The following is a 57671-nucleotide window of genomic DNA, read 5'->3' as shown; positions in this document are numbered from 1 at the left end:
GCCCATGATCCGCGACGAACTCGCGCGCCTGAAGAAGCTGCCGCGCAACGGCGATCTGCCACTGGCGGATGTGCCGCAATCGCCCAGGGACGTGGAAGAGCTGCTGAACGACATCCGCCGCCGCGGCCTGGCGCGCGTGGTGCACAGCCTGCTGCCCGGCGTGGGCGGCTTCTGCGCACCGGTGTTCGACGCCCAGGGCCGGCTCGCGCTGGGCATCGTGGTGCTCGGCTCGGTCGCGACGCTGGACACCGACTGGGGCGGTGTCCCCGCCACTGCCCTGCTGCGCTGCGCCCGCCAACTCAGCGCAGACCTGGGGCACGGCCCCGCCACGCACCGCCCGTGACGCCCCATCAGACATCACCGACCGGATCTCCGCGTTGGCCCGTACTGGCCACGCTGGTCTCGGTGGTGCTCGGCCTGCATCTGGTGCTGCTGGCGGGCGGCCTCACGCCACGCCTGCCAGGCACCGTACCCACCGTCGACGCTGTAACCGCAACAGAGCGCCTCGCCCCATCCGACCCGCAACGGGCCACGCACGAGCTCACAACGCAACCACCCCCGGTTCACGTGAGCACCGTGCGCTGGATTACGCCGGCGCCCTCGCCCGCCGCTGCGCCCGCGCCACAACGCCGGAAACCCACTCGCGCGACCGCCATGGCGTCCACCGACACCGCCGTTGCGCCGCCCTCGGCAGAGGCCCCCAGCCCTGATGTCACAGCGCCCTCCGTTGATACACCGCATGCAGTCCACGCGGCAGCGAGCCTGCCAACAAACACCGAACCCCCTGCCTCTGACGAGCCGATTCTGGCCGCAACCGCAGAGAGCAACACACCTGCCACGCCGGTCGAACTGCCGCCTGCACAACCACCGTCCAGCACCCGCCTCCAGTACGACGTGAGCGGCACCGTCAAGGGCATCGGCTACCGCGCCCAGGGCTCACTGGACTGGATCGTGGCCAACGGGCGCTACGACGCGCGCATGGAGATGCGCGTGTTGCTGCTGGGCAGCCGTTCGCAAACCAGCACCGGCCGCATCGATCCCGCGGGCTTGATACCGGAACGCTTTGCTGACAAGAGCCGCAGCGAAAAGGCCACCCATTTCGACACGGAAAAACAGCGCATTCGCTTCAGCAACAACGCGCCCGATGTGCCCCTGCTACCCGGCGCGCAGGACCGCCTGAGCCTGTTCATGCAGCTCGCCTCCCTGCTGCAGGCCCGGCCCGAGGCCTATGCCGCCGGCCAGACGGTGGACATGCAGGTTGCCGGCACCGGCGACGCCCCTGTCTGGCGCTTCGAGGTGGGGGAAGAATCCACGATCCTGCTGCCTGCGGGTGAGCTGCGCGCGCGCCAGCTCGTGCGCCAGCCGCGCAAGGAATTCGACAGCACGGTCGAGATATGGCTCGCGCCCGGCCTGGAACACCTGCCGGTGCGCCTGCGCATCACCCAACCCAATGGCGACGTGGCCGATCAGAAGTTGAGCCACATGCCCTGATGTGTGAGCACTTTTGTGCCAAAAAAGACACGTATCTTGAACTCGGGCGGAACGTCGCCACGTAAAGCCGACTCCCAACTGCATGTCGGTGCGAATTTGCCGATATAAGGTTGTCAGGAACGCAGGTCTTTTCTCTTCAAGGATATTTCAGTCATGCACATGCTTTACGACTCGGATGCCTTTGCTGTGGTCCACATCCTCGCCAATGCGCCGGCCGAGGGCGACACCGAGGCGGCCGACGGCCCGCAGATTCCACGCCACGGCTTCGAAATCGTGGACAAACGCTCGGGCAAGGAGGTCTACCTCGACGGCTCCTGGGCCGAGATGTTCCAGTTGCAGATCACAGCGTGGCAACAGAGCACGCCGTCTCAGGAAGAGGTGGAGGACACCCTCGAGGGCTATGCCACGCTGGCGCAGATGCCGGTGGTGATGCACTGACTTCGAAGTCCCCCCGGAGCCCGGCCCCGCCGGGCTTTTTCATGTCCGCTTGCGACGCCAGCGAGCTTAGTATCCACGCATGATCCGCAGGAATCCAGTCTGCTTGCTCATGGTCGGCGCGCTGCTGGTGGCTTGCGCTCACCGTGAGCCGACCAACGCCACCGCTCTGCTCGACCGCGTACTGCCCACGCCGCTGCTCATGCTGGGCGAACAACACGATGCGCCCGAACACCAGACGCTGCAACGCGAGGTGGTGCAGCATCTGGCGGCGCGAGGGCAACTGGCCGCGCTGGTCATGGAGATGGTCGAGCGGGGCCATGACACGAGAGCGCTACCGCGCGACGTCGACGAGGCGCGCGTGCGCGAAGCGCTCGGCTGGAGCGAGCATGGCGGCTGGCCCTGGCCGGTCTACGGCCCGGTGGTGATGGCCGCCGTGCGCAGCGGTGTGCCGGTGGTCGGCGGCAACTTGCCGCGTGCGCAGATGCGAGGTGCCATGGGCGATAGGGCGCTCGACAGCCTTGTGACCCAAGGTGTGCTGCAACGCCAGCGCGATGGCATCCGGGAAAGCCACTGCGGCGTGTTGCCGGAGGGACAGATCGCACCCATGACACGCATCCAGCTCGCACGCGACCATGCCATGGCGCAAACCGTGACGCACGCGATCACTGCCGGCAAGACCGTGGTGCTGGTGGCCGGCAACGGCCACGTGCGGCGCGATCTCGGCGTACCGCTGCACCTGCCCAGCGGTCTGGAGCACAAGGTGGTGATGGCGCAGGCCGGCGCGCCGACCGATTCCATCGCTCCACCTGCCGACATGGTGTGGACCACGCCGCCACTGCCGCCGCGTGACCATTGCGCCGAATTGCGCCAGCAGTTCAGGCGCTGAAGAAGACCACGGTATCACCGGCCCCAGGTGTCGTCCCCCTCTGGCAGGAAGCCGTGTCGGCTGCGCAAGGGGTCATGCCCTTTTTATCGCGTCAGCCAGAGTGCCCACCATGGTTTCGATCTGCGCGCGCTCGACGATGTAGGGCGGAGCGAACACCAGGTTGTCGCCCGCGTTGCGCACCAGCACACCCCGGTGGAAGCAATCCATGAACACGTCGAAGGCGCGCTTGCCCGGCAAGCCCGGCAGCGGCGCAAGTTCGACCGCTGCGGCCAGCCCCAGGCTGCGGATGCCGATAACGTTGGGCAGGCCCTTGAGGGCGGCATGCATCGCGTCGCCCAGTACCGGGCCCATTTCGCCCGCGCGAGCGAACAGGTTTTCCTCGCGGAACAGATCCAGTGTGGCAATGGCCGCGGCGCAGGCCACCGGATGGCCGGAGTAGGTGTAGCCGTGAAAAAACTCGATCGCATGGTCCGGCGCACTGCCGTGCGCGCCCATCATGGCGCCGTAGATGCGGTCGGAGCAGACCACGCCACCCAACGGAAACACGCCGTTGGTGACGGCCTTGGCGAAAGTCAGCATGTCGGGCTGCACACCGTAGTAGTCCGACGCGAAGGCCGTACCCAAGCGTCCGAAGCCGGTGATGACCTCGTCAAAGATCAGCAGGATGCCGTGCTTGTCGCAGATCTCGCGCAGCCGTTTCAGGTAACCCTGCGGCGGCACGTACCAGCCCGCGCTGCCCGCTACCGGCTCGACGATCACGGCCGCCACATTGCTGGGGTCGTGCAGCGGCAGGATGCGGCTTTCCAGCTCGAGCAGCAGGTCCTCGTCCCACACCGGTTCGATGTTGTGCACATAGGCGTGCTTCACCGGGTCGTGGATGAAGCGCAGGTGATCCACCCGCGGCAGCAGGGCCGCGCCGTACACCTTGCGGTTGGCCGGGATGCCGCCCACGCTCATGCCGCCAAAGCCCACGCCGTGGTAACCGCGCTCGCGGCCGATGAAGAGGTTGCGGTGGCCTTCGCCGCGCGCGCGGTGGTGGGCCAGCGCCACCTTCATCGCCGTGTCGGCGGCTTCGCTGCCGGAATTGCAGAACAGCACCTTGTTCAGATCGCCCGGCGCCATGGCGGCGATCATCTCGGCGGCGCGAAACGCCTTGTCGTTGCTCACGCTGAAGGCGGTGCTGTAGTCCAGCGTGTCCAGCTGCTTCTTGATCGCCTCGTTGATCGGCTTGCGGTTGTGCCCGGCCCCCACGCACCACAGGCTGGAGATGCCATCGATCACCTGGCGCCCGTCGTGCGTGGTGAAGTGCATGCCGTCGGCCGCCACGAAAATGCGAGGATCTTTCTGGAAGCTGCGGTTGGGCGTGAAGGGCAACCACTGGTTGTCCATGCGCAAATCGTTGTAGGCCATGGCGGCGTCTCCTGTTGCGAAATGAGATAGCCGCGATTCTGGCACCGAGCCACGATCACGGAGGCTCCACTGCCTAGCGCACGGCAAGGCCCACCCGATGGCATGCTGCGACAATGCGCACGCCATGACTCACACCTACGTCCTCAATCTGTCCTGCCCGGACCGCCCGGGCATCGTGCACGCCGTCTCCGGCTTCCTGCTCGAGCACGGCGGCAACATCGAAGAAGCCGCACAGTACAACGATCACGACACCGGCCTGTTCTTCATGCGCGTGCAGTTCGCCTGCGGCCAGCTCACGCAGGACGACCTGCGCCTGCACCTCAAGCTGTTCACCGAACCGTTCGCCATGCAATGGAGCCTGCACCCGCTGGCCGAGCCAGTGCGCACGGTCATCTTCGTGAGCAAGGAAGGCCATTGCCTGAATGATCTGATGTTCCGCTGGAAGAGTGGGCTGCTGCCGCTGGACATCCGGGCCATCATCAGCAACCACCGCGACTTCTACCAGCTCGCGGCCAGCTACAACGTGCCCTTCCACCACATTCCGGTGACGGCTGCCACCAAGCCCCAGGCCGAGGCCAGACAGCTGGAGATCATCCAGAGCGAAGGCGCCGAACTGGTGGTGCTGGCGCGCTACATGCAGGTCCTGAGCGACAACCTCTGCCGCGAACTCTCGGGCAAGGCGATCAACATCCATCACAGCTTCCTGCCCAGCTTCAAGGGCGCCAAGCCCTACTACCAGGCCCACGACCGCGGTGTAAAGCTGATCGGCGCCACCGCCCACTACGTGACGGCCGACCTCGACGAAGGCCCGATCATCGAGCAGGACGTGGCCCGCGTGGACCACACCGATGCGGTCGAGGACCTCACCGCGCGCGGGCGCGACACCGAGAGCCAGGTGCTGGCGCGCGCCGTGAAATGGCACAGCGAACACCGCGTCCTGCTCAACGGGCACAAGACCGTCGTCTTCAAATGACCGTGCGCATCCCCCCCATCCAGTGCCTGCTGACCTTCGAGGCGCTGGCGCGGCTGCGCAGCGTGACGCAGACGGGGGAAGAGCTCAACGTCACGCCCAGCGCGGTCAGCCACCGCGTCAGGCAACTCGAGCAGGTCCTGGGAACCAAGCTGTTTGGCCGCGCCGATTTCTCCCTGACCACCGAGGGCAGCGAGTACCTCGCCCATGTACGCGACGGTCTGGCCTCGCTGCAGAAGTTTCCGAGCCAAAGTGCCGCGCCGGGGCGGCGCAAGCTGCGCCTGGCAATCACGCCCACCTTTGCGCGCTCCATCCTGTTGCCGCGCCTGAAGCAATTCAGCGACGCCTACCCCGAGATCGACCTCACGCTGCAGGTCAGCATCCCGCTGCTGGACGTGGTGGCCGAAGACGCCGACCTGATGGTACGTTTCGGCACTGGTCGCTACGCCGACGTCGAGCATCTGTGTCTGGCCAAGGATGAGGTGTCCCCGATGGCGTCAGCGGCGTTTGCGCGCGAGCACGGACCATTCGTGGCGCCCACCGATCTGGACAGTGCGTCCTTGCTGCGCAGTCCGCTGGAGCCCTGGCGTACCTGGTTCGCTGCGCACGACCTGGACTGGCCCGAGCCGACCGAGGGCTCGCAGTTCAACGACATCGGTCTCATGTGCGACGCCGCCGCCGCCGGCATGGGCGTGGCGCTGCTGCGCTACAAGCTGGCCGCTCCCTGGCTTGACAGCGGCGCGTTGGTGCCGCTCTACCCACGCCGCGTGCCCAGTCCGCATGCCCACTTCCTGTGCTGGCGCACCGGCACCATGGAGCGCTGGGAGTGCGCGGCGTTCGCGCGCTGGTTGCAGCAGGCGATGGGTTGACGCCACACCTTCCAGATTGCCGTGAAAATCCCCCAACCAGAATGTAACAACAACGTTACACTTTGAACTCCACACTGGGAGCAAGGGGATCGAATGTTGTCAAGACTCGTGATCGTGGCGGCCGCCAGCACAGCAACGGGCTGTGCTTCCCTCGTCAACGAAACGACGCAAGAGATGAAGATCGAGACCAGGGCCGAAACTGGCGGCATGGTGGCAGGCGCAGACTGCCGCATGGGCAACAACCACGGCAGCGTGTCCTTCAAGTCGGGAGCGACGGTGCAGGTGCACCGTTCCGCCGAAGATCTTGAAATCTTCTGCCAGCACCCCGGCAACCCCGATGCCAGCGCGCGCGCCATCTCGCGCGTCAACGGTGGCATGTTCGGCAACATCATCATCGGCGGTGGTATCGGCGCGATCATCGACCACAACCGCGGCACGGCGTACACCTACCCCTCATGGGTGCAACTGGTGTTCGGCAAATCGCTGGTGTTCGACCGCAACTACGAGACCGAAGGCCAGCCTGCCGTCGCCACAGGTCCGCGCCTGGAAACCGGAATCGCCGCCGCAACTGGCGGCAGTGCACCATCCCCGACCCCCCCGGGCTCCGCGTCGGCACCGGCGACATCCACCGCCGGCGCGCCCGACACGCATGCCAACCGTCAGGTGACCCTGGACGATCTGAGCGGCCTTATGCCGCCACAGCGCTGAGATGTTCATGCACCACAAATACCTGATACCCCTGGGCTTTGCGCTGGTGAGCGCTCTGGCCGGCGCCCAGACCGCGCTGCCCCCCGAAGACCTGTTCGAACGAACCTCTCCCAGCGTGTGGGTGGTGCGCACGCTGGACAGTTCGGGCCGCCCTCTGATGCAAGGCAGCGCTGTGGTCATCGGTCCGGGCCAACTCATCACAAACTGCCACGTGTTGCGACAAGCCAAGTCGGTGTCCGTGGGCCGGGAGAACGTCAGCTATGGCGCCGCGCTGGAACACCCCGACACCGAGCGCGACCTGTGCCAACTCAAGGTAGCCAACTTCAGTGCGCCGGCGGTGGTCGCAGCGCCGGCCGATGCATTGCGCGTGGGCGCGCGGGTGTATGCGATCGGCGCCCCCAGGGGGCTGGAGACTACGCTCAGCGATGGACTCCTCTCAGGCCTGCGGCGCAACGCGCAGGGTGAGCTTGAGGCCCTGCAGATCACGGTACCGCTGTCCAGCGGCTCCAGCGGCGGCGGTCTGTTCGATGCACAGGGGCGCCTGATCGGCATCACCACGTCCGGCCTGCGTGAATCGCAGAACCTGAACTTCGCGCTGCCTGCGGGCTGGATCGCAGACGTGCCCGAGCGGGCCAAGGCAATATTCGCCGCTCGCCAGACCGGCCTGACGGCCGCGCCGATTGCCAAAGCCGGCCCGAGCGGAGACCGTGTGTTCGAGTACCGCTTGACCGATCGAATGACCGGCCTGAGCCAACCCGTGGTGTACCGCCTCGATCGGGTCGATGGCGAAAACCTGATCTTCAACCAGGGGACACGCATCGAGCGCAAGGGAGGTGGACTGGTGTCGATCACGCAAACCTTGGGCGGTGAATTCGATCAGGCCTCCCCCCCAGACGGCTGGATCAGCAAGGCGCCCGAGCCGGGCCAACGCTGGACCCTCAAATACGACAGGCGGGTGGACGCGCGCTCCATCATGATGAGCTTGACTGCGGTCGCGTCCGAGGACGCTCCCATCACGATCGGGCAGCGCACGTTTCCCACGATTCGCGTGCAGTTCCGTGGCCACACCCACCGAGGCAACAGCGGCTTCTACAACTCTGGTCCTTACCTGGCCAATGTCTGGTATTCGCCAGACCTCGGGCGCATCGTGCGATTCGAGGTGAAGGCGCGTGGCAGCAGCCCGAACGCCTCGATTTACCACATCGATGAGCGGCTGGAGCTCGTCGACATCCGCAGCGAGTGAAAGCGTCGCCAAGAATCAAGCATCCGATCGCTCCCTGTGGCACCTGCCAGCGTGGACACGCATCGGATCCCGCACCTGCATCATCGGCGCACTGCGCGGCATTGAAATCACGCTCGGCGACTGCCTTCTCCCGGGTCTGCGCCGCAACGCGCAGGGCGGGCTCGAGGTCATGCCGATCACGGCACCTGGATTGAGAACATCCATGGCGTTGTGCTCTCGACCAGTTGCGCCTTTGGCGGCGAGTTCGATCAGGTGACGCCACCTGGAGGCTGGGGGAGAACCCCTCCGCAACCCGAATCGATCTGGCGGCCGAACGACGAAACCCTCGTGCAGGACAGACAGGTTCGCATGGAATTGACCGCAAGGGTCCACGGCGCATTGCCCATCACGGGGGGCGGAGTGGCACCGTCACACCCACCGAGGCGCCAGCGGAGGTCTTGCAGCCTCCCGATCCAATCTCGCCAGCGCGCGGTACGCGCCCCATCTGAAACAGGTCTTGCACTTTGAAGCGCGTACCCGGGGATACAACAGTTCAACCTCGTTCTACTTCGACGGGGTCTTGAACTCGTGGCGATTCGCAACGAGTGAACGCCGCACCCCCGCATCAATCGATGTTCAGCCGCTGTCCCGCCATGGCCACTCGCGTGGGCAGCGACAGGCGCAGCACCCCGTTGTCGTACTTCGCCCTGGCATTGCCCTCGTCGATGTCCTGCGGCAACTGAAAGCTGCGCGCCACCGCAGCGTGGAAGCACTCGCTGCACAGCACCTTCTCGCCATCGGTCTGGCGACCCAGCTGCTTGAGTTCAGCGCGCAGGGGCACGATGGCTCCGTCGATGGTGACGTGGATGCCGGTCGCTCGGCTTCCACTACGCAGGCGTCAGGCGTTTCCTTCACGTCCCCCTTGATCCGGACGGGAAGGCCTTCGCCGTGCAGGGGTTCACATGGAAGCCGAGCGCCACGTCCTTGAGGAAGTCGTCAGACAGGCTGTCACGGGTGACAAGTCCGGTCATGGTGCATTTTCCTGGGGCATGGCTGCGCGACATCGAACCACCCGATGCGCCCTGGCTGGTGGCGGCGCCGGCGAATTTCAAGAATCAGCCGATGGCCTGATGTCAATGTCTGCTGTAGATTATTTCAATGCCGCGCGGAGCCTGGAGCCCTACACTGGATCACCGATTCGCCACCATGAATTCCCCCACCACGTCTCATCCCCGGCAACTGCAACGCACACCCCGTCAGGCTGTGGTGGTGCGCGCGCTGCAGGCCGTCGTACCCGCGCACGCGCTGCTCTGGCAGGCGGAGGACACCGTGCCCTACGAGTGCGACGGGCTCACGGCTTACCGAGAGCGCCCGCTGGTGGTCGTGCTGCCCGAAAGCGAAGATCAGGTCGCTGCCGTGCTCAAGGTCTGCCACGGCCTGAGCGTGCCAGTGGTGGCGCGCGGCGCGGGCACCGGCCTGTCGGGCGGCGCCATGCCGCATGCACTGGGTGTGACGCTCTCGCTGGCAAAGTTCAACCGCATCGTTGAGATCGACACGCGCTCGCGCACGGCCGTGGTTCAGGCCGGCGTGCGCAACCTCGCCATCTCCGAGGCCGCCGCGCCCCTGGGCCTGTACTACGCTCCGGATCCCAGCAGCCAGATCGCCTGCACCATCGGCGGCAACGTGGCTGAAAATTCGGGTGGCGTGCACTGCCTCAAGTACGGCCTGACGCTGCACAACGTGCTGGCGGTGCGCGGCTTCACCGTGGAAGGCGAACCCATCACCTTCGGGGGCGATGCACTCGACGGCCCCGGCCTGGACCTCCTGCCACTCGTGATCGGCAGCGAAGGCATGCTGGCGGTGACCACCGAGGTGACCGTCAGGCTGGTGCCCCGGCCGCTGCTGGCGCGCTGCATCATGGCCAGCTTCGACGACGTGCGCAAGGCGGGTGACGCGGTGGCTTCGGTCATCGCGGCCGGCATCATCCCTGCCGGTCTGGAGATGATGGACAAGCCCATGACGGCCGCGGTGGAAGACTTCGTGCACGCAGGTTACGACCTGGACGCTGAGGCCATATTGCTGTGCGAGAGCGACGGCACGCCCGAGGAGGTGGCCGAGGAGGTCGGCCGCATGAGCGAGGTGTTGCGCAACTGCGGCGCCACCGCCATTGCCGTCAGCCGCGATGAGGCCGAGCGGCTGCGCTTCTGGAGTGGCCGCAAGAACGCATTCCCCGCCAGCGGTCGCATCAGCCCCGACTACATGTGCATGGACTCGACCATTCCGCGCAAAAACCTGGCCGACATCCTGCTTGCCATTCAGGCCATGGAAAAAAAGTACCGACTGCGGTGCGCCAATGTGTTCCATGCGGGTGATGGCAACCTGCACCCGCTGATCCTGTTCGACGCCAACGACCCCGACCAGTTGCACCGGTGCGAACAGTTCGGCGCCGACATTCTTGAGACCAGCGTGGCCATGGGCGGAACGGTCACGGGCGAACACGGCGTGGGCGTGGAAAAGCTCAACAGCATGTGCGTGCAGTTCTCCGCCGAGGAGAACGCGCAGATGTTCGGCGTGAAGCGGGCGTTTGATACCAATGCGCTACTCAACCCCGGCAAGGTCATCCCCACCCTGCAACGTTGTGCTGAGTACGGCAGGATGCTGGTGCGCGCGGGCCGGATTGCGCACCCTGAACTGCCCCGTTTCTGACTGTCAAATATCACGTATGCGCGCTGGCCCGCTGGGGTACAGTTGTGCCGGATGAGCTCCCTCTTTCCGTCACAGGACCGGCGCCCTGACGCCCAAAGGCCCGAGAAGGCGGCCCTGGAGCGGGAGCGTGCGCTGTTGCTGGAGCTGGAGACGCTGCGCGCGGAGAACGAGCACCTGCGTCGCGGCTATGCGCAGCGCCTCAGCGGCCAGGGCGATCTCCGTGCGTCTGGAGCACCCCAGTTTCAGGCACGTCTTCCCCTGGCGCTGGAGGCCACGCTTGACAACCAGCCCGGACTGACCTCCCAGAACGCCCAGCTGGAATACGAAGCCCTGTTCGCTGCAATGGCGAGCGTGTTCCCGATCGGCGTCTTTCGCACCGACCACGCGGGCGTGCTCACCCATGTGGACGAACAGCTGCAGGCCATTTTTGCCCTGGAGCGCCACGACTTCCCCAACTTCGGCTGGCTCAATCGTGTGCACCCGGAAGATCTGGAGCGCGTGCAGCAGCACTGGGTACGGGGCATTTCCACCGGCGAGAGCCTGAGTATCGAATTCCGCCTGGTGCGCCCGGGCGACGAAATCGTGCATGTTCTCGTGCGCAACGCGGCGTTGCGCGATGCCGATGGTGCGATCACCGGCCATCTCGGCTTCATGCAGGACGTCACGCCGATGCGCTCACTGGAGGCCGACGCGCGCATCAAGGACGAACTCAACCGCCAGATCATTGCCAGCAGCCCCGACTGCACCAAGGTGCTCGACCTGCAAGGCCGCGTCGTGCAGATGACCGCCCAGGGGTGCCGGTTGGTCGAGGTGGACGACTTCGACGAAGTGCGCAACAGCGACTGGACGACCTGGTGGCCAGACGATGGCGCCCTGCTCTCGCGCGAGGCGCTGGAGAGCGCGCGCCAAGGCAAGAGCGCGCGGTTCGTGGCCTTTGGCAACACATTCAAGGGCACACCGAAGTGGTGGGACACCATGGTCACGCCCATCTGCGACGCCCATGGCCAGCCTGTCATGCTCCTGGCTGTCTCGCGCGACATCACCGCCCTGCACCAGCAGCAGGAAGAGATCCAGCGGTTCAACGCCGAGCTGGAGGACCGGGTGCGGCAACGCACGGACGAGCTCGCAGAAGCCAAGGAGCGTGTGGCCCTGGCCTTGCGCGACGCACAGACCCTCTACAACCAGGCGCCCTGCGGCTACCACTCCGTGGACGCCAACGGCGTGTTCGTGCTGATGAACCGCACCGAACTGGAGTGGCTGGGTTACGACCGCAGCGAGGTGATCGGCCAGATGCGCTTTCGCGACATCGTCACACCCGATCAGGCCGGCGCCGCCCTTGAACGGCTGGATCGCATGGTGCGGGGCGAGAAGGTCGAGGCCGCGGAGTTCACCATCCGGCGCCGCGATGGCAGCACGTTTCTTGCCCTGCTGAGCAGCACCGCCGTGCAGGACAACCAGGGCCGGTTCGTTCGCACCAACAACACCGTGATCGACATCACCGATCGCAAGGCCGCCGAGAACGCGCTGACGGCGCAGAGCAACTTTCTGCAGGCCATCACGAACAGCGTGCCGGTGCAGCTCGCCTTTTTCGACCGCGACCTGATCTGCCGCTTCGCCAATGCCAGCTACGCGCGCTGGGCCCAGGGCGACACTACTCAGATGGTGGGCCTGCACCTGAGCCAGATCGCGCGCCCCCAGGACTTCGAAAGCACCCGGGTACGGCTGGCGGCCGCGCTGTCGGGCGAGATCCAGCGCTTCGAGGGCGAGCGCGCCTTCCCGGACGGCCATCGCTTCTACGCCAGCATCGAGTACACGCCGTACTGGCAGGCCGGTCAGGTGCAGGGCATCATCATCCAGATGATCGACATCTCGGACCGCAAGGCATCCGAGGATCAGGTGCGCGAAGCCAACCAGCAGCTCAACAACGCGCTGATGCAGGCCCAGGCGCTCTACAACCAGGCTCCCTGCGGATACCACTCGCTCGACATCACCGGCACCTACGTGTCCATCAACGACACCGAACTCGAATGGCTGGGTTATTCCCGCGAAGAGGTGGTCGGCAAGAAGAACTTCCGCGACTTCATGCTGCCCAACCAGACCGACTTGCTGGACGGCAGGATGCAGATGATGCTGCATGACGACGCCCTCGACGCGGTGGAGTACGGGCTGCGCCGCCGCGACGGCAGCACCTTCCATGCGCTGCTGTCCTCGTCCGCGGTGCGCGACGCCGAAGGCCGCTTCCTGCGCAGCAACACCACCCTGGTCGACATCACGCGGCGCAAGGCAGCCGAGACCGCCTTGCGCAACAACCAGCGCTTCATGCAGACCATCACCGACCACGTGCCTGGCCTGATCGCCTACCTCGATGCGGGCCTGCACTTCCGTTTCGCCAACGCCGAGCACATGCGCGTCTATGGCATGGATCCGCAGCTCGTCATCGGCCAGCACATCGGACAATGCGTGCGCGCCGACGTGTGGGCCGACATCGAACCTCGCATGCAGGCCGCGCTGGCCGGACAGCCCCAGCACTTCGAAACCTGGCGGCCAACGGTCGACGGGAATCAGATTTACGTGAGCGCCAACTACCTGCCCGATTTCAATGAAGAGGGTGTGGTGCAGGGCCTGTTTGTGCAGATCATCGACATCACGGAGCGCAAGCGCGTCGAGGAACGCGTGGTCCACCTGAACGAGGAGCTGGAGCAACGCATCAGTGAACGATCGGCCGAACTGCTGGAGAGCGAGCAACGCTTCCGCCTGATGGTGGACAACCTGCGCGATTACTGCATCTTCTTCATGGATGCGGACGGCACCATCACCGACTGGACCGACAGTGCGCAGCGCATGGACGGCTACTCGCCCACCCAGATGCTGGGCCGCCACTACGGCGTGCTGTTCGACCCGATCAACCCGGAGCACGGTAAGGTGAGCGCCAACCAGATGCTGCGGCTGGCCGCCTCCCGCGGCCAGCACGAACTGCACAACTGGCACACCCGCAAAGACGGATCGCAGTACTGGTCGCACTCGGTGCTGATTGCGCTGCGCGACGACGCGGGCGAGCTCATGGGTTTTGCGAAGATCAACCGCGACATGACCGACGCGAAGCGGCTCGACGACCTGATGCGCAACATCAACGACGAACTGGAGAACCGCGTGGTGGAACGCACGGAGCAATTGCTCGCCGCCAACAAGGACCTGGAGTCGTTCTCCTACTCGGTCTCGCACGACCTGCGCTCACCCCTGCGCCACATCTCCAGCTTCGTCAGCCTTCTGGAGGAACACCTTGGGGGCAACTGCGACGAGGTAAGCGCCCGCTACCTGGGCACCATCGGCAACTCGGCGCGGCACATGAGCCAGCTCATCGACGGCTTGCTGGCCTTCTCGCGCCTGGGCCGCTCGGCCGTGAACCTCACCGCCGTGGACTTCACGCTGCTGGTGGACGCGGTGGTCAGCCAGATCGGACACGACACCGAAGGTCGGGTGGTGGATTGGGTGGTCGCCCCGGACCTGCCGGTGGTACAGGGCGACGCGCTGCTGCTGCGCGAAGTCTGGGCCAATCTGTTGGGCAATGCCTACAAATACACCCGTCCGCGTGAAAGAACGCGCATCGAAGTGGGCTGGAGCGTGGACCCCGTGGTGGGCTACACCTTCTTTGTTCGTGACAATGGTGTGGGTTTTGACACAAAATACGCCCAGAAACTGTTTGGCGTTTTCCAACGCCTGCATCGAGCCTCGGAGTTTGAAGGCACTGGCATCGGCTTGGCACTCACGCGGCGCATCATCGAGCGACACGGCGGCACCATCTGGGCTGAAAGCCAGCTCGGAGAGGGCAGTGTGTTCTATTTTTCGCTACCTTTTGAAGGCGCGCATGGGCTTGAGTCCCCCACGGACTCCATGCCGGCCGCACTGGAACCATGAGCAAAAACGCCGACGCCATCCTTCTCGTCGAGGACAATCCGGACGATGCCGAGCTGACCAAGCTGGCGCTGGCGCGTCATGGACTGGACGGGCGGGTGACGCATGTGTCCGACGGCATGCAGGCGCTGGACTACCTGCACCGGCGCAACAGCTTCACCAACCGCTCGGGAAGCAACCCCATGCTGGTGCTGCTGGACCTGAAGATGCCGCTGCTCGACGGAATTGGCGTGCTCAAGGAAATCAAGGGCTCTGACAACCTGCACCACATCCCCGTGGTGGTGCTGACATCCTCCACCGAGCCCAGCGACTTGCTGCGCGCCTACGATGCCGGCACCAACGCCTACATCGCCAAGCCTACCGAGTTTTCGCAGTTCCTCAGCGCCATGAAGCATGTGTGCGAGTTCTGGATCAACATCAACCAGACCGCGCCACAACTGCCCAGTGCGGGCGTTCGTACCACCGGTTTCGGCGACCTGATGTAAGGGCGCCAGACCTCACCAGGTGTCGATGAAACGCCTCGCGCGAGGAGCCGACACCCGGGCACCCGCCAACCCCCTGGTCAGCCAGTCGCGCGTGAGCGCTGGGTCGATCACCGCATCGATCTCCAGGGTGCTGGCCATCTGCACCGCCGAACCGTTCGCGTATTGCTGCGCCAGCAGGCGCTCGAACAGTGCCTCGCGCTGCGGCCCTTCGGGCATCGCCGCCAGTTCCTTGCGGTAGCCGAGTCGCACCGCACCCTCCAGCCCCATCGCGCCAAACTCGGCCGTCGGCCAGGCAACCGTGAAGACAGGCACATGAAAGCCGCCTGCCGTCATGCCCATGGCACCCAGGCCGTAGCCCTTGCGCAGGACAACGCTGAATACAGGCACCCGCAGATCGGTGGCCACCACGAAGAGGCGGCTGACATGGCGCACCTGGGCAAGCGCCTCCACCTCGGGCCCGACCATGAAACCGGGCGTATCCACCAGGGTGACGATGGGCAAGCCATGGGCGTTGCACAGTTGCATGAAGCGCGCGGCCTTGTCGGCGGCATCGGCATCGATGGCGCCGCCGAGATGCAGCGGGTTGTTGGCCATCAACCCGACCGGGCGGCCTTCGATGCGCGCCAATGCTGTGTGGATGCCGACGCCAAAACCGGTGCGCAGCGACAGCAGGCTGTCCACGTCGACAAGCCCGTTCATCACCGCCAGGGTGTCGTAGACGCGCAGGCGGTTCTCCGGCACCAGGTCGCGCAGCGCCGCAGCGTCCGGCGCCTGGCCATCGGGGACGCAACCCTGAAAGAACGACAGGTAGTGCCGGGCGACGGCCACCGCCTGCGCCTCGTCGTCGACCAGCACGTCGATCACGCCATTGGCGTGCTGCACGGTGCTCGGCCCGATCTCCTCGGGGCGGTACACACCCAGGCCACCACCTTCCACCATGGCGGGCCCCCCCATGCCGATGTTGCTGCCCCGGGTGGCAATCACCACATCGCTGCAGCCCAGCAGCGCCGCGTTCCCCGCGAAGCAGCGGCCGCTGACGATGCCGATCACCGGAACCTGGCCGGACAGTCGCGCGAAGGCCGCGAACGTGCCCACATGCAGGCCAGCCACGATGGGCATGTCGGTGTCGCCAGGCCGGCCTCCGCCGCCTTCGGCAAACAACACCACCGGCAAGCGCTGCTCCAGCGCAATGCCAAGCAGGCGATCGGTCTTCTGGTGGTTGCGCATGCCCTGCGTCCCCGCGAGCACGGTGGCGTCGTAGGCCATGACCACCGTGCGCGCGCGTGCGGCATCAAAGTGAGCCCCATTGACCGAGCCGATGCCGGTGACCATGCCGTCGGCCGGGGTGTTGGCGATCAGGTCTTCTTCGCTGCGGCGGCTGCGCTGTGCGGCCACCGCGAGTGCACCGTACTCGAGAAAGCTGTCCTCGTCGCACAGGTCGGCAATGTTCTCGCGCGCGGTGCGCAGGCCCAGCGCGTGGCGCCGAGCCACCGCTTCAGGCCGGGCGGCATCCCGGGTGAGCGCATCGCGATCCAGGAATCGCTGCAGATCGCCTCGGTAGCCGTTCGCCCGCGCGAGGGTGCCGTCGAACGGTGCCATGGTCGCGGGCTGCGAATCGCCCTCGCGCAAGGGCTCCGCGCGCAGGAGCATCTCGCCCGGTTGCACCGTTTCGCCTTCGCCGAAGAACAACTCCAGGACGCGGGCGGGCGCATCGGCATGCAACTCGTGCTCCATTTTCATGGCCTCCAGGATGACCAACAGGTCACCCGGGCGCACGGTATCGCCAGGTGCGACCAGCCATTGCACGATCTGAGCCGCGAGAGGAGAGCGCAAGGAATTCATCCGCCGATTCTGCGTGGCGCCCTGGCCCAAGCAGGTCAATCGGGAGACACGGGGGAAAGGGGCATGCGCCGCCGCTCGGGCCGGGCGCGCGGCGCAGGAAGCATCAGTAGATGTCGGAGTCGGCCCACTGCGACGAAGGGCCGTCCTCGGCCGTCACGGGTACGTTGAGGTTGAGCACGAACACCACCTCGCCGCCAAAACGGCCCACGCCCAGGCTCTTCATGAGTTGCTGCTCCTGCTCGGGGCGTTCCATCCGCAGGAAGCAGATGGCCTGCTTCGTGCCTTCGTGCATGGCCGTGAGAATGTCCAGCCGCGTGATACGTCCGAATTCGCTGCACAACTGGTGCAGCGCTGTCTTCAGACTGGAAACGTCGCTGTACTGCCTGAGTTCTGCGAGTGTGCTCACAATCAACCCCTTTGTGTATTCGGTTCGGCGGTGGCGATGCGCTGGCGCGGGGGCTCTGCCTGAACAGGCAGCACGTGGCATCGACGATGGGCTATGTTAGAACACAAGCAACAAAAACAAACATTTTTGTTACAAATACCCAATCTGCCGGCGCACCGCGTGCAGAAGTTCACACGCCCTTTGCCAGCTTAGGCCTCGTCCATGTGAGGCTGATGACAGCGGGTCTGTATGCTGGACCCCCCGAACGAACCGATCCGCACCCACTGCATGCGCCACGGCCAAGACAAACTCCTTCACACTGCTGCGGACCTCGGCTCCGAGCGTGCTGGTGCGTCTCCGGCGCCGCCCTCGCGGGACGAGCTGGACCGGCTGGCCGAGATGGCGGCCCGACTGCAGGCAGTGGAAGCGGCCCTGCTGGTGGATGCGTCGCGCTCACCGCCCGAGGTGCTCGGCCAGCATGGGCTGGCCGCGGCCGATGTGGACGCCGTGATCGGCGCATGTGCAGGCTGCGTGGAACAACCCACGCAGGAAGGCTGGTTGCCCGAAGCGCACGACGGTGCGCCCTCTTTCCAGTACGGCCACTGGTTGCCTCTGCCAGTCGGCGTGGGACCGGCGGGCGCGGCCCTGCTGCTGCTGGACCGACAACCGCGCGAGCGACCCGCACCTGGCTCGTTCGCGTTGCTATCGCTGGCACAGCACGCCGGTGATGTACTGACACTGGTGCGGCGCTGCGAGCAAAGCGAGCAATACAACGCCACCATGCTGCGCGAGAGCGAGAGTCGCCTCAATCTGACCGAGCATACTGCTGGCGCCGGCAGCTGGTCACTGCAGTTGTCCACCCGCGAGGTGGTGCACTCGGACGAATTCGCCACCATCCTCGGACTGGCCGATCACCACCACGTCCGCAACCTCGAGGATATGGTGCAGCGCTACACCCCCGAGTGGCGCAATGGCATCCGCCAACGTCTGGAGCGATGCGCGCAGCATGGGGAAAGTTTCGACGAGGAGATCCAGATCACGTCCGAGGAAGGCCCGCCGAAATGGGTGCGCACCGTCGGTACCGCCGTGCGGCGCGCCAATGGCGAGATCGTGCGCATCCAGGGTGCGATCCAGGACATCTCGGCGCAGAAGCAGGCGCAGCAGGACACCCTGCGACTGGCCATGCGCCTGACCACCACGCTGGCCAGCATCACCGAGGCTTTCGTGACACTGGACCGGCAGTGCTGCTTCACCTACCTGAACCAGGAGAGCGAGCGCCTGCTGCAGAAGACCACCGCCGAGCTGCTGGGCCTGGAAGTCTGGCAGGACTTCAGCCCGGGCCTGGCGCAGCGTCTCAAGGAACAGCTCACCAGGTCGCTCAACACCAACCGCCGCGTCGAGCTGGAAGACTTCTTTCCCACACTTGGCAAATGGCTGGAGGTGCGCGCCTACCCGTTTGCCGAAGGCCTTGCGGTGTATTTCCGGGACGTGACCGAGCGGCGCCGCTCGCAGGAACAGCTGATGCTGCTGGAGACCAGTGTGTCCCGGCTCAACGACATCGTGGCGATCGCGGAGACCGGTGCCAGCAACGACCAGGAGCCGCGCATCGTTTTCGTGAACGATGCCTTCGAACAGCACACCGGCTATAGCCGCGCCGAGGTGCTGGGGCAGACGCCGCGCATGCTGCTCGAACTCGATCCGGCCATCGCCAAGCTGCGCGAGCTGGCGCACAACCTGCAACAGGCGCGGCAGGCCCGCACCGAACTCATGGTCCGGCGCAAGAACGGCGCCATGTTCTGGGTCGAGCTGGAAGTGGTTTCGGTGCAGGCCACGGCCGAGGACATCACACACTGGGTGGCGGTTGGTCGCGACATCACGCAGCGCAAGACCGCCGAGGACATGATCCGCCACTTGGCGTTCTACGACGCGCTCACGGACCTGCCCAACCGCCAGTTGCTGCTGGATCGACTGCAACAGGCCCTGGCAGCGAGTGCGCGATCGGGCCAGCACGGCGCGTTGATGTTCATCGACCTGGACAACTTCAAAATCCTCAACGACACGCTCGGCCACCACATGGGCGACCAGCTGTTGCAGAAAGTGGCCCAGCGCCTGACACGCAGCGTGCGCAAGACCGACATGGTGGCGCGTCTGGGCGGCGACGAATTCGTGGTGATGGTCGATGACCTGAGCACCGACCCAGACGCCGCGGCCTTCAAGGCCACGGCACTGGCCGAGAAGGTGCTGAACACCTTGCGCGAACCGTTCCAGCTCACCGGCCACCAGCACTTCGCCACACCCAGCATCGGTGTGACCTCGTTCAACGGCCAGCAGAGCGACGTGGGCGAACTGCTCAAGCAGGCCGATCTGGCGATGTACCAGGCCAAATCGCTGGGCCGCAACACCCTGTGCTTCTTCGATCCGGGCATGCAGGCCACGGTGAGCGCCAACGCCACCGTCAGTTCCGACCTGCGGGTGGCGCTGGCCGAACAGCAGTTCGTCGTGCACTACCAGCCACAGGTGGACCGCGTGGGCGTGATCACCGGGGTGGAGGCGCTGGTGCGCTGGCAGCACCCGCAGCGCGGTCTGATCTTTCCGGCGGACTTCATTCCCGTGGCCGAAGACACCGGCCTGATCCTGCCGCTGGGCCAGTGGGTGCTGGAGACCGCCTGCGAACAGCTCGCGAGCTGGGCCGACCGGGCACAGACCGCGGGCCTGAGCATCGCGGTCAACGTGAGCGTGCGCCAGTTCCGCCACCCCGATTTCGTCGACATGGTGATGGCCGCGATCCAGCGCACCGGCATCCGGCCGCACAAGCTCAAGCTCGAGCTCACCGAGAGCCTGCTGGCCGACCGCATGGAGATCACCATCAACAAGATGGGCATGCTCAAGGCGCTGGGCGTGACGCTCTCGCTGGACGATTTCGGCGTGGGCTACTCCTCGCTCTCGGTGCTCAAGCGCCTGCCGCTGGACCAGCTCAAGATCGACAAGGGCTTCGTGGCCGATGTGCTGACCGATCCGAACGACGCCGCCATTTCGCGCGCCATCATTGCGCTGGCGCAGAGCTTGAGCCTGCAGGTCGTGGCCGAAGGCGTGGAGACGCAGGAACAGCGCGACTTCCTGGCCTACCAGGGCTGCGACCAGTTCCAGGGCCATCTGTTCGCCAAACCGCTTCCCATCGAAGCGCTCGACGCCCTGCTGCAGAACCCCACCGCGGGCATGCTGGTGCTCTCCTGACCGCGCCTCGCGTCGCAGCCACGGGAGAAGAATCCCTCAGACGTGCAGCAGCAGGAAACGCCGCTCCCAGGGGCTGATCACGTCGAAGTACTCCCGGTATTCGGTCTCCTTGATGGCGCTGTAGGTCTGGATGAAGTGCTCGCCGAACAGATCGACCAGCGGCGCACAAGCCATGAGTTTTTCCACGGCGTCGTCCAGGTGCCGGGGCAACTGGTGCGGCTGTTCGTAGGCGCTGCCCGTGAGGGGTTCACCCGGCTTGATGCCCTGCTTCATGCCCAGGTAACCACAGGCCAGACTGGCCGCAATCGCCAGGTAGGGGTTGACGTCCACGCCTGCCAGGCGGTTCTCGACCCGCCGGTCCTGCGGGCCGGAATGCGGCACGCGCAGACCGCAGGTGCGGTTGTCAAAGCCCCAGCTCAGGTTGATGGGGGCCGACGTGAAGCGCGAGAGGCGTCGGTACGAATTCACATAGGGCGCGAAAAAGGCGGTGGCGGCGGGCAGGTAGGTCTGCAGGCCTCCGATGTAGTGGAAGAACGCCTCGGAGGGTTCACCGTCCGCACGGCTGAAGATGTTCGCGCCCCCATCGATGCCGACCACGCTCTGGTGGATGTGCATCGCACTGCCGGGCTGGCCCTGCATGGGCTTGGCCATGAAGGTGGCGTACATCTGGTGGCGGATCGCCACTTCGCGGATGGTGCGCTTGAACAGGAACACCTGGTCGGCCAGCGGCAGCGGGTCGCCGTGGTCGAGGTTGATTTCCATCTGCGCCGTGCCCATCTCGTGGATCAGCGTGTCGAGCTGGATGCCTTCGGCCTCGCACCAGTCGTACATGACATCGAAGATGTCGTCGTACTCGTTGATGGCGTCCATCGAAAAGCTCTGCATGCCCGCTTCCGTGCGTTTCGTGCGCCCTACCGGGGGTTTGAGCGGAATGTCCTCGTCGGCTTCGACCTGCACCAGGTAGAACTCCATCTCCGGCGCGACCACCGGCTTCCAGCCCTCGTCCGCATACAGGCGGAGTACACGGCGCAAAACGTTGCGCGGCGACAGGTCTACCGCCCGCCCGTCGAACGTAAAGCAGTCGTGGATGATCTGCGCCGTGGGCTCCTTGGCCCAGGGCACGGGACGCAGCGTGTTCGGATCGGGCCGCAACAGCATGTCCGGATCGGCCACCGAGGTGAAATCCTTCTCGGGGTAGTCGCCGGTGACGGTCATGGCCAGCACCGCCTCGGGCAGGCGCAGGCCCACGGCCGGGTTGTACTTGTGGCGCGGCACGATCTTGCCGCGCGCCTGGCCGGCCATGTCCGGGATGATGCATTCCACTTCGGTGATGCGGTGTTCATCCAGCCATTGCTGGATGCGCTGGGCGTCTGGAGATCCGGTGGTAGCGGTGGAGCTGTCGGCCATGGTGTGCGTTTCGGACGGGTGGAGGTCGGCGCGGATTGCGTCGCGCCACTGTAATCCGTCCCTCTCTCGCCGATCGGGCCGCTTGCTAGCGGGTGAACAGCGCCACGTTGCCCCCCGCAGCGGTGGTGTTGATGGTCAGCGTCTGCTCGGCGCAGAAGCGCTGCAGGTAGTGCGGGCCACCGGCCTTGGGGCCGGTGCCGCTGAGGCCTTCGCCGCCGAAGGGCTGCACCCCCACCACGGCGCCGATCATGTTGCGGTTCACGTACACATTGCCCACACGCGCCGCGCTGGCCAGTGACTGCGCGCGGCTGTCAATGCGCGTCTGGATGCCCAGTGTCAGCCCGTAACCCAGCGCGTTGATCTGCCGGACGATGGCCAGCGGGTCACCCTTCCAGCGCACCACCTGCAGCACGGGGCCGAAGATTTCCTGCGTCACCTCGGAAATCGACCCCATCTCGAACATCTGCGGCGCGATCGGTTGCGGCCAGGCGGGAGCAGCGTCAGGCGCGTCCAGCAGCGGGCACGCCTGGGTGTGCAGGCGCTGCAGATGGCGCGAAATGCCCTCGAACGCCTCGGCATCGATCACGGGCCCCAGGTCCGTCGCCAGATCGGCCGGATCGCCCGCGACCAGCTCCTTCGCCGCACCCCGGATCATCCCGATCACGCCATCGGCCACCGCCTCATGCACGCACAGCAGGCGCAGTGCCGAGCAGCGCTGCCCCGCACTGCGGAACGCGCTCTGCACCACGGCATCTGCCACCTGCTCGGGCAGGGCCGTGCTGTCGACCAGCATGGCGTTGATGCCACCCGTCTCGGCGATCAGGGGCACGATGGGACCGTCCTGGGCGGCCAGCGCGCGATGGATGAGCCTGGCGACCTGGGTCGACCCGGTGAACACCACGCCCGCCACGCCAGGCTGGGCCACCAGGGCCGCGCCCACGGTCTCGCCCGGGCCATTCAGCAGTTGCAGGGCATCGGTGGGCACGCCAGCCGCATGCAGCAGCCGCACCGCCTCCAGCGCGATGGCCGGCGTCTGCTCGGCCGGCTTGGCCAGCACCGTGTTGCCCGTGACCAGCGCGGCGGCCACCTGGCCCGTGAAGATGGCCAGCGGAAAGTTCCAGGGGCTGATGCAGACCCAGGCACCACGGCCTTCCAGTCGCAAGGTGTTGCTCTCGCCGGTGGGACCCGGCAGGGCATGCGGCGCCATCACGCGCTCGGCCTCGTTGGCGTAGTAGCGCAGGAAGTCGATCGCTTCGCGCACCTCGGAGATCGCATCTGCCCAGCCTTTGTGCGCCTCCTTGACCAGCATGGCGCACAGGCGAGGCAGTTGCTTCTGCATCGCATCGGCCGCACGGCGCAGGACGGCTGCACGCTCGGCCACCGGCGTGTGGTTCCATCCCGCAAAAGCCTGCACGGATCGCGCCATCGCGGCATCGGCCTCCCCCGCACGGGCTTCGGGCACAGCGGGCAGCACCAGCGCGGCGTGCGCGGCCAGCAGCGGATCGCGGTGCGCCACCACGGCCAGGTCCAGGCCCAGGCTGTTGGGCCGGGCAGGACCGTACAGCGCCTCGGGCAGAGGCAAGCTGGCCGCATCTGCCGCTTCGGTGCCCGACTGCGTCAGCGGCGACAGCAACAGCTCGTCCATGCCCACGGACTCGTCGGCCAGCTGGTGCACGAACGAGGAATTGGCGCCGTTCTCCAGCAGGCGGCGCACCAGGTAGGCCAGCAGGTCGCGGTGGGCGCCCACGGGGGCGTAGACGCGGCACGACACGGCCGGGTTCTTCAGCACCTCGCGGTAGATGCCCTCCCCCATGCCGTGCAGGCGCTGCAACTCGAACGGTGCGGCGTGTGTCCCGGCCATCTGGAGGATGGCGGCGATCGTGCCCGCGTTGTGCGTCGCGAACTGCGGGTAGATCGCGTCGGGCACATCAAGCAGCGCCTTCGCGCAAGCCAGGTAGCTCACGTCGGTGTGGGGCTTGCGGGTGAACACCGGGTAGGCTGGCAGGCCCAGCTCCTGCGCGCGCTTGATCTCGGCATCCCAGTACGCGCCCTTGACCAGGCGGCACATGAACTTCAGCCGGTGGCGGCGCGCCAGCGTGGCCACGTGCCCGATCAGCTCGACCGCGCGCGTCTGATAAGCCTGCAGCGCCAGGCCGAAGCCCTGCCATTGCGGGCAGTGCTGCGCCACCAGCGAGGCCAGGGCCTCGAACACCTCCAGCGAGAGCTCGAGCCGGTCGACCTCCTCGGCATCGATGGTGAGGTTGAGGTTGGCCGCCGCAGCACCTTCGCACAGCAGCCACACGCGCGGCACGAGTTCGCGCATCACGCGCCCGTGCTGCGCGTCCTCGTAACGCGGGTGCAGCGCACTGAGCTTGATCGAGATGCCGTCGTTGCCGCTCGGGTGGCGCGTGGGGTCGGCGCTGGCGGCGATGACCGAGATGGCATTCTGGTAACTCGCCAGGTAACGCAGCGCGTCCTCCTCGGTGCGGGCGCCCTCGCCCAGCATGTCGAAGCTGAACCCCAGCTGTGGCTGGCGCTTGCGCGCCGCGGCGGCCTCCTTCAGGCCTGCCTCGATCGTCTGGCCCAGCACGAACTGGCGGCCCAGCAACTGCACCGCGCGCAGCGTCGCAGCCACCACGGTCCGGGCACCGAGCTTGCTCATCAGGCCGGGCTCGCTGTCCGCCTCGGGCAGGAAGTGCTTGGACATCGCGATCGCGGTCGACGACAGACGCGCCAGCGTCGAATCGGCAGCACCCTCGAAGTCCGCCCGCCCCAGCTGGTCGGCCGTGAGGGCGATGGCGGTCTCCGCGTCCGGCACGCGCAGCAGGGCCTCCGCCAGCCGCATCAGGGCCAGACCCTCGGCGCTGGAGATCGGGTACTCCTTGAGCAGGCTCTCCATCGCCCAGAAGGGCGGCGGGTTCTCACGCACCGCGCGCACCCAGGGGGCGGCCTGCCGCGCGGCAGCGGCCCAGTCCAGCGCGCCGTCGAGCGCGGCCAGGCGCTCGGTCAACACCCCGGATTCCGGGCGGTAGGGGAAGGGCAGGCGGTCTGCGGCGCGGGACATGGTGAACTCCAGAAAGACAAAGAAGCTGTGAATCTGCGCATCATCCCGCCTTAATTGATGAGTTTTTATCTAAATTTTCCTCACATAAAGGATAATTACTCAACATGGAAGCTGGCATTGCCGAACTCGACCGCGTCGATCTCAAGATCCTGCGCCTGCTGCAGGCCGATGGCCGCATCACCAACCTCAAGCTCGCCGAGGCGGTGGCCCTGTCGCCCACCGCCGTGCTGGCGCGCACCCAGCGCCTGCAGCGCGACGGCTACATCCTGGGCTTTGAAGCGCGCCTGGACCCGCTCAAGCTCGGGCGGGGGATGCTGGTCTTCGTCGAGGTGCTGCTCGACCGCACCACCCCGAACGTGTTCAACGAATTCAAGGCCGCGGTGCAGGTGCGCGACGAAATCATGGAGTGCCACATGGTCGCCGGCGGTTTCGACTACCTGCTCAAGACCCGCATGGCCGACATGGCCGCGTACCGCGACTTCGCCGGCAGCGTGCTGTGGCAGTTACCCGGCGTGCGCGAGACGCGCACCTACGCGGTGATGGAAGAAGTGAAGAACAGCTCGCGGCTGCCGTTGTGAGCGCACCGCCCGTGCAAAGACTACCCACTGCCCTCGCAGAGAAGGCGTCTTTGCTCATTCTCGTGAAGTGCTTCAAGGTACCGTGAGTAGCGACGCTCCTCAGCGACCAGGCGCTCGTGCTCGGCTGCCCACCATGCGTCAAAGTCGTGCGCATTCAGCAAGGCGCCGCCGGTTTCATGATAGGGCTCGCTCCAACGACTTTCCGGGCCGTACGTGTTGCTCCAGAGCAGTAGCCTGCGCGAATGGAAGTGAACGCTGGCATGGGGCGAGCCCCGCGCCTCCACCAATCGGGCATTCAAAGGCTGGCCATCGCCGTAGCGAGAGAAAGTCATGGTGCTCAATCTCACCACCGTCCCGCCCGGTGCACCCGCATAGGCGCTCAACTCATCGGGCTGCATTAGGCCATTGTGGCTAAACCGAGGGACGCGTTCCTCTACGCACTCCTCCAGCACCACATAGGGCTCTTCCCAGCCTTCCACGGGATGGGCCCCCCAGGTGCAGCGCGCATAACCACCCATCCCCTGCCCAACGTACTCGACGTTCCACCAGCCTCCAGCCCACCGTTCTTCAAGGGATCTCTGTTGCACATACCAGCGCCCGTCATCGCTCTTGGTCCAGGTCCGGGGGTAGCTGGAATGCTGCACAACGCTGTCGAGGCTGTGGGTCGCGACGACTGGAGCGTAAACCGCAGAGGGATACGGACCATGCGGCTCGGTTGCCCTTACGAAATCGGGAAGCGGTCCCCAAGGCTGGCGCGGCAAGGCATCCAGCTCTCGCAAAGCCGCCAGCACGTGGCCCCGGACGCTTCCAGACGTTGCCAGCGCCGAATTCAGGTAGATCTCGAGCAAGCCATGCCCGATCAGGTCGCGTGAGCCATTGAGACCGGGCGGACGGTCCAAATAGGGCAGGATCTCGTCCGTGTTGGGGGCCACGGAGCCAGTCAGGCGCAAGGCGTTGATGACAAGGTCTTTGTCAGCCAGGGTATGGGGCCCCGACAACATGGGCGACGCCGGGGCCACGTGCACCACCTTCACCGAGTTCGCGTCTGCCCGGGTCAGCGCGTGGGCATGGGCCTGATTCACGAAGAGGTTGCCTTGGGAATGCGCGAGGAACAGCATCTTCTTCTGCAGTCCTGCCCAGAGATCAATCTGCTCTCGATGGCGCGCGGCCACCTCCCCCATGTTCGGCGTCCCCAGACCCCTGGTCAGCTCACGCATCAGCGCGGCGCGCGACAGATCGAACAGGTCGTCGAGAAATCCCACCAGACTCGGGATCGCCGAGGTCAACGCCGTCCACCAGGAACCCTCGCCCCGCGTGGCCGAGAAGAACAGTTCGAACCGTCCGGCCAGCAGGCCACCGTGCTCCTGCAGCCGTTGATCGAAGGTCTCCACGAAATCGGCGAAGCCCTGGATGTCGTTGTAGAAAAGCTCGTAAGTGATGGGCTCGCCGGCGGGCGTTCTCGGCCCGTATAGATCTTCCAGCTTGCGTCGTGCTTCACCCGCCTGGGACAATGTGGTCTGCACACCGTTGAAAAATCCGAACATCACGCCATTCTGATCACATTGCTCTTGCGACACGGCCGACAGAGGCATCGCAAATGGCAGGAGCAGGCAAAGGCGTCGCCAGGCAAGGAGTGCGTCAGTCACAGCCACGTCCTTTGTAAGAGGTAGACACGGAGCCACTGGCCGCCTTGTTGAACTGAAGGTACGCCCGAAGACGGTCCTTGGTGTTGGTGGTCATGGCTTCCAACTGTCGAGACAACTCAGCGCCTTCCGTCCCAGCAAAGGTGTCGAAAAGGCAATCCACGGCTCTCGCAGTGGACACCACGGACTGCTCCATCGCCCCAGCATCGCTCTTGTCCACCAGAAGCATCTGTTGGAACGCCCGCGCCGTCTGCATCGCTGCCGCGCGCTGCGCAGGTTCGGTGTATTTCCTCTCGATGTGCGCTTCGATGTCGTCGCGAACACCGTTGGCGTTGGCATCGATCCCACCCAGCGTTGACTCCCGTTCAAGCTTCGGCAGCTCGCCGCCGGCCTCGAGCTGAGCGACTGCCTCTTGAGGCGTGGACGCCGAATTTCCTCCACCACCGCATGCCGCCAACAAGCAGATCAGCCCCAGCGCGCCCATGCGCGAGCACGCGGCAAAGCCACAACCCTGTTTCATCTGGATGTCCTCCCTCGGGTTGCCCGTCGCCGGATGACCCATCCATCCAGCGGCACACAATGTAGTCAATTGGAACTACGCATACCCTTGGGAGCACCCAGCAGCTGCCACCGGGCTAGCGGCGGTGTGGTGACCGATTGCCATTTCCGTTGACACGGCAAACCGCCGTCCCACAATGACGCGTCTCACCATCGGAGCCGACATGCCCAGAACCATTACCACCATCCTGCTGCTCGGCGCCCTCGCCCTTGGCGCCACCGCACACGCCCAGACCGCCCGGCCGGGCCTGTGGGAGATCCAGAACAAGATGGGCGGCAACGCGCAGATGGACCAGGCCATGGCGCAAATGCAGCAGCAGATGGCCAGCATGCCGCCCGCTCAGCGCAAGCAGATGGAAGACATGCTGGCAAAGCAGGGCATGAGCATGCCCAAGGCAGGCTCAGGCGGCGCCATGGCGATGAAGGTCTGCATCACGCCCGAGATGGCGGCCAAGCAGGACATGCCCATGCAGACCGAGGGCGACTGCACAACCACCATCACCTCGCGCAGCGCCACCGCGCTCAACATGAGCTTCGTCTGCAGGAACCCGCCTTCCAGCGGCGAGGGCAGCTACACCTTCAGTGGCGACACCGCCTACACCATGAAGATGCAGATGAAGACCACCCACCAGGGCAAGCCGCAGAACATGACCATGGACGGCCAGGGCAAGTGGCTGGCCGCCTCCTGCGGCAACGTCAAGCCGATGAAGTGACCCTGACGGGGCGGCTGCCGAACACCGCCCGGCCCACGCGCACCATGGTCGAGCCGGCAGCCACGGCCGCTTCCAGGTCGTCGCTCATGCCCATGGACAGCGTGTCGAGTGCGTAACCCTCGGCCCTGAGCCGGTCGAACAGCGCGCGCGCCTGCAGGAACAGGACGCGTTGCGCCTCGAAGCCGTCGGCCGGTTCGGGGATGCACATCAGACCGCGCAACCGCAGTCGGGGCAGGGCCGACACCGCAGAGGCCAGCGCAGGCAGGGCATTGGGCGCGACACCGGATTTGGTGAGACCGCCGTCCACATTGACCTGCAGGCACACCTGCAGCGGAGGCAGGCCCTCGGGGCGCTGTTCGTTCAGGCGTTCGGCGATCTTCAGGCGGTCCACCGACTGCACCCAGTCGAAGTGCTCGGCCACCAACCGCGTCTTGTTGCTCTGCACCGGCCCGATGCAATGCCATTCGATCGGCTCGGTCGACCCGCGCAGCATCAGGATCTTCTCGACACCTTCCTGCACGTAGTTTTCACCGAACGCGCGCTGGCCGGCGGCGTGTGCCTGACGAACGGCATCGGGCCCGAAGGTCTTGGAAACCGCCAGCAGCGAGACCTCGTCTGCCTCACGTCCGGCCTGCGCGCACGCCCGTGCGATCCGCTCGCTCAAGCCTTGGAGATTGCCTTCAATCGTCGTCATAATCAGCCGTCATACCTCAACACCGCACGGGACCCCGGGATGGATATCACCCAACTGCTTGCCTTCAGCGTCAAGAACAAAGCATCCGATCTTCACCTCTCGGCCGGCCTCCCACCCATGATACGGGTGCATGGCGACGTGCGGCGCATCAACGTCGAACCGCTGGACCACAAGTCGGTCCACGGCATGGTGTACGACATCATGAACGACAGTCAGCGCAAGCAGTACGAGGAGTTCCTGGAGTGCGACTTCTCGTTCGAGATCGAGGGCCTGTCGCGTTTTCGCGTCAACGCGTTCAACCACAACCGCGGCGCCGGTGCGGTGTTTCGCACGATTCCCAGCAAAATCCTCACCCTCGAACAACTCAACGCGCCCAAGATCTTCGGTGACCTCGCACTGCGCCCCCGCGGCCTGGTTCTGGTGACGGGCCCGACCGGTTCGGGCAAGTCGACCACGCTGGCCGGCATGGTCAACCACCTCAACGAGACCGAGTACGGCCACATCCTGACGGTGGAAGACCCGGTGGAGTTCGTGCACGAGTCGAAGAAGTGCCTGGTCAATCAGCGCGAGGTGGGCCCACACACGCTGAGCTTTGCCAACGCGCTGCGCTCGGCCCTGCGAGAAGACCCGGACGCGATCCTGGTGGGTGAAATGCGCGACCTGGAAACCATCCGCCTGGCGATGACCGCCGCCGAAACCGGTCACCTGGTGTTCGGCACGCTGCACACATCGAGTGCGGCCAAGACCATCGACCGCATCATCGACGTGTTCCCCGCCGAGGAAAAAGACATGGTGCGCGCCATGCTGTCCGAATCGCTGGTGGCTGTGATCTCGCAGACGCTGTGCAAGAACAAGGACGGTTCCGGCCGCGTGGCCGCGCACGAGATCATGCTGGGCACCAGCGCGATCCGCAACCTGATCCGCGAGGCCAAGGTCGCACAGATGTACTCGGCCATCCAGACCGGCAACAGTGTGGGCATGCAGACGCTGGACCAGAACCTGTCCGAGCTGGTCAAGCGCAACGTGATCAGCCCGGCGGAAGCACGTGGCAAGGCCAAGATCCCCGAGAACTTCCCGGGCTGATTTCAAGAGAAGGGGCAGGACACATGGAACGCGACCAGGCATCCAAATTCATCAACGACCTGCTGCGCCTCATGCTCAGCCGTACCGGCAGCGACCTGTTCATCACGGCCGACTTCCCGCCCGCAATCAAGGTCGACGGCGCGGTGGTCAAGGTATCTCCGCAGCCGTTGAACGCCACGCACACGCTGGCGCTGGCGCGCGCCATCATGAACGACAAGCAGGCCGCGGAATTCGAGCGCACCAAGGAGTGCAACTTCGCGATCTCGCCACCTGCCATCGGGCGCTTTCGCGTCAGCGCCTTCATCCAGCAGGGCAAGGTTGGCATGGTGCTGCGAACCATTCCCGCCGTGCTGCCGACCATTGACAAGCTCGGCCTGCCGCAGGTCCTCAAGGACGTGGCCCTGTCCAAGCGCGGCCTGTGCATCCTGGTGGGCGCCACCGGCTCGGGCAAATCCACCTCGCTGGCCGCCATGGTCGACTGGCGCAACGAGAACACGCACGGCCACATCATCACCATCGAAGACCCGGTGGAGTTCGTGCACCCGCACAAGAACTGCGTGGTCACGCAGCGCGAAGTGGGCCTGGACACCGACAGCTGGGAAGCCGCGCTGAAGAACACGCTGCGCCAGGCGCCCGACGTGATCCTGATGGGCGAGATCCGGGACCGCGAAACCATGGAACATGCGATCCAGTTCTCGGAAACCGGTCACCTGTGCCTGGCCACGCTGCATGCCAACAGCGCCAACCAGGCGCTGGACCGCATCATCAACTTCTTCCCCGAAGAGCGCCGCCCGCAGTTGCTGATGGACCTGTCGCTGAACCTGCGTGCCCTGGTCTCTCAGCGCCTGGTGCCGCGGCAGGACAACAAGGGCCGGCACGCTGCGGTGGAGATCATGCTGAACTCGCCGCTGATCTCCGACCTGATCTTCAAGGGCGACGTTGCCGAGATCAAGGAGATCATGAAGAAGAGCACGCAGATGGGCATGCAGACCTTCGACCAGGCACTCTTCAACGCCTTCGAAGCCAACCTCATCACGCTCGAAGACGCCCTGCGCAACGCCGACTCGCTCAACGACCTGCGACTGCAGATCAAGCTCAACAGCCAGCGCGCCAAGTCGCTGGACCTGGCCGCGGGCACCGAGCACCTCACGATCGTGTAAAAACACCCCCGCGCCGCGCCCTTCGGCGCGTCACCCCCTCAAGGGGGCAATGCCTGCGGCCTGGCGGAGCCAGTTCCGCGGCATTTCTGGACGAAAGAGACCTTCCCATGACCACCATCACCGAACGCCCCTATGAATCCACCCCTGCCCGCAAAGTCGCCTTCATCGGCCTGGGGGTCATGGGGTATCCCATGGCGGGGCACCTCGCGCGCGCCGGTCATTCGGTCACGGTCTACAACCGCTCGGGAGGCAAGGCCGTGGCCTGGACAGCGGCGTTCGGTGGCGCGCACAAGACCACGCCGCGCGAGGCCGCGCAAGGCGCCGACATCGTGTTCGCCTGCGTGGGCAACGACGACGACCTGCGCGCCGTCACGCTGGGTACCGACGGCGCGTTCGCGGGCATGCAGTCGGGCGCAGTTTTCGTGGACCACACCACCGCGTCGGCCGACGTGGCGCGCGAACTCTTCGGCGCGGCCAAGGCCCTGGGCCTGTCCTTCGTCGACGCCCCTGTCTCGGGCGGCCAGGCTGGCGCGCAGAACGGCGCACTCACCGTGATGTGCGGCGGCGACGCGGCGGCATTCGATGCGGTCAAGCCGGTGGCCATGGCCTTCTCGCGCGCCTTCACGCTCATGGGCGAAACCGGTGCCGGCCAGCTCACCAAGATGGTCAACCAGATCTGCATCGCCGGCCTGGTGCAGGGCCTGTCCGAGGCGATCGCTTTTGGTCAGAAGGCCGGGCTGGACATGAACCAGGTGCTGGACGTGATCGGCAAGGGGGCCGCGCAGAGCTGGCAACTCGACAACCGCGGCAAGACCATGGTGGCCGACAAGTTCGATTTCGGCTTCGCGGTCGACTGGATGCGCAAGGACCTCGGTCTCGTGCTCGAAGAAGCCCGGCGCAACGGCGCGCGGCTGCCGGTGACCGCCCTGGTGGACCAGTTTTACGCCGACGTGCAGGCCATGGGTGGCCAGCGTTTCGACACCTCCAGTCTCATCAAGCGGCTGAAGTAGCCGCCGCCTCCCTGCTCCGGCGGGCTATTTCGCGTCGTTCACGGGCGCAGGCTTGTTGGCCATGCCCGCAAGCTCTTGCTCGGAGATGATCTCCAGCACGCGCACCACGCGCGACACACTCGGCGTGTTGCGCGCAATGTCGGTTGCCCGATCGGCTTCGCGTTGCGTCACACGGCCCATCAGGTACACCGAGCCGCGCTCGGTCACCACCTTGAACGCGCTGGCCTGCAGGTCCTTGGCATCCACCAGAGAGGCCTTCACACGCCCGGTGATCAGGGTGTCGGTGGCCCGCTCCTTGAATGAGGGGCTGCTGGTGACGTCGAGCTCATTGATGACTTCCCTGACGTTCTCGACACCAGAGACGATCTGCGTGACCTGCGTCTTGACGGCCTCACTGGCGGCCTCGCCGGTGAGCAGCACGCGGCGGTTGTAGCTGGAGACGGCATAACGTGCCCGAGCGTCGCCCAGCGCGTCCTTCAGGCGGTTGGTGGCGCGCAGTTCGATGCCCTGGTCCTCGAGCTGTGCACCCGAGGTGCGCCGGTCCACGATCACCAGGGCGCCCACGGCGGCGCCACCCAGCATGAGCGGTGCGCAGGCACTCAGCGTGGCGCCCAGCGCAGCCACGGCGAGAGTGGCTGTGGCAACGCGGTGAAGTGTTGCGGTCTTCAGATGGCTCATGAGGCATTCTCCACATTGATGGTTGACGCGGCGGGCAGGCCCAGCAACTGGGCGTCCACACCGTCGCAGATGCAGTGCAGCACCATGTGATGCACTTCCAGAATCCGGGCCGGCAGTTCGTGCGGCACGCACAGGTGCACGTCGGTGTCGCGCAGCAACTGGGCCAGGCGACCACCGCGGGCGCCGCTCAGCGCCACAACGCTCATCTCGCGCTCGTGCGCGGCCTCGACGGCGGCCACCACGTTGGCCGAGTTACCGGTGGTCGACAGCGCGAGCAGCACGTCGCCGGCCTGGCCCAGCGCGCGCACCTGGCGAGCAAACACCGAGCGCGTTTCAAAATCGTTGGCAATACCGGTGAGCACCGCCGCGTCCGACGCCAGAGACAGGGCCGCCAGCTCGGGCCGCTCGCGCTCGTAGCGCCCCATGAAGCTGGCCGCGAAATGCTGCGCGGCCGCAGCCGATGCGCCGTTGCCGCACGCCAGCACCTTGCCGCCACCAGTGACGCTGGCCAGAACCGCAGCGACGGCAGCCTCGACCAGCGGCGCCAGCGACTGCGCGCACTGGTACTTCAGGTCGGCGCTGTCGATGAACTGTTGCTGAATGCGTTGCAGGAGCATGGCGCGATCATAGCGGTGGGGCATGTATCAAAATGCGGCGGGTGCGTCAAAGGCTGCGCGCAGCCATTCGAGGCGTGCCGGCCCGTCGGTGCCAGCCACCCCCTCGATCAGCACCACGTCGAAGCGGCATGGAGGTTCCGAGCCCAGGTGCAGCAAAAAGTGCCGTGCCGCAAACACGATGCGGCGCTGCTTCACGCCGGTGATGCTGGCACCGGCACCGCCCTGGCGTGAGCTCGCGCGCTGCCGTACCTCGACAAACACCAGCGTTCCATCCGGCTCGCGCATAATCAAATCGACTTCGCCGCCGCCCCGGCCCGGGGTCCTGAAGTTGCGCTGCACCAGGCGCAGGCCATGGCCCCGCAGGTGCGCCAGGGCCAGTGCCTCCGCCGCGTCACCCCGCGCCTTCGTGGTATCGGCAGCCGCGCCGGTACTGGCGAGCGCCCCCTGTTTTCTGGAACCCCACATTGTCTGCAAGCTCTCCGTCCCTGTTGGCCGCCGCGCGCGACGCGGCGGGGCACCAGCATTATCCGCAGGGCGCCCTGTACATGGTCGCCACGCCCATCGGCAACCTGGCCGACATCGGTTTGCGCGCGTTGCAGGCGCTGTCCCTGGCCGACACGGTGGCCTGCGAGGACACGCGCCACACCGCCACCCTGCTGCAAGGCTATGGCCTTCACAAACCCCTGCTGGCGCTGCACGAACACAACGAAGCCGAAGCCGCGCAGACGGTGGTCCTGCGGCTGCAACAAGGACAGCGCGTGGCCTACGTGAGCGACGCGGGCACGCCCGGGGTGAGCGATCCGGGGGCTCGCCTGGTGGCGGCCGTGACCGAGGCGGGCCTGCGGTGCGTACCTGTGCCGGGTGCCAGCAGCATCACCGCGCTGCTGAGCGTGGCCGGTCACAGTGGCTGGGACGGCCGCTTCGTGTTCGCGGGCTTCCTCGCCAGCAAGGCAGCGGAGCGCCAGCGCGAGGTCGGGCTGATCGGCGCCGATGCGCGCGCCTGCGTGCTGCTCGAAGCCCCGCATCGCATCGAGGCGCTTGCCAGGGATCTGGCCACGCTCGGCGAGCGCCCCCTGACGGTGGGGCGTGAACTGACCAAACAGTTCGAGGAGATTGCCCGCATGCCCGCGCAGGCGTTTGCCGGCTGGCTGCAGGCCGGCGAGCACCGCCGCCGGGGCGAGTTCGTGCTCATGGTGCACCCGCAGACCGCGCACGAGGACGAGACGAACGGCATCGACGCCAGCACCCTGCGCACACTGGATCTGCTGATGGCTGAACTGCCACTGAAGACCGCGGTGCGCCTGTGCGCCGAGATCAGCGGTCAGCCACGCAACGCGCTGTATGAAGCGGCACTGGCCAGGCGCCCGAACAGCTAGGGCTTGACCATGCGCGCCATGCGGTCAGGCCCGTCGCGCGACCCCGGTTCTTCGCGCTGCCCGCTGGACGGCTCGGGCACTTCGGTGGCCTGCACGTCCACCACGTCGCCCATCGGTCGTTGCGTACCGCTTCCGCCGGCGCCCGGCCAGACGCCCTGCCGGTAGCGCTGCGAGGTCTGCCGGAATCGGCTGAACACCACCGCTGGCGCCGGTTTGCGCCCCGTCAGCAAAGCCCAGAGCGACACCCCGATGACGACCACCAGGGTGGCCAGCAGCAGGCTGAGCAGGAACACAAGGCCGGCCAGACCCAGCACCAGTTTGAGCACGCCACGCAGCACGCGGCCCAAGAAATCAAAGAGTCCGTTCATGGGAGAGAGAGCCTCCTGGCCCCAGGGGAGTTCCGGAACCGGCGCGCGCGCCGGACGAGCAGGCCCGACAGCGGGCAAACGGTGTACAGGTGGGGCCATTGTCACCGCATGCAAGCCGGACGGCTGATATGCTGCCGCGTGGCGCGCACACCTCGCCCACGCAACCCTCCCTGATCCCATGAAACCGATCTACCAGTACTTCTTTCGCGGCCTGATCACGTTTCTGCCGGTCGCGCTCACCCTCTACGTGCTGTATCTCTTCATCGCCTGGGTCGAGTCCATCGCCATGTGGGCCATCCGCCCGCTGATAGGCGATTTCTATCTACCCGGCCTGGGCATCGTGATCGGCGCCGGGATGATCCTGGGGCTGGGCTTCCTGATCTCGCAACCTGCGGCGGCGCGACTGCTCTCGTGGGTGGAATTGCCCTTCACCAACCTGCCGGTGGTCAAGAGCATTTATTCCTCGCTCAAGAGCTTCGCCGACTATTTTTCGCCGGGGAAAAAGGAGGCCCAGCAGCAGGTGGTGATGCTCAAGCTGCCCGACAACGAAATGGCCATCGTCGGGCTGGTGACGCGGCAGGACATGGCCGGCCTGCCCCCCGGCCTGGCGGAGCTGGACCATGTGGCGGTGTACCTGCCCATGGGTTACATGATCGGCGGCTACACGGTGTTCGTGCCGCGCAGCTGGACCACGCCGATCGACATGTCGGTCGAAGAAGCCATGCGCTCGTCCCTGCTGGCCTGGATGCGGTCGAAGTAGAACCCGGCGCCGCCGGTGCCGCGCCCGGTGTGGCGGGCCAGGAACTTGCGATCCGGTTGTTCTTCCAACCAGATCGCCGTTGTCTGGAGACCTTCATGCCCACCCTGCCCCGCCGCCGCCTCCTCATCGCCAGTGCCGCCGCCGTGGCAACCCCGGTCTGGCTCCCGTCCGCGCTGGCGCAGTCGAAGAGCCTGCGTCCGACGCCGCGCCAGTCCGAGGGCCCGTTCTATCCCGTGAGCCTGCCGGCCGACAGCGACGCCGACCTGCTCAAGAACGGCCAGGCGGTCTATGGCAAGGGGCAGCCAGCCTGGATCGAAGGCACGGTGACCGACCTGTCGGGCGTGCCGGTGTCCGGCGCGGTGGTCGAGATCTGGCAGTGCGACCACGCCGGCCACTACCACCACCCGGGCGACGGTGGGCGCGCGGACCCCGCGTTCCAGGGCTTTGGCCGGGTCTCCGTCGGGCGCGACGGCCGCTACCGCTTCCGCACCCTCAAGCCCGTGCCCTACACCGGGCGCACGCCCCACATCCATGTGAAGGTACGGCTGGACCGCGCCGAGCTGCTCACCACCCAGCTGTATGTCGCGGGCGACCCCGGCAACGAGCGCGACGGTCTCTGGCGGCGCATGAGCGAAGTGGACCGGGCCGCGGTCACCGTGCCGTTCGTGCCGGGCAACGACGGCCTGCGCGCGAGCTTCCCGATCGCCGTGCAGGCGTGAAGCACGCGCCTTGCGGCTAAGCTCGCCGCATGGATTCACTGACACAGATCGCACTGGGCAGCGCCGTGGGCGTGGCCGTGATGGGCCGACGCACCGCCGTGTGGAAGGCCGCGCTCTGGGGCGCCATCGGCGGCACCCTGCCCGACCTCGACGCCTTCATCGACCATGGCGACGCCATCCTCAACATGACGCGCCACCGCGCCGAGAGCCACGCCCTGGTCGTGCTGACGCTGGTCGCGCCGGTGCTGGCGTGGATCGCCTCGCGCGTGCACGGCGAGGCAGCGCTGTTCAGGCGCTGGTGGCTCGCGCTGTGGCTGGTGCTGATCACCCACCCGCTGCTCGACACCATGACCGTGTACGGCACGCAACTGCTGCAACCGTTCAGCGACCACCCTTTCGGCGTGGGCAGCATCTTCATCATCGACCCGGCCTACACCGTGCCGCTGATCGTGGGGGTGGTCGCCGCGCTGCGCCTGCACCCCCCGCGCGGCCTGCGCTGGAATGCCGCTGGCCTTGTGTTGAGCACGCTGTACCTGGCCTGGAGCGTGGGCGCGCAGCAGCAAGCCACGCAGGTCGCGCGCGCCTCGCTGCAGGCGCAGGGCATCGTGCCCGAAGGCCTGCTCGTCACGCCCGCGCCGTTCAACACCGTGCTCTGGCGGCTGGTCGCCACCACGCCGACACAGTACCTGGAGGGCCACCACTCGCTGCTGGACGAGGACGGACAGATCCAGTGGACAGTGCACGAACGCGGCGCGGAGCTGATCGCACAACACCGCAACGACCCCTACCTCGCGCGCATGGCCCGCTTCACCCACGGTTTCTACAGCGCGGCCAGCGTCGATGACCGCCTCTACGTGACCGATCTGCGCATGGGCCAGGAGCCGAGCTATACCTTCCGCTTCGACCTCGGCACCGAAGCCGCGCGCGCCAACGGCGGGCACCGGCCCACGCTGTCGGGCTTCAGGCCCGACATGGCCACGGCCTTGCCCTGGCTGTGGCGGCGCATGTGGGGCGAGCGCCTGCCTTCGCCGCTCGTGCCGGACAACGTGCCCCGGCTGAAGGCCGGCTCGACGGGCTGATGCGCGCTTTCAGCGCACCACGGCGTCGACCTCGTGCACGCAAAAACCCTCTGACAGGCCACGTTCATCGTTCCACGGGCGACGCTCCAGCGCCGCGCGCGCGATGGCCAGGCCCATTTCGTGGCGCGCGGCGACGCCCTGGCGACTGAAGTCGATGTCCTTGGCGCCATCCTGACCCGGCAGCGCCGGCGCGCGCAGCTTGACCACGTGCATCACGGTGTCGCATGCAAGATGCCGATGCTGCTGGAGCGCCGGATGTCCGCGGTGTTCCTCGGGAAAGGCGTCGATCAGCCGGTGCACCACATGGCGCAGGTGGTGCAGCTGGCGCTGCCGCTCGATGTGGCTGTCGGCGCGGCTGGCGAACTGGATGTCCTTGAGCCGCTCGTCAATGGCGGGCAGGCTCCGCGGCAGGGGCCCATCGGCGCGCCACAGCTGTGCACTGAAGATCAGCGCATCGCGGCGTGGCTGCTCGTCCAGCACCACCTCGATCGGCGAGTTGGAGTACAGGCCGCCATCCCAGTACGAATCACCACCGATGCGCACCGCCGGGAAGGCCGGCGCAAGGGCGCCGGAAGCCATCACAGCGTCGATGCCGACCGTCTCGTGGCGGCTGTCGAAGTAGCGCATCTGCCCGGTGCGCACATTGACCGCGCCCACGGTCAGGCGGGTCGGTCCGTGGGCCAGCAGCGAAGGATCGAGCAGCTCCGCGAGCGTCTCGCGCAAGGCTTGCGTGCTGTAGCACGACGGCGTCTCGCCCGCCGCCTCGGGCCGGCCGGCTCCCCAGGTCGGCCAGCTCGGCCGGAAAAAACCGGACAGGCCCCCGAGCACCACTTCCAGCTTGTGCTGCGCGCGGGCCCAGTCGGGCAGCACGTCGGCCAGCCAGGTCGACAGGCCCCTGTGCGTCACGCGGTCCCAGAAGTCCGCCATGCGCTCGAGCCGGTGCTCCGGCGGGTTGCCGGCGATCAAGGCGGCGTTGATGGCGCCGATCGAGGTGCCGATCACCCAGTCGGGCTCCATGCCGACCTCGTGCAGGGCCTGGTAGACGCCGAACTGGTAGGCCCCCAGGGCACCACCGCCCTGCAGGACGAGCACGGTCCGGGGTTTCTCGGACCGAAAGGATGGAAACGATGGAATGGATGTGGTCATGCGCGGGCCCTCGATGTTGTGGCCACCGGGTGGTGGCACCGGACTTCGAGAATGGCCCGTGGCGGCGGGCGGGTGAAGCGGGTGCACAGCCTACGGGCGCGCCCCGCTTGACCTCAACAAGGGGGCAGCGTCAGCCCATCAGCATCGCCACGCAGACGATCAACACGCCCAGGCACAGGTTGACGAGCACCCATTTGCGGATCGACGCCATGGCCGCGCCACCGGCAGGCCAGTCGCTGGCGGCGACGGCGAGCGTGAGGCGCTTGTACAGCGCAAAGCGGATGTGGCCGAAGATGGCGATCATCACGATGCCCAGCGCGGCCATGAGGCTCCAGTCCAGCGGCATGTTGAAGCCCAGCCCGGCCTGTACCGACTCCTTCGCCGCGCGCCCGATCATCCACACGCCGGTGACCAGCACCAGCACGATGGCCCCCAGCACCAGCGTGAAGAAGCGCCCCAGCACCGCATGCAACAGACGCAGGCGCACCGGCGGCTCGAGCGACTGCACCGAAGGGCGCAGGCAGAAATGGGCAAAGGCCATGCCGCCCACCCACAGAATGACGGCCAGGAGGTGGACCAGTTTGAGGGTGGCAAAGAACATGGCGGTGGTGATCTCGTGAGAAGAGGGGATTTCAGGCGTCGCTCAGCACGCCATCCTGGCGGCGCTGCAGGCGGTAGGGCGGCAGGCCTTTGAGCATGCGCCTTCCGTAGGACTGGCGCAACAGCCGGGCATCGTAACAAACGACCACGGCTTCGTCGGTTTCACTGCGCAATGCGCGCCCGGTCCACTGCAGCAGGCGCGCGCCAGTGGCGGGCACCACGAGTTCGCTGAACGGGTCGCGGCCCTGGCTCTTCAACCAGTCGGCGCGCGCCTGGCCCACAGGGTCGCTGGGCGAGGCAAACGGCAGCTTGGTGATGAACACCCACTCACACAGTTCACCCGGCAAGTCGAGCCCTTCGCCGAAGGACTGCAGGCCGAACAGCACCGAGGGCTGGCCATCGGCCACCCGCTCGGCATGGCGGCGCAGCAGCACGGTGCGCGAGGCCTCGCCCTGCACCAGCACGCGCTCGCGCAGCGCGCCGTGTTCGCCGCGCTCCAGCAGCCCCTGCGCCTGGCGCATCTGCGCGCGCGAGGTGAACAGCACCAGCGCGCCACGCCGGACCTCGCGCAGGTCGCTCATGAGCGCGGCGAGCATCTCGCGCGTGTAGCCTTCCACGTCCTTCGGATCGGCCGCCGTCTGCACCACCACCAGACGGCCCTGGCGCGCGTGGTCGAACGGGCTTTGCACCTCGCGCGCGGCCACCGCGTCGTCGAACGCCAGGCCGGACTCGTGCAGGAAGTGGTCGAAGCTGCCGCAGGTGGTGAGCGAGGCCGAGGTCACGACCGCCGCGCGCACCTGGTTCCACAAATGGTTGCGCAGCAGGCTGCCCGGTTGCAGCGGGCAGGCGTGCGCCGTGAGCGTGACCAGGCCGTGGCTCACACCGGCTTCGAGCCACTTGGCCAGCGGCGGCTGACTATCCCCGGCATCCTGCAGCCAGCAGGCCGCCGTTTCCTGCGCGTTCTGCAGGCGCGGCGCGAGCACGCCCAGGCGGCTGTAGAGCCGGGCGCAGCGCGCGGCGTCGCCCGGGTTGTCGCGCGCGTTGGCCTTGAGCTGCGTGGCCAGCGCCTCGAACACCTTGAGCAGCGCGCTTGCCTGGGTGTGCAGCTGGCCCACAACCTCGTTCCAGTCGGCGGGCAGAACGCCGCCTTCGAATCGATCCACCACCGGCGCACCGTCTCCCCGCCGTTCGCCCTGAGCCTGTCGAAGGGTTTGCGCGCGCTGGGCTTCGACAGGCTCAGCCCGAACGGTGTTGTGGCCGCGCCCGGTCAGTTGGGCCCACGCCGGCAGCGCGCCGATGCGCTGCATGGCCAGGCGCGCCAGTTCGTTCTGCGCGCTCCTGAGTTCTTTGGCGAACGTGGCGACGTCGATCGTGGGCCGGTATTCGATCGCGGTCGCCACCTCGTCGACCGCGCGCGGCAGCTTGTCCAGCCACTGGCCGCGCATCAGGTCCATCGAGGCGGTGAACTGGCCTTGCGCGACCGGGCCCAGGTGGTGCGCCTCGTCGAACACGAGGTAGCAGTCCTGCGGCGCAGGCAGCGCGTGCAGGCCCAGCGTGGAGAGCAGCAGGTCGTGGTTGACCACGATCACCTTCGCCTGCGCGAGCTTCGCGCGGGCCTGGTAGTAGCTGCAGCTGTTGTAGCTCGGGCAGTGGCGCGCGGTGCAGGTGTGGCGCTCGGCGGCCACCGGGGCCCAAAGGCTGCCATCGGGCGGTTCGTCGAGCCGGTCGCGGTCGCCGTCCCAGCTGCCGCCGTCGAGCGCCTGGGCCCACCGGGTGTACTGCAGGCCGCGCTCCTGCCAGCGCGCGGTGGCCGCGGCCGATGCCAGCGCGCCCGCGGCCTGTGCCGCCGCGCCGGTGCCGGTTTCGGCGCTGTCGTCGCTCTCGAACAAGTCGGCGCCGGCCGCGTCGCCCCCACTAAGCTGGTCAAGCTTGAGGCGGCACACATAGCGCCCGCGGCCCTTGGCGAGCGCAAAGCTGAACGGCTCGGGCAGCGCCGCGGCCAGCGCGGGCAGATCCTTGGCGATCAGTTGCTCCTGCAGCGCCACCGTGGCGGTGCTGATGATCACGCGCTTCTGCTGTGCCAGGGCCAGCGGGATCACCGTCGACGCATAGGCCGCCGACTTGCCCACGCCGGTGCCGGCCTGGACCACCGCAATGCCGCGTTCGGGCAACGCCGCATCATTCGCCACCGCGCCGTCGCCCAGCGCCACGCCCGAGAGCGTGTGGGCGATGTGGGCCGCCATCTCGCGCTGGCCGGGCCGCGCGCGGTAGCCCGGCGCGTGCGCCACCACATGGTCGAACGCGGCCAGCGCCAGTGCTTCGCGCGCCAGCGGGCCGGACACGGGTGCGGCGGCGTCGGCCGAGGGAGAGGAGGGCTCGAGGGTGGGGGTGGACATGCGCGTCGAAAGGGCAAAGGCCGATTGTCCCAGACGGTGCACGCTGGCCATGGTGCAATGCCATGCCAGAACGCCGATGACCCCCGCATGCCATCCTCCGCTCGCTCCCGCACCGCCCGCACGCCCCGCCCCGGTATTCGCCCTGTCGATCTCGCGCTGCAAGGCGGCGGCTCGCACGGCGCCTTCACCTGGGGCGTGCTCGACCGCCTTCTGGAAGACGAGACGCTGGAGATCACCGCCATCAGTGGCACCAGCGCCGGCGCCATGAACGCCGTGGCCCTGGCCGCCGGCCTCATGGACGGCGGGCGCGAAGGTGCTCAGCGCGTGCTGCGCCAGTTCTGGACCCGCGTGGCCGAGCTCTCGCCCTTTCACCGCCTGCAGACCAGCGCGCTGGGCGCCCTGATGGGTCCGGCCAACGACTGGCTCGCGCCCTGGATCAAACCCTGGACCGAACCGATGCGCCGCGCCGCCGACGCGTTCGGGCAGCAGCTCTCGCCCTACCAGCTCAACCCGCTCAACCTCAACCCGCTGCGCGACATCCTGCTGGAGACGATCGACTTCGACAGCGTGGGCCGCTGCCACAAGACGCAGCTGTTCGTTGCGGCCACGCAGGTGCGCACCGGCGCCCTGCGCATCTTTGGCCAGCACGAACTCACCGCCGACATGGTACTGGCATCAGCCTGCCTGCCCTTGCTGTTCCAGGCGGTGGAGATTGACGGTGAAGCCTACTGGGACGGCGGCTATGCCGGCAACCCGTCGCTGCTGCCGCTGGTCAACGAGACCCGTGCCGACGACCTGCTGCTGGTGCAGATCAACCCCATGCAGCGCGAGAGCGTTCCCACGAGCGCGAGCGACATCCTCGACCGCGTCAATGAAGTGACCTTCAATGCCAGCCTGCTCAAGGAACTGCGCACGCTGGCGCTGATGAAGCAGATGGCGGGCGACGCGCCGCAGGCCGGCGGCCCCGCCCTGCTGCAGCGTGTGCAGCGCCTGCGCGTGCACCTGATCGACGGTGGCGCTTCTCTGGCACCGCTGGGCGCGGGCAGCAAGACGCAGACGCAGTGGTCGTTCCTGTCGCAATTGCATGCACTGGGCCGGGACGCGGCCGACAGCTGGCTGCGCGAGCACCGGCACGATCTCGGGCAGCGCAGCAGCTTCGACCTGGCGACCTTGCTGCACGGGTGAGCGCCCTGCCGGTAAATATCGGCACACGCACATGGACATACCGGACGGGGTAGCATGCCCCGCCCGCCCGCAACGGGTCGATGGCATTTTCCGTTCCCGCTTTCATCCCAGGAGTCGTTTTTCAATGGATCGTCGTTCCCTGATCAAAAACGCCGGCATCGCCGGCGTTCTCACTTCCGGCATCGCCCCCGCCGTGCATGCCCAGGCTGCCGTGCGCTGGCGCCTCGCCTCCAGTTTCCCCAAGTCGCTGCCCACCATCTTCGGCTCGGCCGAGAAGTTCGCCGACACCGTCAAGGCCCTCTCGGGTGGCAAGTTCGACGTGTCCGTGCATCCCGCTGGTGACCTGGTGCCCGCCTTTGGCGTGGTCGACGCCCTGCAGGACAGCACGATCGAGATGGCGCAGACCGCGTCCTACTACTTCACCGGCAAGGACGCCATCTTCGCCTTCGGTTGCGCCGTGCCCTTCGGACTGAACGCTCGCCACATGGACGCCTGGATGGAGCACGGCAACGGTCGCAAGCTCATGGATGCGTTCTACGCCAGGTACAACATGGTCTCGATGAGCGCAGGCAACACCGGCACGCAGATGGGCGGCTGGTACCGCAAGGAAATCAAGACCGTGGCCGACCTCAAGGGCCTGAAGATGCGCATGGGCGGCGGCCTGTTCGGCGAGGCGATGGCTTCGCTCGGCGTGGTGGCGCAGAACATGCCTGCGGGCGAGGTCTACCAGGCGCTGGAAAAAGGCACGCTGGACGCCACCGAGTTCGTCGGCCCGTTTGACGACGAGCGCCTGGGCTTCAACAAGGTCGCGCCCTTCTACCACTACCCCGGCTGGTGGGAAGGCGGCGCCGAGCTTGAGTTCTTCATCAACAAGAAGGCCTTCGACGCGCTGTCCGCAGAGAACAAGGCCATCGTGCGCGCCGCCGGCGCTGTCGCCGCGCGCGACATGACCGCCAAGTACGACGCACAGAACCCGGCCGCGCTCAAGCGCCTGGTCGCTGGTGGCACCAAACTCGTGGCCTTTCCGAAGGCCGTGATGGACGCCGGCTTCAAGGCCTCGATGGCCGTGTTCGCCGCGCACGAGGCCAAGTCGCCGGAGTTCAAGAAAATCCACCAGGACATGCGCGCCTTCCAGCGCGACCAGATCCTGTGGAGCCGTTTCTCCGAGTGGCGCTACGACAGCTACATCACGTCGGCGAAGATCTGACCGGTCTGCACCCGTGCGAACAGCGGGGCCCGCAACACGTGTTGCGGGCCCCGTCCTCAAGGAAAACACCATGCAAGCCGACATCCGGCACCACGAGACAGGTTCTCGCGGCAGCTTCGAACTGCAGCGCGAGGGTCGGCGCATCGCCGAGATGACCTACCACCGCACCAGCCCGTCGCTGGTTGTCGTCGACCACACCTTCGTGGACCCGGCCCTCAGAGGCCAGGGCGTGGCGCGCCAGTTGCAGGACGCGATGGTGGCCTGGGCACGAGACACCGGCAACAAGGTCGTCCCGGTCTGCTCCTACGTGAAAGCCCGGTTCGATCAGGATGCATCGATCCGCGACGTGCTCGCCTGATACCTGTTCCCCTCCCTCTTCACCACCACCCCCACCGCCATGGCACAACCCCATTCCGTCGAACACCAGGAAAGCGATTCGAAGGGCGCCTTCTACATCCAGCAGGGCGGGCAACGCCTGGCCGAGATGACCTACAGCCGCACCAGCCCGAGCCTGATCATCATCGACCACACGGAGGTGGATGCGAGCCTCAAGGGCCAGGGTGCGGGACGCCAGTTGCTGGACGCGCTGGTGGCCTGGACGCGCGAGACGCACACGAAGGTCATCGCCCTGTGCCCGTTTGCAAAAGCGCAGTTCGACAAGGACGCCTCGATCCGCGATGTGCTGAGGTGAGCCTAGGCCGCGAGCAGCCCGCGCAGCAGCTCGCTCACGCCGTCCCACACGATCTGCACGCCCAGGCACAGCAGGATGAAGGCCGACAGGCGCAGGAAGATCATGGTGCCCGCCTCGCCCAGCGGCCGCAGCAGGCGCTGGGCGTAGCGGAATGCGAGGTAGAGCACCACCCCGATGGCGAACAGCGCGACCACGCCGCCGCCCATGTTGGCCAGCGAAATCGCGAGCCTGTCGTCGTGCAGGGAGACACCTACCGTGATGGCCGCCGCGATCGAACCCGGACCGCAGCTGACGGGAAATGTCAGCGGGTAGAACGCCTGGTTGCGCGCGTGCTCGGGCGTGAATGCCTCGGCCAGCGCGGTGCGGCGGTCCTCGCTGGCGTGGCTGGCATTGAGCAGGCGCCAGGCGGCCGATGCAACGATGAGGCCACCGCCCACGCGCACGATCGACAACGAGATGCCGAAGAAGTCGAGCACGTAGGAGCCGATCAGCATCGATCCGACCATGAGCGCGAACATGTTGCGCGCGATGCGCCGCGCCAGCAGTGCGCGCGTGGACGGGCTCGCGCCGGTGGTCAGCCCGAGAAAGATCGGGGCGGTGGCCGCCGGGTTCAGGATCGGCAGCAGGGCGGCGAAGACAAAAAGAAAACTCTTGCCCAGTGCCAGCAGCAGTTCGAATGTCATGTAACGCGCCTTCTCAGGTGGACGGTGGCTCCGCGCAGCCGGTCGCTGCGCCATAGCGAAACGGCGGAATTCGACCTGCGGTGCAGGATCGAAGGCGCGGGCGCGGGCACAGGCCCGTGGTGAGGAAAAGGACGGAGGCGGTGGCCCGATGTGTCAGGTGCGCCCGGCAAGCCAGTGTGCACGCGGTGTGCGGCGGGCTTGAAACCCCGCGTGCGGGTGATGAGTTCCGGGGCTGTCAGCAAGGGCCGGCACCGCAGCACGCCAGGGGGCGCGGCCGAGCTGCCGTCGAGAACGGCCTATTGTGCCGCAGTCCGCGCGGGCAACGTGAAGAAGAATGCCGCGCCCTCGCCCACCGCGCCCTCGCCGCGCACCCAGCCGCCGTGGCGTTCGATCACTCGCTGCACGGTGGTCAGACCAACACCCGTGCCTTCGAACTCGTGGTGCGCGTGCAGGCGCTTGAAGGGTTCGAACAGCTGACCTGCATAGGTCATGTCGAACCCGGCGCCGTTGTCGCGCACGCAGAACTCCAGCAAGCCATCGCTGCGCGGAAGCTGGGTGAACGCAATCACCGCGTCGGCGGACTGCGCGGTGTACTTCCAGGCATTGCCCAGCAGGTTCTGCAGCACCACGCGCATCAACCCCTGGTCCGCAAACGCCGCCATGCCGTCGTCGATATGCCAGCTCACCTGGCGGTCGGGTGCGGTGGCGGCGAGTTCGGCCGCCACGAGCCGTGCCATCTCGCTCAGGTTGACGGGCTGGTGCCGCAGTTCAGCACGGTTGAGATGAGCCAGGCGCAGCATGTCGGTGATCAGCTGCCCCATGCGACGGGCCGACTTGCGGATGCGCTCGACATAGGATCGGCCCTCGGGCGTGAGGTCCGCGCCGAACTCGTCGGCCAAGAGGCTGGCATAGCCATCGACGCTGCGCAGCGGCGTGCGCAGGTCGTGCGAGACGCTGTACGCGAAGGCCTCGAGTTCGCGGTTGAGGATGGAGAGCTCATGCGTGCGTTCGGCCACGCGGCGTTCCAGCTCCTCGTTGAGGTGTCGAAGTGACTCCTGCGCGTTGCGCAGGTCGGTGATGTCCTGCACGGTGCCCGTGCTGTGGACCGCACGGTCTCCCTCGTACTGGGAAAATCCGCACTGACGCACGTGTTTGATGCGCCCGTCGCTCATGCGCAACCGGTGCACCACGTCGTAAGGCTGGCGCGTGCGAACGGATTCGTTGTACACCGAGGTCACAAGCTCGCGATCGTCAGGATGCACGATCGACAGGATCTGCCGGAATGCAGGCTTCTGCGACGGGTCGATCTCGTAGATGCGGTAGACCTCGTCCGACCAGGCAAGCACGTTGCCCACCAGGTCGCGCTGCCAGTTGCCAATGCGCGCCAGGCCTTGCGCCTCCTTCAGGCGCGCCTCGCTCTCGCGCAGCGCGGCCTCGGCGCGCTTGCGCGCGGTGATGTCGTGCAGGGTGAACTGCATCAGCACGCGCCCCTCGGACTCGAAGCTCATCAGGTGCACCTCGCCGTCCCACCGCGTGCCGTCGGGGCGTTCGTGCAGCCACTCGAACACGACGCCGCGGTCGCGTTGCGCCTGCCGCATGTAGGCCCGCGCCTTCTCGATCGAAGGCGTTCCGTCGTACTGCCGCGCCGCCGACACGTCCGCGGGCGTCTTGCCCAGGACGTCCGCGCGCGCGGCGTAGCCATAGATGCGACAGGCCGCGTGGTTGCAGTCGATGAAGCGTTCGGTCCGTGCATCGATCACCACGGTGGACACGTGCGAACTCTCGAACAATCGGATGCGAAAGGCCTCGCTGGCGGCCACCGCCGCCTCGTGGCGGGCCACGCGGGACAGCAGCACCATCACCACCCCGCCCAGTGCCACCAGCAGAACCGACAGCAGGGCCATGATCGCGCGGCTGCGGGCCAGGGCCGGTGCCAGTGGCGCCAGCACGGACTCGTCAGCCAGGCCAACCACCATGACCAGGCCGGTACTGGCCAGGCGCTGCCAGCCGTAGGTGCGTGGAATTTCGTCAAGCAGGCCGCTGACGTGGTAAATGCCGCTGGTCTGCTCGGGGTGGATCAGGTAGGGCCGGTCCGAGGGCACGCGCGAAGCCATGGCGTTGAGGTTGTCACGGCTGCGCGCCAGGAAATTGCCGCGCCGGTCGATCAGGCTCACAACGTCCTTGCCGGAGAGCTGCAGCGATGCCAGCCGCCCGGCGAGATAGGTCGTCGACACCAGCAGATTGACCGTGCCGTCGAAACGACCGTCGCGCAGGATCGGCCGGTTGATGACCACGGTCCACTCCTTCGCGATGCGCGAATGCACCGGCTTGCCGATGTAGGTGCGGTCGACCCCGCCGCCGTTGCGCTGCGCCTGGAAGTGTTCGCGGTCCCCCACGTGGGTAGGCCCCCGCATGCCCAGGCTGTCGTACACCACCTGCCCCTCGGCATTGGCGACCGACAGGTGCGTGACCATGCCCGGTGGCAGGGTGGCCAGGCCGACGCGCGCCATCGGGTCGAAGCCCTCGGGGTCCAGCAGCCACTCGCGGCGCAGGTCCTGCAGTGCCACATCCACGCTGGCGATGAGTGCCTCGACCTGGCCGCCCATGGCGTCGGCCAGCTGCAGGCTGCGCTGCTCGGCCTGCGCCAGCACCTGCTCACGCAACTGCGCCTGCGCGCGATCCGACTGCCACCAGAGAAAGCCGGTGGCCAGCAAGGTCATGGCGGCCACCAGAGCGACCAGGTTGCGCCTGCGGGCGTTCACGAAGACCTCACTGACCGGGGGTTGGGCATGGCGTCCTTCAAGGGGTACGGCACACCATTGTTGCGGGCGGCGGCAAAACCCGGGAGGGTATTTTCTCGGGAAATACGCGTACACGCGGCGGCTTCGCGCCGCTACGTCCCGCCGTCGCGCGGAGCAGCTGCCACGGCCACGGCCGTCCCCATGCGGGTGGCCTGCGCCTGCAGCGCGTCCACCACCGTGTCGAGCACCTGGCGCTGCTCGTGCGTCAGGCCCGCGACCAGTTCGCGGTTGATGGCGACCACGCGCGGGTAGATCGCGTCGTACAGGCGCCGCCCCTGCTCGCTCAGGTAGACGTGCACCTCGCGCCGGTCCGACGGCCTGGGCTGGCGCACGATCAGCTTCTTGGCCGCCAGCCGCGTGAGCGTGCGCGAGGTGCGCGCGCGGTCGAGCATGGCGTGCTCGGCCAGTTGCGACGACAGCGCCCCTTCGCTCTCGGCCAGGAACGACAGCAGGCGCCACTCGCGCCGCGTGATGCCGAACTCCGACTCGCACATGGGCACGACCAGCCGGCCGGCGGTGACGTGCAGCCGGTAGAGCCGGTACAGCAGCAGGTCGGCCTGGTGCAGGGGATGGGCAAGCCGGTCGGCGTCGGTCATGGAACAACTCTCAGGGAAAACACCCGCAATGATTGATTTCTGCAATTGATTGTCACTGCATAGCATGGTGGGCCGCACCGGGAACACCCGGACGATGGACCTTCCAGGAGACACGCCATGACGACCCGCCGACGCCTGCTGCTTGCTACCGCCTCCCTTGCCACCTGCGTCGGCCTGCCGGCGCAAGCCCAGCCGCTGGAGGGCCCGCTGCGCCTGGTCGTGCCCTACGCGCCCGGCGGCTCGACCGATCGGGTCGCGCGTCTGGTAGCCGACAAGCTGGGCCCGAAGCTCGGCATCACCGTGATTGTGGAAAACAAGACCGGTGCCGGCGGCCGGCTCGCCGCCCAGCAGGTCAAGAACACCCCGCCCAACCAGAACGCGCTGCTGCTGGGCAATCCGGCGGTGATGGTGGTCGCGCCCCTGGTGTTCAAGGACACCGGCTACGACCCCGACAAGGACTACCAGCCGGTGGCCCAGGCCAGCAGCTACGAGTTTGGCGTGGCCGTGGGCGCCGGGGTGCCGGTGCGCGAGCTCAACCACCTGCTCGCCTGGTTGCGGGCCAACCCCGCGCAAGCCAACTTCGGCGTGCCCGCCACCGGCAGCCTGCCGCACTTCTTCGGCCTGATGGTGGGCGAGAAGGCCGGCGTGAAGGCGCAGGTGGTCGGCTACCGGGGCTCGGGCCCGCTGGCGGCCGACCTCATCGGTGGCCAGGTGCCGATGGCCTTCGACACCTTCGACACCCTCCTGCCCCAGCACGAGGCGGGCAAGATCCGCATCCTCGCGGTCTCGAGCGCGAAACGCTCGCCGTTCGCCCCCGGCATCCCGACCTTCCGCGAAGCCGGCCTGGATATCACGGCCGACGGCTGGAACGCCTTCTTCGCGCCCGCGAGCATGCCCGCCGCCCGCGTGCAGCAGCTGGGCAATGCCATCCGCGAGGTGATGCAGGATCCCGAGACCGTGCGCCGCTTCCAGGAGGCGCGCATGGCCCCGGTGGCGGCCTCGCCGGCGCAGACGCGCGCCATGCTCGATGCCTACCGCGCACAGTGGGCCCCCGTGGTACAAAAATCGGGCTACCAGCCCTGAGCCCTTTCCAGATCAATGCCTGCATGACAACGCAACGTCCCAACATCATCTACATCGTCTGCGACGACCTCGGCTACGCCGACCTCGGCTGCTACGGCGGGCGCGAAGCGGACTTCGGCGCGGTCTCGCCGCACATCGACCGGCTGGCCGCCGGCGGCATGAAGTTCACCCAGGGCTATTCCAATTCCCCGGTGTGCTCGCCCACGCGCTTCGCGCTCATCACCATGCGCTACCAGTACCGGCTGCGCGGTGCGATGGAAGAGCCGATCAATGCCCGCAGCAGGGGCAGCACCACGCTGGGCCTGCCGCCCGAGGTGCCGACCCTGCCCTCGCTGCTGAAGGAGGCGGGCTACCACACCGCCCTCATCGGCAAGTGGCACCTGGGCTATCCGCCGGCGTTCGGGCCACGCCGCTCGGGTTACGACGAGTTCTTCGGCATCATGGCCGGTGGCGTGGACTACTTCACCCACTGCTCGTCCAGCGGCGAGCACGACCTCTACATCGACGAGGACGAGCACCACGAGGTGGGCTACCTCACCGACGTGCTCTCGCAGCGCGCGGTGGACCACGTGCACCAGCGCGCGGCCGACGCGAAGGCCGGCAAGCCCTTCCTTCTCAGCCTGCACTACACCGCGCCGCACTGGCCCTGGGAAACGCGCGACGACGCGCACGTCGCGCCCGACGTGGCGAAGAACCTGTTCCACCTGCACGGCGGCGACATCCACACCTACCGCCGCATGATCCACCACATGGACGAAGGCATCGGCAAGCTGATGGCCGCGCTGCGCGAGCACGGGCTGGAAGAGAACACGCTGGTCGTCTTCACCAGCGACAACGGCGGCGAGCGCTTCTCCGACAGCTGGCCCCTGGTGGGCGGCAAGATGGACCTGACCGAAGGCGGCATCCGCGTGCCCTGGATCGCGCACTGGCCCGCAGCCATCCCGGCCGGCACGGTGAGCACGCAACACTGCATGACCATGGACTGGTCGGCCACACTGCTCGAAGCCGGCGGCGGCCAGCCGCACCCGGACTGGCCGATCGACGGCGTGAGCGTGCTCGACGTGCTGCGCGATCCCTCGCGGCGCTTCGAGCGACCGCTCTACTGGCGCATGAACCACCGCGGCCAGCGCGCCCTGCGCGAGGGCGACTGGAAGTACCTGCAGGTCGATGGCCACGAATACCTGTTCAACATCGCGAAGGACGAGCGCGAACGCGCCAACCTCGCCACACGCGAGCCCGAGCGGCTGGAGCGCATGCGCGCGCAATGGCTGGCGTGGAACGAGACCGTGCCGCCGATTCCGGCCGACGCCACGGTGAGCCTGGGTTATTCCGCCAAGGACATGCCACAACGCTGAACGGGCTGCGCCAAGTACGATCAGGGCATGTCCCGCGCCAAACGCCTGCTGCCCTTCCTGAACTGGCCGCGCCCTGACGCGGCCTTGCTGCGTGGCGAGGCGATGGCCGGGCTCACGGTGGGTCTCATGGTGATACCCCAGGGCGTAGCGTATGCGGCGCTGGCCGGCATGCCGCTGGTCACGGGCATCTACGCCTCGCTGCTGCCGGCGCTGATCGCGGTGCTGTTCAGTGCCTCGCCGCGCCTGTCCGTCGGCCCCACCGCCCTGACCTGCCTGCTGGTGGGCGCCTCGCTCACCGGCCTGGCCGAACCCGGCAGCGCGCAGTGGATTGCGCTGGCGGTCTGGCTGGCCCTGCTATCGGGGCTGCTGCAGATCGTGCTCGGATTCGTGCGATTCGGCTGGCTGCTCAACCTGGTGAACTCACCCGTGCTCATGGCCTTCACGCAGGCCGCGGCCGTGCTCATCATCGCCTCGCAGCTGCCCGCGCTGCTGGGCTTCGCCGACTGGGACGCGCTGCCGCAGTTCCAGATTCACTGGCCCGCGCTGGCCTTCGGCGTGGTCAGCTTCGCGCTGCTGGTGCTCGCGCGCCGCTGGCGGCCGGGTTTTCCCACCGTGCTCGCGGTGGTGGTGGCCAGCGCCGCCCTCAGCGCGGTGACCGGTTTCGAGGCGCGCGGCGGCGCGGTCATCGGCAGCCTGCCGCAGGGCCTGCCGGCCCTCTACCTGCCCGACTGGCCGGGCTGGCGCACGCTGGGCCAGCTGGTGCTGCCCACGCTCGTGATCACGCTGGTGAGCTTCCTGGAGACGGCCTCCAGCGCCAAGGTGGACAGCGGCCAGCGAGGCCAGCGCTGGGACCGCGACCAGGACCTGATCGGCCAGGGTCTGGCCAAGCTGGCATCCGGGTTCAGCGGCGCCTTTCCCACCAGTTCCTCGTTCTCGCGCTCGGCGCTCAACCTGTACGCCGGCGCGCGCACCGGCTGGGCCACCGTGTTTTCGGTGGGCGTGGTCGTCGTCACGCTGCTGCTGTTCGTGCCCCTGCTGCACCACGTGCCGCTGGCCGTGCTGGCGGCCATCGTGCTGGTGGCCGTGATGGGCCTGATCAAGCCACGCGCCTTCCTGCAGCTGTGGACGATCTCGCGCGTGGAAGCCGTGACCGCCGGCGTCACCTTCGCGGTGACGGTGCTGGCCGCGCCGCGCCTGTACTGGGGCGTTCTGGCCGGCGTGCTGATGGCGCTGTCGCACTTTCTGTTCATGCGGCTGCACCCGCGCATCATCGAAGTCGGCCTGCATCCGGACGGCAGCCTGCGCGACCGCCACCTGTGGAAGCTCGATCCTCTGGCGCCTGACCTGTACGCACTGCGCATGGACGCCGCGCTCGATTTCGCCACCGCCAACGGCTTCGAGCGCGCGATCACCGAACACGTGGCCACCCGTCCGGGCACGCGCCACGTGATGCTGGTTGCGCACCCGATCAACTGGATCGACGCCACCGGCGTCGAGGCCTTCGGCCGCGTGCGCGAACAGCTCGACGACCGCCGCATCGAGTTCCACCTGGTCGGCATCAAGCTGCCGGTGGAGAACGTGCTGCGCCTGGCCGGCCACCTGGAAGAAGGTCCGCGCCTGCACATGTACCGCACCGAGGCCGAGGGCCTGCGGGCGATGACCGCCCTGGCCGAGGCCGCCGAGGCCGCCGAGGCCGCAGCGCAACCCGACCCTGCCTGACACCCTCACGTCAAGACAAGAGGCCCACGCCATGGAACTGCCCCGACACCAGCTCAGCATGACCGTGCTGATGACGCCCGACACCGCCAACTTCTCGGGCAAGGTGCATGGCGGCAACGTGCTCAAGCTGCTCGACCAGGTCGCCTTCGCTTGTGCCAGCCGCTATGCATCGTCCTACGTGGTCACGCTCAGCGTGGACCAGGTGATGTTCCGCCAGCCCATCCACGTGGGCGAGCTGCTCACCTTCCTGGCGGCGGTCAATCACACCGGCACTTCGTCGATGGAGGTCGGCATCAAGGTGATCGCGGAGAACATCCGCACGCAGGCGCAGCGCCACGTCAACAGCTGCTTCTTCACCATGGTGGCCATGGACGACGCGGGCAAGCCCCAGCCCGTGCCGCCGCTGACGCCGGCCACGCCCGACGAACACCGCCGCCACGCCGCGGCCGCGCTGCGCAAGGCCATGCGCCAGGAAATGGAGCAGCGCTACGCGGCGATCCGCTGAGCGCTACTGGCTCATGTCCTCACTTTGCCGTCGCCCGTGAGCATGGAGAGCTCGGCGAAGCGCGAGGCCACATGGTCGTTCGGGCCGAGCGATATCTGGAAGCCCCCGAAGGACTGCTCACCGATGGCCTCCATGCCACTGATGAAGCCGTCGCGCGTGACGTTCTTGCCCGGGGCGCGGCGCAGGCCCTCGGCGAACAGCTTGGCCGAGAGGAAGCCTTCCATGCTGGAGAAGTTCGGCTGCACCTTGTTGCCGCCCTTGCCGATCAGTTCCAGGAACTCGCGCGTGATCGGTTTGGACGCGCTGTAGGGAGTGGGCACCACCTGGGAGACCACCACGCCGGCGCCGTCCTTGCCGAGCTCGTCGGCCAGGGCCTGCGTGCCGACGAAGGACACGTTGTAGAAGGTGCCACCGTAGCCGGCCGCGCGCGCGGCGCGGATGTAAGCCGCGCACGACTTGTAGGCGCTGATCTGCACCACCGCGTCGGGCTTGGCCGCGTTGATGGTGGCCACGGCGGCGGCCACGTCCACCGAGTTGCGTTCCACCGTGGCCGTGGCCACTGGCTGCAGCTTGCGCTCGGCCAGCGCCAGCGTGGTGCCGTCCAGGCCGGCCTTGCCGTAGCTGTCGTTCTGGTGGAACACCGCGATCTTGTTCAGGCCGAGGTTGGTGAGCTGGCGCACGATCAGCGCGGTTTCGTCGTTGTAGGAGGCGCGCAGGTGGAAGGCGAGCTTGTTGAACGGCTGGCGCAGGCCCATGGCGCCGGTGAAGGGCGCCACGAACGGTGTCTGGCCCTTGATGGCCAGCGGCAGCGCGGCCAGGCTGGTGGGGGTGCCGATGTACCCGAACAGCGCGAACACGTCGGCCGACAGCAGTTTGGTGGTGTTCTCGGCGCAGCGGTCGGGCTCGTAGCCGTCGTCGAGCTGCACGATCTCGATGCGCTGACCGCCCACGCCGCCTTGCGCGTTGAGATGGTCGAAGTACAGCTTGGCGCCGGCATGGAACTGGATGCCCAGCTGCGCCGCCGGGCCGGTGAACGCGGCAGACTGGCCCAGCACGATGCGGTTGCCCGACTGGGCGCGGAGGGCGGGGGCGCCCAGCATCGCAGCACCGGCAACGAAGCCGGTGAACGCGCGGCGCGAGATTCGGGGGGTGGACTTCGTGGGGATCATTCGGGCTCCAGCGCAAGAGGAATGCCAAGGCGCCACAGCATGTGTGACGAAAGGTTTCCATGCTATCGGGTACCCACTCGGGTACCGTTTCACTGGGCGCCCGGATTCAACCGCTCATCGGTCGCCGAGCGGTTGCGGGCTGGCCAGCCCTGCCTCGCGCGGTGCCAGCCGCGACCCGCATCCAGACGGCTACCGCGTCCGGCACCTCGTGGCCGCGCCACGCAATCATCTGGTCCGGCCGCACCAGCAACAGGCCGTGTTGCAGCAGATCGCCCACCTCGGCCGGGTCCAGCATCAACGTTTTCACATCAAGCCCGGCCGCGTTGCCGGCGTCCACCAGTTGCCGCGCGGTGGCCTCGCGGCCCGTGGGCCCCAGCACCGTCCATTCGAAACCCAGCAGGTCGTACAGCGAGCGCTCGCCCGGCAGCCAGCGGTGGGGCAGGCGTCCGCCCGGGTGGGTGGAAGGAACGTACTCGTTGGCCTGGTCGGGCGGCACGTCCGCCGGATCGCTGAACACGAGCGGCGAGGCGTCGCAGCGTTCCCCGAAGGTCACGCCGGGGATGTTGAACTCCTTGCGCACATGCGCGCCCAGCACCTCGCTGGCCTGCGCGCGCAGCCGCTCGCCTGCAGTGCCATCGACCTCCAGCGCGGCCGTCACTTCGAACAGCCCCACCGAATCGGCGAACTCGCGCGCATAGGCCGTGTTGCGCTGCCCGATCGGCCGGCGCTCCAGTTCGTAGCTGTCCAGCAGCGCAGGGCGGGCCTGACCCTTGAGCACGGTCGCCAGCTTCCAGCCCAGGTTCACCGCATCGCCGACCGCCGTGTTGTAGCCCAGGCCACCGGTGGGCGTGAACAGGTGCGCCGCATCGCCCGCGATGAACACACGCCCCTGCTGGTAGCGCTCGGCCACCAGCGAGTGGCCAGCGATCCAGGTGCCGGTGGACAGGATCTCGATGTCGATGTCCATGCCGCTGGCCTCGGCAAAGATGCGGCGCGCATCGTCGTGCGTCCAGTCCTCGGGTGTCTCGTGCGGGTGCACGGCGGCGTGGAAGGCGAACTCGCCTCGTCCGTCCACCGAGGCCATGAACACGCGCCGCTCGTGGTTGACCGACACATACATCCACGCGATGTCGTGCGGGAAGCGCTGGTAGAAGGCCGGCGCGCGCAGGTAGATCGCGAACATTTTGCCGCCCATGAACTGCCGCTGCAGGCCGGCCGCGCCCACCATGCCGATGCCCAGTGCGGCACGCACGCCGCTGCGCGCGCCGTCTGCGCCCACGAGGTAGCGCGCGCGCACCGTGACCGGCGCACCGCCCGCGGTCGGCGCGACCTGGGCCACCACCGCGTCGCCGGTGTCTTCGAACGAACCGAGCCGCCAGCCGAAGCCGATGCGCCGGCCCGTGCGCTGCTCGGCGTGTTCGCACAGTACCGCCTCCACGTACTTCTGCGAGACCCGGTGCGGCAGCTCGGCCGCGCTCCACGAGCCGGACAGCGTCTTGACCTGCTCGCTCGCCTGCGCGGCGGTGGGCAGGCGCAGGCGCGCCAGCTCGTGCCTTGCGAAGCGGGTGAAATAGGCAATGTCCGTCGGGTGGTCGCCCGGCAGCCCCATCGCGCGCACCTTCTGCGCGATGCCGATGCGGCGAAAGTGCTCCATGGTGCGCGCCTGTGTGGCGTTGGCCTGGGGGTTGAAGGCCGTCGTGGCCTTCGGATCCACCACCAGGCAGGCTACATTGCGCAGACCCAGCTCGTTGGCCAGCATCAGGCCGCAAGGCCCGGCACCGGCAACCAGCACGTCCACCACCAGATCCCGGCCCTCTGCCTGCGCCCGCTCCAGGGTCATCATCCTTGTCTCCGATTTAGTTAGGCAACCTAAGCAAAATCATTGTACGCATGAAAGCCGACATCCGACAACCCCGCCGCGCCGCGCCCGATGCCTGGCGCCAGGTCAATGCGGGCCGCGTGCTGGGCGACGCCGTCACCCGCTTCGAGTCGCGCGTGCTCGAACTCATGGCCACCGCCGGCCACGCCCAGACGCGGCTCTCGCATGTGAATCTCACGCGCCACCTCGACCTTGATGGCACCCGCATCACCGAGCTGGCGCGCCGCGCGCGCATGACCAACGCCGCCATGACCGAGCTGATCGACCAGTGTGAAGTGCTGGGCCTCGTCGTGCGCGAGGTCGACCCCGGTGACAAGCGCGCCCGCACGGTGCAGTTCACCGCCGCGGGGCGCGAATGGCTCGCGGCCTTCGGCAAGGCCGTGAAGAAGGCCGAACGGGAACTGCTGAAGGAAATCGGCCCTGAAGCAGCGGAGGTGCTGCTGCAGGGCCTGGCGCGTTACGCGGAGACGGTGGATTCGATCCACGTCGGTCGACGCTGACGCTCTTGCGTCGGCTCGCCGAGGTGACCGCCGCTTTCAGAACAGCAACCCGTCGGGCATTCGCAGGTTCAGAACCTGCACCATCAACAGG

51 protein-coding genes (1 of these 51 running past the window's edge) are annotated in these 57671 nt (G+C 67.1%); 30 read left to right on the top strand and 21 right to left on the bottom strand.

Annotated elements, in window-relative coordinates; genetic code table 11:
- The 4 genes from K5880_RS21445 to K5880_RS21430 form a co-directional block, all read left to right on the top strand.
- Window positions 1-343 carry the 3' end of an IclR family transcriptional regulator gene (locus K5880_RS21445; protein WP_297657390.1) on the top strand. The gene continues 533 nt to the left of window position 1, outside the view, so 343 of the gene's 876 nt are visible here — the last part of the coding sequence; the start codon falls outside the window, past its left edge; the stop codon is at window positions 341-343.
- On the top strand, window positions 340-1491 hold the full coding sequence (locus tag K5880_RS21440; protein WP_297657388.1) for a DUF3108 domain-containing protein: 1152 nt from the start codon (window positions 340-342) through the stop codon (window positions 1489-1491). The genes K5880_RS21445 and K5880_RS21440 overlap by 4 nt, the downstream gene beginning before the upstream one ends.
- 153 nt (window positions 1492-1644) lie before the next feature.
- Window positions 1645-1929: a DUF3567 domain-containing protein gene (locus K5880_RS21435; protein WP_297657385.1), complete on the top strand. Its 285-nt coding sequence runs from the start codon at window positions 1645-1647 to the stop codon at window positions 1927-1929.
- 109 nt (window positions 1930-2038) lie between these two features.
- A complete protein-coding gene (locus K5880_RS21430) occupies window positions 2039-2815 on the top strand; it encodes a ChaN family lipoprotein (RefSeq protein WP_297657418.1) in 777 nt (258 codons plus the stop codon).
- Between the two features lie 72 nt (window positions 2816-2887).
- On the opposite strand, the gene K5880_RS21425 is transcribed toward K5880_RS21430, so the two are convergent.
- Entirely contained in the window at window positions 2888-4225 is a 1338-nt protein-coding gene (locus K5880_RS21425) for an aminotransferase class III-fold pyridoxal phosphate-dependent enzyme (RefSeq protein WP_297657382.1), read from the bottom strand.
- 124 nt (window positions 4226-4349) lie between these two features.
- Between K5880_RS21425 and purU the strand changes: the two genes are divergently transcribed.
- From purU to K5880_RS21405, 4 genes are all read left to right on the top strand, one after another.
- Entirely contained in the window at window positions 4350-5198 is an 849-nt protein-coding gene (gene purU / locus K5880_RS21420; protein ID WP_297657380.1) for a formyltetrahydrofolate deformylase, read from the top strand.
- A 2-nt stretch (window positions 5199-5200) separates the two neighbouring features.
- On the top strand, window positions 5201-6064 hold the full coding sequence (locus K5880_RS21415; protein WP_297657377.1) for a LysR substrate-binding domain-containing protein: 864 nt from the start codon (window positions 5201-5203) through the stop codon (window positions 6062-6064).
- A 93-nt stretch (window positions 6065-6157) separates the two neighbouring features.
- Window positions 6158-6772, top strand: a complete 615-nt coding sequence (locus tag K5880_RS21410; RefSeq protein ID WP_297657374.1) for a hypothetical protein — start codon at window positions 6158-6160, stop codon at window positions 6770-6772.
- A 7-nt stretch (window positions 6773-6779) separates the two neighbouring features.
- Complete coding sequence (locus K5880_RS21405) at window positions 6780-8015, top strand: S1C family serine protease (RefSeq protein ID WP_297657372.1); 1236 nt, start codon at window positions 6780-6782, stop codon at window positions 8013-8015.
- A gap of 604 nt (window positions 8016-8619) precedes the next feature.
- Here the strand turns inward: K5880_RS21405 and K5880_RS21400 are convergent.
- A complete protein-coding gene (locus tag K5880_RS21400; protein ID WP_297657370.1) occupies window positions 8620-8835 on the bottom strand; it encodes an Hsp20/alpha crystallin family protein in 216 nt (71 codons plus the stop codon).
- 365 nt (window positions 8836-9200) lie between these two features.
- Between K5880_RS21400 and K5880_RS21395 the strand changes: the two genes are divergently transcribed.
- The 3 genes from K5880_RS21395 to K5880_RS21385 are packed head-to-tail and all read left to right on the top strand — an operon-like array spanning window position 9201 to window position 15097.
- Window positions 9201-10700 carry an FAD-linked oxidase C-terminal domain-containing protein gene (locus tag K5880_RS21395; protein WP_297657368.1) on the top strand — a complete coding sequence of 500 codons (1500 nt, stop codon included), beginning with the start codon at window positions 9201-9203 and terminating at the stop codon, window positions 10698-10700.
- Between the two features lie 51 nt (window positions 10701-10751).
- Window positions 10752-14615, top strand: a complete 3864-nt coding sequence (locus tag K5880_RS21390) for a PAS domain S-box protein (RefSeq protein WP_297657366.1) — start codon at window positions 10752-10754, stop codon at window positions 14613-14615.
- Window positions 14612-15097, top strand: coding sequence for a response regulator (locus tag K5880_RS21385; RefSeq protein WP_297657364.1), 486 nt, complete (start codon window positions 14612-14614; stop codon window positions 15095-15097). Before K5880_RS21390 ends, K5880_RS21385 begins: the two co-directional genes overlap by 4 nt.
- Before the next feature lie 12 nt (window positions 15098-15109).
- Here K5880_RS21385 and K5880_RS21380 read toward each other — a convergent pair whose 3' ends face one another.
- On the bottom strand, window positions 15110-16930 hold the full coding sequence (locus tag K5880_RS21380; protein ID WP_297657415.1) for a carboxyl transferase domain-containing protein: 1821 nt from the start codon (window positions 16928-16930) through the stop codon (window positions 15110-15112).
- Between the two features lie 112 nt (window positions 16931-17042).
- A complete protein-coding gene (locus K5880_RS21375; protein WP_297657361.1) occupies window positions 17043-17345 on the bottom strand; it encodes an RNA-binding protein in 303 nt (100 codons plus the stop codon).
- A gap of 267 nt (window positions 17346-17612) precedes the next feature.
- On the opposite strand from K5880_RS21375, the gene K5880_RS21370 reads away from it, so the two are divergent.
- Window positions 17613-20558: a bifunctional diguanylate cyclase/phosphodiesterase gene (locus K5880_RS21370; RefSeq protein ID WP_297657359.1), complete on the top strand. Its 2946-nt coding sequence runs from the start codon at window positions 17613-17615 to the stop codon at window positions 20556-20558.
- 36 nt (window positions 20559-20594) lie between these two features.
- Here K5880_RS21370 and K5880_RS21365 read toward each other — a convergent pair whose 3' ends face one another.
- Entirely contained in the window at window positions 20595-21965 is a 1371-nt protein-coding gene (locus tag K5880_RS21365; RefSeq protein WP_297657357.1) for a glutamine synthetase family protein, read from the bottom strand.
- An 85-nt stretch (window positions 21966-22050) separates the two neighbouring features.
- On the bottom strand, window positions 22051-25029 hold the full coding sequence (locus tag K5880_RS21360; protein WP_297657355.1) for an L-glutamate gamma-semialdehyde dehydrogenase: 2979 nt from the start codon (window positions 25027-25029) through the stop codon (window positions 22051-22053).
- Between the two features lie 104 nt (window positions 25030-25133).
- Here K5880_RS21360 and K5880_RS21355 point away from each other — a divergent pair, with 104 nt between their 5' ends.
- Window positions 25134-25607 (top strand): Lrp/AsnC ligand binding domain-containing protein, encoded by a 474-nt coding sequence (locus tag K5880_RS21355; RefSeq protein ID WP_297657353.1) that lies wholly within the window; start codon window positions 25134-25136, stop codon window positions 25605-25607.
- 20 nt (window positions 25608-25627) lie between these two features.
- Here K5880_RS21355 and K5880_RS21350 read toward each other — a convergent pair whose 3' ends face one another.
- Both K5880_RS21350 and K5880_RS21345 read right to left on the bottom strand, forming a co-directional pair.
- The gene (locus K5880_RS21350) at window positions 25628-27253 is read right to left on the bottom strand and encodes a hypothetical protein (protein WP_297657351.1); all 1626 of its coding nucleotides are present in this window, start codon (window positions 27251-27253) and stop codon (window positions 25628-25630) included.
- Entirely contained in the window at window positions 27246-27770 is a 525-nt protein-coding gene (locus K5880_RS21345; RefSeq protein ID WP_297657349.1) for a hypothetical protein, read from the bottom strand. The genes K5880_RS21350 and K5880_RS21345 overlap by 8 nt, the downstream gene beginning before the upstream one ends.
- Before the next feature lie 202 nt (window positions 27771-27972).
- Here K5880_RS21345 and K5880_RS21340 point away from each other — a divergent pair, with 202 nt between their 5' ends.
- Window positions 27973-28521, top strand: a complete 549-nt coding sequence (locus tag K5880_RS21340; protein ID WP_297657346.1) for a DUF3617 domain-containing protein — start codon at window positions 27973-27975, stop codon at window positions 28519-28521.
- Here K5880_RS21340 and K5880_RS21335 read toward each other — a convergent pair.
- A complete protein-coding gene (locus K5880_RS21335) occupies window positions 28505-29215 on the bottom strand; it encodes a YggS family pyridoxal phosphate-dependent enzyme (RefSeq protein WP_297657343.1) in 711 nt (236 codons plus the stop codon). The two genes, K5880_RS21340 and K5880_RS21335, sit on opposite strands and share 17 nt — an antisense overlap.
- Window positions 29216-29254: 39 nt before the next feature.
- Between K5880_RS21335 and K5880_RS21330 the strand changes: the two genes are divergently transcribed.
- From K5880_RS21330 to K5880_RS21320, 3 genes are all read left to right on the top strand, one after another.
- Window positions 29255-30298: a type IV pilus twitching motility protein PilT gene (locus tag K5880_RS21330; protein ID WP_297657341.1), complete on the top strand. Its 1044-nt coding sequence runs from the start codon at window positions 29255-29257 to the stop codon at window positions 30296-30298.
- A gap of 23 nt (window positions 30299-30321) precedes the next feature.
- Window positions 30322-31458 (top strand): PilT/PilU family type 4a pilus ATPase, encoded by a 1137-nt coding sequence (locus K5880_RS21325; protein ID WP_297657338.1) that lies wholly within the window; start codon window positions 30322-30324, stop codon window positions 31456-31458.
- Between the two features lie 107 nt (window positions 31459-31565).
- The gene (locus K5880_RS21320; protein WP_297657336.1) at window positions 31566-32468 is read left to right on the top strand and encodes an NAD(P)-dependent oxidoreductase; all 903 of its coding nucleotides are present in this window, start codon (window positions 31566-31568) and stop codon (window positions 32466-32468) included.
- Window positions 32469-32492: 24 nt separating this feature from the next.
- On the opposite strand, the gene K5880_RS21315 is transcribed toward K5880_RS21320, so the two are convergent.
- Genes K5880_RS21315 through K5880_RS21305 form a run of 3 tightly spaced genes read right to left on the bottom strand, consistent with a single transcriptional unit; the run spans window position 32493 to window position 34228 of the window.
- A complete protein-coding gene (locus K5880_RS21315; RefSeq protein ID WP_297657333.1) occupies window positions 32493-33146 on the bottom strand; it encodes a BON domain-containing protein in 654 nt (217 codons plus the stop codon).
- On the bottom strand, window positions 33143-33763 hold the full coding sequence (locus K5880_RS21310) for an SIS domain-containing protein (RefSeq protein ID WP_297657330.1): 621 nt from the start codon (window positions 33761-33763) through the stop codon (window positions 33143-33145). The genes K5880_RS21315 and K5880_RS21310 overlap by 4 nt, the downstream gene beginning before the upstream one ends.
- 27 nt (window positions 33764-33790) lie before the next feature.
- Window positions 33791-34228, bottom strand: a complete 438-nt coding sequence (locus K5880_RS21305) for a YraN family protein (protein ID WP_297657327.1) — start codon at window positions 34226-34228, stop codon at window positions 33791-33793.
- Between K5880_RS21305 and rsmI the strand changes: the two genes are divergently transcribed.
- On the top strand, window positions 34228-35139 hold the full coding sequence (gene rsmI / locus K5880_RS21300; protein WP_297657324.1) for a 16S rRNA (cytidine(1402)-2'-O)-methyltransferase: 912 nt from the start codon (window positions 34228-34230) through the stop codon (window positions 35137-35139). The genes K5880_RS21305 and rsmI overlap by 1 nt on opposite strands.
- On the opposite strand, the gene K5880_RS21295 is transcribed toward rsmI, so the two are convergent.
- Complete coding sequence (locus K5880_RS21295) at window positions 35136-35507, bottom strand: hypothetical protein (protein WP_297657321.1); 372 nt, start codon at window positions 35505-35507, stop codon at window positions 35136-35138. The two genes, rsmI and K5880_RS21295, sit on opposite strands and share 4 nt — an antisense overlap.
- Before the next feature lie 178 nt (window positions 35508-35685).
- Between K5880_RS21295 and K5880_RS21290 the strand changes: the two genes are divergently transcribed.
- From K5880_RS21290 to K5880_RS21280, 3 genes are all read left to right on the top strand, one after another.
- Window positions 35686-36267, top strand: a complete 582-nt coding sequence (locus K5880_RS21290) for a DUF502 domain-containing protein (protein WP_297657318.1) — start codon at window positions 35686-35688, stop codon at window positions 36265-36267.
- Window positions 36268-36362: 95 nt separating this feature from the next.
- Window positions 36363-36986 (top strand): protocatechuate 3,4-dioxygenase, encoded by a 624-nt coding sequence (locus K5880_RS21285; protein ID WP_297657315.1) that lies wholly within the window; start codon window positions 36363-36365, stop codon window positions 36984-36986.
- Window positions 36987-37015: 29 nt separating this feature from the next.
- Entirely contained in the window at window positions 37016-38065 is a 1050-nt protein-coding gene (locus K5880_RS21280) for a metal-dependent hydrolase (protein ID WP_297657312.1), read from the top strand.
- A gap of 9 nt (window positions 38066-38074) precedes the next feature.
- Here the strand turns inward: K5880_RS21280 and K5880_RS21275 are convergent, their stop codons facing one another.
- The 3 genes from K5880_RS21275 to dinG form a co-directional block, all read right to left on the bottom strand.
- Complete coding sequence (locus K5880_RS21275) at window positions 38075-39157, bottom strand: patatin-like phospholipase family protein (protein ID WP_297657311.1); 1083 nt, start codon at window positions 39155-39157, stop codon at window positions 38075-38077.
- Between the two features lie 184 nt (window positions 39158-39341).
- The gene (locus tag K5880_RS21270) at window positions 39342-39812 is read right to left on the bottom strand and encodes a CopD family protein (protein ID WP_297657308.1); all 471 of its coding nucleotides are present in this window, start codon (window positions 39810-39812) and stop codon (window positions 39342-39344) included.
- A 31-nt stretch (window positions 39813-39843) separates the two neighbouring features.
- Window positions 39844-42207 carry an ATP-dependent DNA helicase DinG gene (gene dinG, locus K5880_RS21265; RefSeq protein WP_297657305.1) on the bottom strand — a complete coding sequence of 788 codons (2364 nt, stop codon included), beginning with the start codon at window positions 42205-42207 and terminating at the stop codon, window positions 39844-39846.
- Between the two features lie 87 nt (window positions 42208-42294).
- Between dinG and K5880_RS21260 the strand changes: the two genes are divergently transcribed.
- The 4 genes from K5880_RS21260 (at window position 42295) to K5880_RS21245 (ending at window position 45290) form a co-directional block, all read left to right on the top strand.
- Window positions 42295-43392, top strand: coding sequence for a patatin-like phospholipase family protein (locus K5880_RS21260; protein ID WP_297657302.1), 1098 nt, complete (start codon window positions 42295-42297; stop codon window positions 43390-43392).
- Window positions 43393-43516: 124 nt separating this feature from the next.
- Entirely contained in the window at window positions 43517-44599 is a 1083-nt protein-coding gene (dctP, locus tag K5880_RS21255; RefSeq protein WP_297657299.1) for a TRAP transporter substrate-binding protein DctP, read from the top strand.
- Between the two features lie 70 nt (window positions 44600-44669).
- Window positions 44670-44957 (top strand): GNAT family N-acetyltransferase, encoded by a 288-nt coding sequence (locus tag K5880_RS21250; RefSeq protein WP_297657296.1) that lies wholly within the window; start codon window positions 44670-44672, stop codon window positions 44955-44957.
- Between the two features lie 39 nt (window positions 44958-44996).
- Window positions 44997-45290: a GNAT family N-acetyltransferase gene (locus K5880_RS21245; RefSeq protein WP_297657291.1), complete on the top strand. Its 294-nt coding sequence runs from the start codon at window positions 44997-44999 to the stop codon at window positions 45288-45290.
- A 2-nt stretch (window positions 45291-45292) separates the two neighbouring features.
- Here K5880_RS21245 and K5880_RS21240 read toward each other — a convergent pair whose 3' ends face one another.
- The 3 genes from K5880_RS21240 to K5880_RS21230 all read right to left on the bottom strand — a co-directional run bounded on the left by K5880_RS21240 (window position 45293) and on the right by K5880_RS21230 (window position 49370).
- Entirely contained in the window at window positions 45293-45973 is a 681-nt protein-coding gene (locus K5880_RS21240) for a MarC family protein (RefSeq protein WP_297657288.1), read from the bottom strand.
- 296 nt (window positions 45974-46269) lie between these two features.
- A complete protein-coding gene (locus tag K5880_RS21235) occupies window positions 46270-48735 on the bottom strand; it encodes a PAS domain S-box protein (protein WP_297657285.1) in 2466 nt (821 codons plus the stop codon).
- Between the two features lie 131 nt (window positions 48736-48866).
- Window positions 48867-49370 (bottom strand): MarR family transcriptional regulator, encoded by a 504-nt coding sequence (locus K5880_RS21230; protein ID WP_297657283.1) that lies wholly within the window; start codon window positions 49368-49370, stop codon window positions 48867-48869.
- A 117-nt stretch (window positions 49371-49487) separates the two neighbouring features.
- Here K5880_RS21230 and K5880_RS21225 point away from each other — a divergent pair, with 117 nt between their 5' ends.
- Genes K5880_RS21225 through K5880_RS21210 form a run of 4 tightly spaced genes read left to right on the top strand, consistent with a single transcriptional unit; the run spans window position 49488 to window position 54032 of the window.
- On the top strand, window positions 49488-50453 hold the full coding sequence (locus tag K5880_RS21225; RefSeq protein WP_297657280.1) for a Bug family tripartite tricarboxylate transporter substrate binding protein: 966 nt from the start codon (window positions 49488-49490) through the stop codon (window positions 50451-50453).
- 23 nt (window positions 50454-50476) lie between these two features.
- Complete coding sequence (locus K5880_RS21220; RefSeq protein ID WP_297657277.1) at window positions 50477-51808, top strand: sulfatase-like hydrolase/transferase; 1332 nt, start codon at window positions 50477-50479, stop codon at window positions 51806-51808.
- A gap of 27 nt (window positions 51809-51835) precedes the next feature.
- The gene (locus K5880_RS21215; RefSeq protein ID WP_297657274.1) at window positions 51836-53527 is read left to right on the top strand and encodes a SulP family inorganic anion transporter; all 1692 of its coding nucleotides are present in this window, start codon (window positions 51836-51838) and stop codon (window positions 53525-53527) included.
- Window positions 53528-53558: 31 nt separating this feature from the next.
- Window positions 53559-54032: an acyl-CoA thioesterase gene (locus tag K5880_RS21210; protein ID WP_297657271.1), complete on the top strand. Its 474-nt coding sequence runs from the start codon at window positions 53559-53561 to the stop codon at window positions 54030-54032.
- An 11-nt stretch (window positions 54033-54043) separates the two neighbouring features.
- Here the strand turns inward: K5880_RS21210 and K5880_RS21205 are convergent, their stop codons facing one another.
- Window positions 54044-55132, bottom strand: coding sequence for an ABC transporter substrate-binding protein (locus K5880_RS21205; protein WP_297657413.1), 1089 nt, complete (start codon window positions 55130-55132; stop codon window positions 54044-54046).
- Window positions 55133-55307: 175 nt separating this feature from the next.
- Complete coding sequence (locus K5880_RS21200) at window positions 55308-57044, bottom strand: FAD-dependent oxidoreductase (RefSeq protein WP_297657269.1); 1737 nt, start codon at window positions 57042-57044, stop codon at window positions 55308-55310.
- A gap of 47 nt (window positions 57045-57091) precedes the next feature.
- On the opposite strand from K5880_RS21200, the gene K5880_RS21195 reads away from it, so the two are divergent.
- Window positions 57092-57580 carry a MarR family winged helix-turn-helix transcriptional regulator gene (locus K5880_RS21195; protein WP_297657266.1) on the top strand — a complete coding sequence of 163 codons (489 nt, stop codon included), beginning with the start codon at window positions 57092-57094 and terminating at the stop codon, window positions 57578-57580.
- Window positions 57581-57671 lie beyond the last annotated feature (91 nt).

It is taken from the genome of Hydrogenophaga sp. (assembly GCF_025699295.1).
GTDB lineage: Bacteria > Pseudomonadota > Gammaproteobacteria > Burkholderiales > Burkholderiaceae_C > Hydrogenophaga.
The sequence above is the reverse complement of the archived record's forward strand: the minus strand, read 5'-3'. Positions and strand labels throughout refer to the sequence as shown.

Coding starts and splice junctions, on each gene's coding strand:
- K5880_RS21240 (WP_297657288.1), bottom strand. CDS start 45,973: ATGACATTCGAACTGCTGCTGGCACTGGGCAAGAGTTTTCTTTTTGTC.
- K5880_RS21390 (WP_297657366.1), top strand. CDS start 10,752: ATGAGCTCCCTCTTTCCGTCACAGGACCGGCGCCCTGACGCCCAAAGG.
- K5880_RS21430 (WP_297657418.1), top strand. CDS start 2,039: ATGGTCGGCGCGCTGCTGGTGGCTTGCGCTCACCGTGAGCCGACCAAC.
- K5880_RS21250 (WP_297657296.1), top strand. CDS start 44,670: ATGCAAGCCGACATCCGGCACCACGAGACAGGTTCTCGCGGCAGCTTC.
- K5880_RS21355 (WP_297657353.1), top strand. CDS start 25,134: ATGGAAGCTGGCATTGCCGAACTCGACCGCGTCGATCTCAAGATCCTG.
- K5880_RS21280 (WP_297657312.1), top strand. CDS start 37,016: ATGGATTCACTGACACAGATCGCACTGGGCAGCGCCGTGGGCGTGGCC.
- K5880_RS21345 (WP_297657349.1), bottom strand. CDS start 27,770: ATGAAACAGGGTTGTGGCTTTGCCGCGTGCTCGCGCATGGGCGCGCTG.
- K5880_RS21410 (WP_297657374.1), top strand. CDS start 6,158: ATGTTGTCAAGACTCGTGATCGTGGCGGCCGCCAGCACAGCAACGGGC.
- K5880_RS21335 (WP_297657343.1), bottom strand. CDS start 29,215: ATGACGACGATTGAAGGCAATCTCCAAGGCTTGAGCGAGCGGATCGCA.
- K5880_RS21290 (WP_297657318.1), top strand. CDS start 35,686: ATGAAACCGATCTACCAGTACTTCTTTCGCGGCCTGATCACGTTTCTG.
- K5880_RS21405 (WP_297657372.1), top strand. CDS start 6,780: ATGCACCACAAATACCTGATACCCCTGGGCTTTGCGCTGGTGAGCGCT.
- K5880_RS21270 (WP_297657308.1), bottom strand. CDS start 39,812: ATGTTCTTTGCCACCCTCAAACTGGTCCACCTCCTGGCCGTCATTCTG.
- K5880_RS21315 (WP_297657333.1), bottom strand. CDS start 33,146: ATGAGCCATCTGAAGACCGCAACACTTCACCGCGTTGCCACAGCCACT.
- K5880_RS21320 (WP_297657336.1), top strand. CDS start 31,566: ATGACCACCATCACCGAACGCCCCTATGAATCCACCCCTGCCCGCAAA.
- K5880_RS21260 (WP_297657302.1), top strand. CDS start 42,295: ATGCCATCCTCCGCTCGCTCCCGCACCGCCCGCACGCCCCGCCCCGGT.
- K5880_RS21360 (WP_297657355.1), bottom strand. CDS start 25,029: ATGTCCCGCGCCGCAGACCGCCTGCCCTTCCCCTACCGCCCGGAATCC.
- K5880_RS21200 (WP_297657269.1), bottom strand. CDS start 57,044: ATGATGACCCTGGAGCGGGCGCAGGCAGAGGGCCGGGATCTGGTGGTG.
- K5880_RS21230 (WP_297657283.1), bottom strand. CDS start 49,370: ATGACCGACGCCGACCGGCTTGCCCATCCCCTGCACCAGGCCGACCTG.
- dinG (WP_297657305.1), bottom strand. CDS start 42,207: ATGTCCACCCCCACCCTCGAGCCCTCCTCTCCCTCGGCCGACGCCGCC.
- K5880_RS21210 (WP_297657271.1), top strand. CDS start 53,559: ATGGAACTGCCCCGACACCAGCTCAGCATGACCGTGCTGATGACGCCC.
- K5880_RS21225 (WP_297657280.1), top strand. CDS start 49,488: ATGACGACCCGCCGACGCCTGCTGCTTGCTACCGCCTCCCTTGCCACC.
- K5880_RS21195 (WP_297657266.1), top strand. CDS start 57,092: ATGAAAGCCGACATCCGACAACCCCGCCGCGCCGCGCCCGATGCCTGG.
- K5880_RS21285 (WP_297657315.1), top strand. CDS start 36,363: ATGCCCACCCTGCCCCGCCGCCGCCTCCTCATCGCCAGTGCCGCCGCC.
- K5880_RS21425 (WP_297657382.1), bottom strand. CDS start 4,225: ATGGCCTACAACGATTTGCGCATGGACAACCAGTGGTTGCCCTTCACG.
- K5880_RS21435 (WP_297657385.1), top strand. CDS start 1,645: ATGCACATGCTTTACGACTCGGATGCCTTTGCTGTGGTCCACATCCTC.
- K5880_RS21305 (WP_297657327.1), bottom strand. CDS start 34,228: ATGTGGGGTTCCAGAAAACAGGGGGCGCTCGCCAGTACCGGCGCGGCT.
- K5880_RS21245 (WP_297657291.1), top strand. CDS start 44,997: ATGGCACAACCCCATTCCGTCGAACACCAGGAAAGCGATTCGAAGGGC.
- K5880_RS21365 (WP_297657357.1), bottom strand. CDS start 21,965: ATGGCCGACAGCTCCACCGCTACCACCGGATCTCCAGACGCCCAGCGC.
- K5880_RS21370 (WP_297657359.1), top strand. CDS start 17,613: ATGCGCCACGGCCAAGACAAACTCCTTCACACTGCTGCGGACCTCGGC.
- K5880_RS21395 (WP_297657368.1), top strand. CDS start 9,201: ATGAATTCCCCCACCACGTCTCATCCCCGGCAACTGCAACGCACACCC.
- K5880_RS21215 (WP_297657274.1), top strand. CDS start 51,836: ATGTCCCGCGCCAAACGCCTGCTGCCCTTCCTGAACTGGCCGCGCCCT.
- K5880_RS21340 (WP_297657346.1), top strand. CDS start 27,973: ATGCCCAGAACCATTACCACCATCCTGCTGCTCGGCGCCCTCGCCCTT.
- K5880_RS21310 (WP_297657330.1), bottom strand. CDS start 33,763: ATGCTCCTGCAACGCATTCAGCAACAGTTCATCGACAGCGCCGACCTG.
- K5880_RS21205 (WP_297657413.1), bottom strand. CDS start 55,132: ATGCTGGGCGCCCCCGCCCTCCGCGCCCAGTCGGGCAACCGCATCGTG.
- K5880_RS21220 (WP_297657277.1), top strand. CDS start 50,477: ATGACAACGCAACGTCCCAACATCATCTACATCGTCTGCGACGACCTC.
- K5880_RS21330 (WP_297657341.1), top strand. CDS start 29,255: ATGGATATCACCCAACTGCTTGCCTTCAGCGTCAAGAACAAAGCATCC.
- K5880_RS21325 (WP_297657338.1), top strand. CDS start 30,322: ATGGAACGCGACCAGGCATCCAAATTCATCAACGACCTGCTGCGCCTC.
- dctP (WP_297657299.1), top strand. CDS start 43,517: ATGGATCGTCGTTCCCTGATCAAAAACGCCGGCATCGCCGGCGTTCTC.
- purU (WP_297657380.1), top strand. CDS start 4,350: ATGACTCACACCTACGTCCTCAATCTGTCCTGCCCGGACCGCCCGGGC.
- K5880_RS21385 (WP_297657364.1), top strand. CDS start 14,612: ATGAGCAAAAACGCCGACGCCATCCTTCTCGTCGAGGACAATCCGGAC.
- K5880_RS21295 (WP_297657321.1), bottom strand. CDS start 35,507: ATGAACGGACTCTTTGATTTCTTGGGCCGCGTGCTGCGTGGCGTGCTC.